Origin of the sequence: Streptomyces sp. NBC_00096 (assembly GCF_045041305.1) — a bacterium.
GTDB lineage: Bacteria > Actinomycetota > Actinomycetes > Streptomycetales > Streptomycetaceae > Streptomyces.
The window spans coordinates 3319231-3375959 of sequence record NZ_CP108221.1 but is presented as its reverse complement, the minus strand read 5'-3'; the positions used below and the strand labels follow the sequence as shown (position 1 = coordinate 3375959).

General features: G+C 70.8%; 51 protein-coding genes, 3 tRNA genes and 3 pseudogenes (2 of these 57 only partly in view). 23 read left to right on the top strand and 34 right to left on the bottom strand.

Features of this window, described 5'->3' with window-relative positions:
- Nucleotides 1-1440, bottom strand: partial view of a 3-hydroxyacyl-CoA dehydrogenase gene (locus tag OG904_RS14750; RefSeq protein ID WP_405491030.1) — the 5' portion only. The gene continues 120 nt to the left of window position 1, outside the view; only the first 1440 of its 1560 coding nucleotides appear in the window; the start codon lies at nt 1438-1440; the stop codon falls past the left edge of the window.
- A gap of 157 nt (nt 1441-1597) precedes the next feature.
- Here OG904_RS14750 and paaN point away from each other — a divergent pair, with 157 nt between their 5' ends.
- On the top strand, nt 1598-3280 hold the full coding sequence (gene paaN, locus OG904_RS14745; RefSeq protein ID WP_405491028.1) for a phenylacetic acid degradation protein PaaN: 1683 nt from the start codon (nt 1598-1600) through the stop codon (nt 3278-3280).
- An 8-nt stretch (nt 3281-3288) separates the two neighbouring features.
- Here the strand turns inward: paaN and OG904_RS14740 are convergent, their stop codons facing one another.
- The 3 genes from OG904_RS14740 to OG904_RS14730 all read right to left on the bottom strand — a co-directional run bounded on the left by OG904_RS14740 (nt 3289) and on the right by OG904_RS14730 (nt 6279).
- On the bottom strand, nt 3289-4047 hold the full coding sequence (locus tag OG904_RS14740; protein WP_405491026.1) for a TrmH family RNA methyltransferase: 759 nt from the start codon (nt 4045-4047) through the stop codon (nt 3289-3291).
- 256 nt (nt 4048-4303) lie between these two features.
- Nucleotides 4304-5488: an HTTM domain-containing protein gene (locus tag OG904_RS14735; protein WP_405498015.1), complete on the bottom strand. Its 1185-nt coding sequence runs from the start codon at nt 5486-5488 to the stop codon at nt 4304-4306.
- Between the two features lie 92 nt (nt 5489-5580).
- On the bottom strand, nt 5581-6279 hold the full coding sequence (locus tag OG904_RS14730) for a DUF5819 family protein (RefSeq protein ID WP_405491024.1): 699 nt from the start codon (nt 6277-6279) through the stop codon (nt 5581-5583).
- A gap of 145 nt (nt 6280-6424) precedes the next feature.
- Between OG904_RS14730 and paaA the strand changes: the two genes are divergently transcribed.
- From paaA to OG904_RS14700, 6 genes are all read left to right on the top strand, one after another.
- Entirely contained in the window at nt 6425-7495 is a 1071-nt protein-coding gene (paaA, locus tag OG904_RS14725) for a 1,2-phenylacetyl-CoA epoxidase subunit PaaA (RefSeq protein WP_405491022.1), read from the top strand.
- Nucleotides 7492-7776: a 1,2-phenylacetyl-CoA epoxidase subunit PaaB gene (gene paaB, locus OG904_RS14720; RefSeq protein WP_030292728.1), complete on the top strand. Its 285-nt coding sequence runs from the start codon at nt 7492-7494 to the stop codon at nt 7774-7776. The genes paaA and paaB overlap by 4 nt, the downstream gene beginning before the upstream one ends.
- Entirely contained in the window at nt 7773-8522 is a 750-nt protein-coding gene (paaC, locus tag OG904_RS14715) for a 1,2-phenylacetyl-CoA epoxidase subunit PaaC (protein WP_405491019.1), read from the top strand. The genes paaB and paaC overlap by 4 nt, the downstream gene beginning before the upstream one ends.
- Entirely contained in the window at nt 8516-9016 is a 501-nt protein-coding gene (paaD, locus tag OG904_RS14710; protein ID WP_405491017.1) for a 1,2-phenylacetyl-CoA epoxidase subunit PaaD, read from the top strand. The genes paaC and paaD overlap by 7 nt, the downstream gene beginning before the upstream one ends.
- The gene (locus tag OG904_RS14705) at nt 9017-10168 is read left to right on the top strand and encodes a 2Fe-2S iron-sulfur cluster-binding protein (protein WP_405491015.1); all 1152 of its coding nucleotides are present in this window, start codon (nt 9017-9019) and stop codon (nt 10166-10168) included.
- A 99-nt stretch (nt 10169-10267) separates the two neighbouring features.
- Nucleotides 10268-11410: an acyl-CoA dehydrogenase family protein gene (locus OG904_RS14700; protein ID WP_405491011.1), complete on the top strand. Its 1143-nt coding sequence runs from the start codon at nt 10268-10270 to the stop codon at nt 11408-11410.
- Between the two features lie 47 nt (nt 11411-11457).
- Here the strand turns inward: OG904_RS14700 and OG904_RS14695 are convergent, their stop codons facing one another.
- The 5 genes from OG904_RS14695 to OG904_RS14675 form a co-directional block, all read right to left on the bottom strand.
- Nucleotides 11458-11802, bottom strand: coding sequence for a rhodanese-like domain-containing protein (locus tag OG904_RS14695; protein WP_405491009.1), 345 nt, complete (start codon nt 11800-11802; stop codon nt 11458-11460).
- 61 nt (nt 11803-11863) lie between these two features.
- Nucleotides 11864-12691, bottom strand: a complete 828-nt coding sequence (locus tag OG904_RS14690; RefSeq protein ID WP_405491007.1) for a hypothetical protein — start codon at nt 12689-12691, stop codon at nt 11864-11866.
- Between the two features lie 98 nt (nt 12692-12789).
- Nucleotides 12790-14238, bottom strand: a complete 1449-nt coding sequence (locus tag OG904_RS14685; protein ID WP_405491005.1) for a DUF2252 domain-containing protein — start codon at nt 14236-14238, stop codon at nt 12790-12792.
- Between the two features lie 42 nt (nt 14239-14280).
- Nucleotides 14281-14952 (bottom strand): response regulator, encoded by a 672-nt coding sequence (locus OG904_RS14680; protein WP_405491003.1) that lies wholly within the window; start codon nt 14950-14952, stop codon nt 14281-14283.
- The gene (locus OG904_RS14675; RefSeq protein ID WP_405491001.1) at nt 14952-16658 is read right to left on the bottom strand and encodes a sensor histidine kinase; all 1707 of its coding nucleotides are present in this window, start codon (nt 16656-16658) and stop codon (nt 14952-14954) included. Before OG904_RS14675 ends, OG904_RS14680 begins: the two co-directional genes overlap by 1 nt.
- 124 nt (nt 16659-16782) lie before the next feature.
- Between OG904_RS14675 and OG904_RS14670 the strand changes: the two genes are divergently transcribed.
- On the top strand, nt 16783-17499 hold the full coding sequence (locus OG904_RS14670) for a 4'-phosphopantetheinyl transferase family protein (RefSeq protein ID WP_405490999.1): 717 nt from the start codon (nt 16783-16785) through the stop codon (nt 17497-17499).
- Nucleotides 17500-18014: 515 nt separating this feature from the next.
- Here the strand turns inward: OG904_RS14670 and OG904_RS14665 are convergent.
- Nucleotides 18015-18097, bottom strand: a tRNA-Leu gene (locus tag OG904_RS14665).
- Between the two features lie 292 nt (nt 18098-18389).
- Here OG904_RS14665 and OG904_RS14660 point away from each other — a divergent pair.
- The 6 genes from OG904_RS14660 (at nt 18390) to pknB (ending at nt 26575) form a co-directional block, all read left to right on the top strand.
- On the top strand, nt 18390-19262 hold the full coding sequence (locus tag OG904_RS14660; protein WP_405490997.1) for an FhaA domain-containing protein: 873 nt from the start codon (nt 18390-18392) through the stop codon (nt 19260-19262).
- 10 nt (nt 19263-19272) lie between these two features.
- A complete protein-coding gene (locus OG904_RS14655; protein WP_405490995.1) occupies nt 19273-19776 on the top strand; it encodes an FHA domain-containing protein in 504 nt (167 codons plus the stop codon).
- A gap of 141 nt (nt 19777-19917) precedes the next feature.
- Complete coding sequence (locus OG904_RS14650; RefSeq protein WP_405490993.1) at nt 19918-21396, top strand: PP2C family protein-serine/threonine phosphatase; 1479 nt, start codon at nt 19918-19920, stop codon at nt 21394-21396.
- A 31-nt stretch (nt 21397-21427) separates the two neighbouring features.
- The gene (locus tag OG904_RS14645) at nt 21428-22852 is read left to right on the top strand and encodes an FtsW/RodA/SpoVE family cell cycle protein (protein WP_405490991.1); all 1425 of its coding nucleotides are present in this window, start codon (nt 21428-21430) and stop codon (nt 22850-22852) included.
- A complete protein-coding gene (locus OG904_RS14640; RefSeq protein WP_405490989.1) occupies nt 22849-24315 on the top strand; it encodes a peptidoglycan D,D-transpeptidase FtsI family protein in 1467 nt (488 codons plus the stop codon). The genes OG904_RS14645 and OG904_RS14640 overlap by 4 nt, the downstream gene beginning before the upstream one ends.
- Before the next feature lie 226 nt (nt 24316-24541).
- The gene (gene pknB, locus OG904_RS14635; protein ID WP_405490987.1) at nt 24542-26575 is read left to right on the top strand and encodes a Stk1 family PASTA domain-containing Ser/Thr kinase; all 2034 of its coding nucleotides are present in this window, start codon (nt 24542-24544) and stop codon (nt 26573-26575) included.
- A gap of 94 nt (nt 26576-26669) precedes the next feature.
- Here the strand turns inward: pknB and OG904_RS14630 are convergent, their stop codons facing one another.
- The 6 genes and pseudogenes from OG904_RS14630 to OG904_RS14605 all read right to left on the bottom strand — a co-directional run bounded on the left by OG904_RS14630 (nt 26670) and on the right by OG904_RS14605 (nt 30610).
- On the bottom strand, nt 26670-27386 hold the full coding sequence (locus OG904_RS14630; protein ID WP_405490985.1) for a class E sortase: 717 nt from the start codon (nt 27384-27386) through the stop codon (nt 26670-26672).
- Nucleotides 27387-27396: 10 nt separating this feature from the next.
- Nucleotides 27397-28239, bottom strand: a pseudogene (locus tag OG904_RS14625) (class E sortase); the annotation flags it as partial.
- A complete protein-coding gene (locus tag OG904_RS14620; protein ID WP_405490983.1) occupies nt 28206-28844 on the bottom strand; it encodes an aminodeoxychorismate/anthranilate synthase component II in 639 nt (212 codons plus the stop codon). The pseudogene OG904_RS14625 and the gene OG904_RS14620, both read right to left, overlap by 34 nt.
- Nucleotides 28841-29017, bottom strand: a complete 177-nt coding sequence (locus tag OG904_RS14615) for a hypothetical protein (protein WP_383954876.1) — start codon at nt 29015-29017, stop codon at nt 28841-28843. Before OG904_RS14615 ends, OG904_RS14620 begins: the two co-directional genes overlap by 4 nt.
- 95 nt (nt 29018-29112) lie before the next feature.
- Complete coding sequence (locus tag OG904_RS14610; protein ID WP_405490980.1) at nt 29113-29820, bottom strand: class E sortase; 708 nt, start codon at nt 29818-29820, stop codon at nt 29113-29115.
- A gap of 13 nt (nt 29821-29833) precedes the next feature.
- A complete protein-coding gene (locus OG904_RS14605; RefSeq protein ID WP_405490978.1) occupies nt 29834-30610 on the bottom strand; it encodes a DUF881 domain-containing protein in 777 nt (258 codons plus the stop codon).
- Nucleotides 30611-30701: 91 nt separating this feature from the next.
- On the opposite strand from OG904_RS14605, the gene crgA reads away from it, so the two are divergent.
- The gene (crgA, locus tag OG904_RS14600; RefSeq protein WP_399375992.1) at nt 30702-30956 is read left to right on the top strand and encodes a cell division protein CrgA; all 255 of its coding nucleotides are present in this window, start codon (nt 30702-30704) and stop codon (nt 30954-30956) included.
- 129 nt (nt 30957-31085) lie between these two features.
- Here crgA and OG904_RS14595 read toward each other — a convergent pair whose 3' ends face one another.
- Both OG904_RS14595 and OG904_RS14590 read right to left on the bottom strand, forming a co-directional pair.
- A complete protein-coding gene (locus tag OG904_RS14595) occupies nt 31086-31970 on the bottom strand; it encodes a rhomboid family intramembrane serine protease (RefSeq protein WP_405490976.1) in 885 nt (294 codons plus the stop codon).
- A 153-nt stretch (nt 31971-32123) separates the two neighbouring features.
- On the bottom strand, nt 32124-32651 hold the full coding sequence (locus OG904_RS14590) for a peptidylprolyl isomerase (protein WP_405498013.1): 528 nt from the start codon (nt 32649-32651) through the stop codon (nt 32124-32126).
- Between the two features lie 175 nt (nt 32652-32826).
- On the opposite strand from OG904_RS14590, the gene OG904_RS14585 reads away from it, so the two are divergent.
- Nucleotides 32827-33600, top strand: a complete 774-nt coding sequence (locus OG904_RS14585; protein ID WP_405490974.1) for a DUF5324 family protein — start codon at nt 32827-32829, stop codon at nt 33598-33600.
- 104 nt (nt 33601-33704) lie between these two features.
- On the opposite strand, the gene OG904_RS14580 is transcribed toward OG904_RS14585, so the two are convergent.
- Nucleotides 33705-34196 (bottom strand): LysM peptidoglycan-binding domain-containing protein, encoded by a 492-nt coding sequence (locus OG904_RS14580; protein WP_405490972.1) that lies wholly within the window; start codon nt 34194-34196, stop codon nt 33705-33707.
- A gap of 111 nt (nt 34197-34307) precedes the next feature.
- Nucleotides 34308-34787: a MarR family winged helix-turn-helix transcriptional regulator gene (locus OG904_RS14575; RefSeq protein ID WP_405490970.1), complete on the bottom strand. Its 480-nt coding sequence runs from the start codon at nt 34785-34787 to the stop codon at nt 34308-34310.
- Between the two features lie 100 nt (nt 34788-34887).
- On the opposite strand from OG904_RS14575, the gene OG904_RS14570 reads away from it, so the two are divergent.
- Complete coding sequence (locus OG904_RS14570; protein WP_405490968.1) at nt 34888-36417, top strand: MFS transporter; 1530 nt, start codon at nt 34888-34890, stop codon at nt 36415-36417.
- Nucleotides 36418-36526: 109 nt separating this feature from the next.
- On the opposite strand, the gene OG904_RS14565 is transcribed toward OG904_RS14570, so the two are convergent.
- Complete coding sequence (locus tag OG904_RS14565; protein WP_405490966.1) at nt 36527-37348, bottom strand: isocitrate lyase/phosphoenolpyruvate mutase family protein; 822 nt, start codon at nt 37346-37348, stop codon at nt 36527-36529.
- A gap of 146 nt (nt 37349-37494) precedes the next feature.
- Nucleotides 37495-37567: transfer RNA gene (locus OG904_RS14560), tRNA-Ala, on the bottom strand.
- Nucleotides 37568-37726: 159 nt separating this feature from the next.
- On the opposite strand from OG904_RS14560, the gene OG904_RS14555 reads away from it, so the two are divergent.
- On the top strand, nt 37727-38278 hold the full coding sequence (locus OG904_RS14555) for a DNA-binding protein (RefSeq protein ID WP_328299751.1): 552 nt from the start codon (nt 37727-37729) through the stop codon (nt 38276-38278).
- Nucleotides 38279-38319: 41 nt separating this feature from the next.
- Complete coding sequence (locus OG904_RS14550) at nt 38320-39609, top strand: serine/threonine-protein kinase (protein ID WP_405490964.1); 1290 nt, start codon at nt 38320-38322, stop codon at nt 39607-39609.
- 82 nt (nt 39610-39691) lie between these two features.
- Here the strand turns inward: OG904_RS14550 and OG904_RS14545 are convergent.
- The 12 genes and pseudogenes from OG904_RS14545 to dnaA all read right to left on the bottom strand — a co-directional run bounded on the left by OG904_RS14545 (nt 39692) and on the right by dnaA (nt 54904).
- A pseudogene (locus tag OG904_RS14545) lies at nt 39692-40521 on the bottom strand (IS5 family transposase).
- A 71-nt stretch (nt 40522-40592) separates the two neighbouring features.
- The gene (locus OG904_RS14540; RefSeq protein WP_405490962.1) at nt 40593-41918 is read right to left on the bottom strand and encodes a hypothetical protein; all 1326 of its coding nucleotides are present in this window, start codon (nt 41916-41918) and stop codon (nt 40593-40595) included.
- 121 nt (nt 41919-42039) lie between these two features.
- A complete protein-coding gene (locus tag OG904_RS14535) occupies nt 42040-42174 on the bottom strand; it encodes a DLW-39 family protein (RefSeq protein ID WP_208809277.1) in 135 nt (44 codons plus the stop codon).
- A 145-nt stretch (nt 42175-42319) separates the two neighbouring features.
- A tRNA-Ile gene (locus OG904_RS14530) sits at nt 42320-42393 on the bottom strand.
- 106 nt (nt 42394-42499) lie between these two features.
- Complete coding sequence (locus OG904_RS14525) at nt 42500-43048, bottom strand: DUF3566 domain-containing protein (RefSeq protein WP_405490960.1); 549 nt, start codon at nt 43046-43048, stop codon at nt 42500-42502.
- 86 nt (nt 43049-43134) lie between these two features.
- Complete coding sequence (gene gyrA, locus OG904_RS14520) at nt 43135-45762, bottom strand: DNA gyrase subunit A (protein ID WP_405490959.1); 2628 nt, start codon at nt 45760-45762, stop codon at nt 43135-43137.
- 40 nt (nt 45763-45802) lie between these two features.
- Nucleotides 45803-47860, bottom strand: a complete 2058-nt coding sequence (gyrB, locus tag OG904_RS14515) for a DNA topoisomerase (ATP-hydrolyzing) subunit B (protein WP_405490957.1) — start codon at nt 47858-47860, stop codon at nt 45803-45805.
- A gap of 501 nt (nt 47861-48361) precedes the next feature.
- Nucleotides 48362-48892, bottom strand: a complete 531-nt coding sequence (locus OG904_RS14510) for a DUF721 domain-containing protein (protein WP_405490955.1) — start codon at nt 48890-48892, stop codon at nt 48362-48364.
- Complete coding sequence (recF, locus tag OG904_RS14505) at nt 48889-50025, bottom strand: DNA replication/repair protein RecF (RefSeq protein ID WP_405490953.1); 1137 nt, start codon at nt 50023-50025, stop codon at nt 48889-48891. The genes OG904_RS14510 and recF overlap by 4 nt, the downstream gene beginning before the upstream one ends.
- Before the next feature lie 71 nt (nt 50026-50096).
- Nucleotides 50097-51002 (bottom strand): annotated as a pseudogene (gene gnd / locus OG904_RS14500) (phosphogluconate dehydrogenase (NAD(+)-dependent, decarboxylating)); the annotation flags it as partial.
- 157 nt (nt 51003-51159) lie between these two features.
- Nucleotides 51160-52290 carry a DNA polymerase III subunit beta gene (dnaN, locus tag OG904_RS14495; RefSeq protein ID WP_243331110.1) on the bottom strand — a complete coding sequence of 377 codons (1131 nt, stop codon included), beginning with the start codon at nt 52288-52290 and terminating at the stop codon, nt 51160-51162.
- A gap of 880 nt (nt 52291-53170) precedes the next feature.
- On the bottom strand, nt 53171-54904 hold the full coding sequence (gene dnaA, locus OG904_RS14490; RefSeq protein WP_405498011.1) for a chromosomal replication initiator protein DnaA: 1734 nt from the start codon (nt 54902-54904) through the stop codon (nt 53171-53173).
- Nucleotides 54905-55392: 488 nt separating this feature from the next.
- On the opposite strand from dnaA, the gene rpmH reads away from it, so the two are divergent.
- The 4 genes in view from rpmH to yidC are tightly spaced (at most 22 nt apart) and all read left to right on the top strand, a layout consistent with a single transcriptional unit that may run on beyond the window.
- A complete protein-coding gene (gene rpmH / locus OG904_RS14485) occupies nt 55393-55530 on the top strand; it encodes a 50S ribosomal protein L34 (RefSeq protein ID WP_008741645.1) in 138 nt (45 codons plus the stop codon).
- Nucleotides 55531-55552: 22 nt separating this feature from the next.
- Nucleotides 55553-55927: a ribonuclease P protein component gene (gene rnpA / locus OG904_RS14480; RefSeq protein WP_405490950.1), complete on the top strand. Its 375-nt coding sequence runs from the start codon at nt 55553-55555 to the stop codon at nt 55925-55927.
- Complete coding sequence (gene yidD / locus OG904_RS14475; protein WP_076043740.1) at nt 55924-56205, top strand: membrane protein insertion efficiency factor YidD; 282 nt, start codon at nt 55924-55926, stop codon at nt 56203-56205. Before rnpA ends, yidD begins: the two co-directional genes overlap by 4 nt.
- A 3-nt stretch (nt 56206-56208) precedes the next feature.
- Nucleotides 56209-56729, top strand: partial view of a membrane protein insertase YidC gene (gene yidC / locus OG904_RS14470; RefSeq protein WP_405490948.1) — the start only. 589 nt of this gene lie beyond the right edge of the window; only the first 521 of its 1110 coding nucleotides appear in the window; its start codon is at nt 56209-56211; its stop codon lies beyond the right edge, outside the window.

Genomic DNA, 56729 nt, shown 5'->3' with positions numbered 1-56729 from the left:
GCCCGGACAGCGCTCGTCGAGGTGGTGCAGCAGGTCGTACGCCCAGTCGCGGCCGAGCCGGTCGTGCCATTCGGCGGGGCCCATCGGATAGTTGACCCCGAGCCGCATCGCCGTGTCGATGTCCTCGGCGCCCGCCACCCCGCGCGCGACGGCGTCGGCGGTCAGGTCGATCAGCATCGCCACCGTCCGGGCGACGATCATGCCCGGGACGTCGCCGATGACGGAGACCTTCTTGCCCAGCTTCTGGAACAGGCCGACGGCCTCGGCGAGCGTCCGCTCGCTGGTGTCCTCGCTGACGGAGAGCGCGATCCGGGTGGCGTCCCGGTAGTCGAGGGCGAGGTCGAAGTAGACGACGTCGGCGAACTCGATCGCGGTCTTGCCGTCCGCGAGCACGAGCTGCCCCTCGCCCGGGAGCTGGATGTACGGGCCCCCGTGCGCGGTGGTGGTGACCTCGGTCCCGGCCTCCTCCAGGAGGTCGACGAGGACCGCGGCGGGCCCGAGGTCGCCGACGACGGTCACCTTCGCGGGCGCGTCCTCGGGTCCGGCGGTGTGCGGGGCCGGGGCCTTCGCGTCCGGGCCGTACGGGTACCAGCCGTGCCCCGACTTGCGGCCGAGGCGGCCGGACTGGACCAGCCGCCGCTGGGCGAGGGACGGGGTGAACTTGGGGCTGCGGAAGAAGGACTCCCACACGGAGCGGGTGACGGCCTCGTTGACGTCCTGGCCGATCAGGTCGGTCAGCGCGAAGGGGCCCATCTTGAAGCCGCCGCTCTCGCGGAGCACGGCGTCGATGGTGGCCGGGTCGGCGCCCTGCTCCTCGTACACCGCGAAGGCCTCGGCGTAGAAGGGCCGGGCGATCCGGTTGACGATGAAACCCGGGGTGTCGGCGCAGCGCACCGGCGTCTTCCCCCAGCCGAGGACGGTGGCGTACGCGCGGCCGGCGGCATCCGGGTCGGTCGCGAATCCGGAGACCACCTCGACCAGCGGGAGCAGCGGGGCCGGGTTGAAGAAGTGCAGGCCCAGGAAGCGGCCCGGGTGCGCGAGCCCGGCGGCGAGCTCGGTGACGGAGAGCGATGAGGTGTTGGTTGCCAGCAGCGCGTCCGGCGAAACCACTTCTTCGAGTGCCGCGAACAGTGCGCGCTTGACGGCGACGTCCTCGACGACCGCCTCCACGACGAGAGCGGCGTCGGCCAGCCCGGACAGCTCGGCCGCCGAGGCGATCCGGGCGATCGCGTCCTCGGCCTCGGCGCGATCCAGCCGGCCCTTCGCGGCCATCCGCTCGACGCGGTCCTGCACGAACCCGACCGCGTCGGCGGCGAGGACGGCGTTGATGTCATAGATCAGCACACGGTGACCTGCGAGAAGGGCGACCTGGGCGATGCCCTGCCCCATGGTGCCGGCGCCGACGACCGCCACTGTGCGGGACCGCTTGATTGCTGTCATGCCCAGATCCTCCCGCACCGACTTGTCCACAGGTCTGCCGGGCCCTCTTGTCCCGACCGATCGTTCGGTTACTCTAACTCCAGTCTGCTCTTCTTCATCCCTTCACGCCCGACCCGATCGCCTGATCCCGCCCGGCTCAACGAGGAGTTGGTCCCTGATGGCCGCCGAGCTCACCGTCCCCCAGCTGTCCGCCAAGCACCGGCCCACCCTGGACCAGGCACTGGCCACGATCCGCAGCCGCGCCTACTGGTCCCCGCATCCCGAGCACCCCAAGGCCTACGGGGAGACCGCCGGGGCCGACGGCCTCGCCGCCTTCGAGGCGCTGCGCGGCACCCGGCTCGACCTCGGGCAGCCCGGCACCGACGACTGGACGGGCGCCGAGACCTCCCCGTACGGCGTCGAGCTCGGCGTCGAGTACCCGCACGTGGACCCGGACGTGCTGCTGCCCGCGATGCGGGCCGGCATGGCCGCCTGGCGGGACGCCGGGCCCGAGACGCGCGCCCTGGTCTGCATCGAGATCCTGGCGCGGATCTCGGCGCGGACGCACGAGTTCGCGCACGCGGTCATGCACACCAGCGGCCAGGCCTTCATGATGGCGTTCCAGGCCGGCGGCCCGCACGCGCAGGACCGCGGCCTGGAGGCCGTGGCCTATGCGTACGAGGAGCAGACCCGCGTCCCCGGGCAGGCCGACTGGTCGAAGCCGCAGGGCAAGAAGGACCCGCTGGAGCTGGGCAAGACCTTCACCGCCGTGCCGCGCGGGATCTCCCTGATGATCGGCTGCAACACCTTCCCCACCTGGAACGGCTACCCGGGGATCTTCGCCTCGCTCGCCACGGGCAACCCGGTGCTGGTCAAGCCGCACCCGCGCGCCGTGCTCCCGCTGGCGCTGACCGTCCAGGTGGCCCGCGAGGTGCTGGCGGACGCCGGCTTCGACCCGAACCTGGTGGCGCTGGCCGTGGAGCGGCCGGGCGAGGGCATCGCCAAGGAGCTCGCCGTCCGCCCCGAGATCAAGGTCATCGACTACACCGGGTCCACCGAGTTCGGCGAGTGGCTGGAGACCAACGCCCGCCAGGCGCAGGTCTACACGGAGAAGGCCGGCGTCAACACCGTCGTCCTGGACTCCACCGACAATTACAAGGGGATGCTGTCCAACCTGGCCTTCTCGCTGTCCCTGTACAGCGGCCAGATGTGCACCACCCCGCAGAACCTGCTCATCCCGCGCGACGGCATCGAGACGGACGCCGGGCACAAGACGTACGACGAGGTCGTCTCGGACCTCGCGGGCTCGGTCGGCGGCCTGCTCGGCGACGACGCCCGGGCCAACGCCCTGCTCGGCGCGCTGGTCAACCCGGACGTCAAGGCCCGTCTGGAGGCCGCGGCCGGGCTCGGCGAGGTCGCGCTGGCCTCCCGCGAGGTCGCGCACCCGGAGTTCCCGGGCGCGGTGGTGCGCACGCCGGTCATGGTGAAGCTGGACTCCGCCAAGCCGGACGACTCCGCCCCGTACCTCTCGGAGCAGTTCGGCCCGGTCTCCTTCGCGGTGGCGGTCGACTCCACGGCGAGCGCCCTCGACCTGCTGCGGCGCACCGTCCGTGAGAAGGGCGCGATGACGGTCGGGGCGTACACCACGTCCGCGGACACCGAGCGGGCCATCGAGGAGGTCTGCCTGGAGGAGTCGGCGCAGCTCTCGCTGAACCTGACGGGCGGGGTCTATGTGAACCAGACCGCGGCCTTCTCCGACTTCCACGGCTCCGGCGGCAACCCGGCGGCGAACGCCGCGCTGTGCGACGGGGCGTTCGTGTCCAACCGCTTCCGCGTGGTGGAGGTCCGCCGCCAGGGCTAGGCCGTGGCCTAAGCCTTCGGCCCGCCCCAGTGGAAGACGGCCATGGCCACGCTGGTGGCCAGGTTGTAGCTGGAGACCTGCGGGCGCATCGGCAGGGACACCAGGTGATCGGCGCGGGCGCGCAGCTCGGGTGAGATGCCGTGGCGTTCGGAGCCGAAGGCGAGCAGGGCGTCGTCCGGGAGGGTGAGGGCACGGATGTCCTCGCCCTCCGGGTCGAGCGCGTACAGCGGACCGGGCGGCAGGGTGGCGATCTCCACCTGGTCCACGGTGGTGGCGTAGTGCAGACCCGCTCCGGCGCGGACCACGTTGGGGTGCCAGGGGTCGAGGTCGCCGCGGGTGACGACACCGGTGGCTCCGAAGCCGGCGGCGAGCCGGACGACGGCGCCGACGTTGCCGAGGTTGCGGGGGTTGTCGAGGACGACGATCGGGGCCGTCCTGGGCCGTGCGTCGAGCCGGGCCCGCCCCTCGGCCCGGTCGGGCCGGACCGCGAGGGCCGCCACCCCGGTGGGGTGCACCCGGGCCAGCAGCCCCTTGAGCGGAGCGCGCCGCACCAGCCGCGCCACCTCCGCCTCGACGTCCGGAGCCAGCTCGCGCGCGAGGCCCCGTACCGCCTCCGGCTCGTCGGCGACGGCGATGCACACCCGCGCTCCGAAGCGCAGGGCGTGCTTCAGCGCGTGGAACCCGTCGAGGAGCACGAGCTCCTCCCGCACGGCGGCCTCCCGCCACTGCCGTTCGACGTCCCCACTGTCCCCAAACCGCTCACTCATACCGCCGAGCCTACGACCCCGCACCCCCCGATCCCCGCCCCATCCAGCCCCACCGGCCTTCGCCAACCCAACCCCGCCAGCCTTCGCAACCCAGCCCCTCCGGCGTTCGGCAATCCAGCCCCGCCAGCCTTCGCCAACCCAGCCCCTCCGGCGTTCGGCAATCCAGCCCCTCCGGCGTTTGAGGAGCGGGGTCTGGGGCGGAGCCCCAGGGAACGGTGGAAGGGCGGGTAGGGGACAAGCCCCGCAGGGCCGGCTCTCAGCGCGGGGCCGGACCGGGGAGCGCGGGCTCCGGATCCGCATAGGGCTCCGGGTCAGGGTCCGGGTCCGGATCGGGGTCCGGGTCCGGATCGGGATCCGGGGCAGCCCCCCGCCCACCGACCCGCAGCGCAGCGACCCGCGCCCCGCCCCACACCAGAAATGCACTCGGCAGGAACACCGAATCAGCCGCGATCATCGCCATCGAGAAGAACGGCAGCCCCAGCAGCACCGCGATCCCCGCATGCTCCAGCATCATCAGCGCCAGCAGCACGTTCTTGATCCGCCGGTTGAACAGCGTGAACGGGAACGCCACCTGGACCGCGACCGTCCCGTACGACAGCAGCATGACCAGCGTCCCACTGCTCGCGAGCAACGCCGACAGCCCCGGCCACGGACTGAAGTAGTCCAGGCCCAGCGGGTAGTACAGCGCCGTGCCGTCCTGCCACCGCGAGCCCTGGATCTTGTACCACCCGGCCGTCGCGTAGATCAGGCACACCTCCGCCATGATCACCAGCATCCCGGCGTTGTGCAGCAGGTTGGCCAGGACGTCGAGGACCGCCCGCCCCTCCCCCTCGGGCTCGTACCGGTCGACCGTCCACCACAGCCCGGCGACCACCCACAGCGCCGCGAAGACCATCAGCCAGCCGGTGCTGAACCGCCCGGTCACGGCCCCGTACGCGAGCGCCGCGCCGAGCACGCCCCACAGCGCCGGGCCCGCCCGTCCGGCCGAGGCCGCGCCGAGGCGGCGGGTGCGGCGGGCGTCCAGCGACCACACCCGTGCGCACCGGGTCAGCACGAGGTAGATCGCCATCAGGTGGATGACGTTGTCCCCGCCGTCGCCCATGAAGACGCTGCGGTTCTGCAGCGAGAGCACGCCGACCATGAACACCACGGAGGTGGCCCGGGTGCGCCAGCCCAGCATCATCAGGGCGGCCGACAGCACGGCAACGGCGTAGACGGTCTCGAACCAGAGCGCCGAGTCCGACCACATCAGCACCGTGAAGGCGTGGTTCGAGTCGATCAGCCGCCGCGCCAGCTCCCAGCTCCACGGCCCGTCCGGCCCGTACAGCTCGTGGCGGTGCGGGAACTCCCGCAGCAGGAAGAACAGCCAGGTGCCGGCGAAGCCGATGCGGACCACGGCGCTCTGGTAGGGGCCCAGCGCCTGCCCGCTGACCTTGGCCAGGGCGCGGCCGGCGGAAGCCCGGGCCGCGGAAGCCCAGGCCGCGGAAGCCCGGGCCGCGGAAGCCCGGGCCGCCGGGAACCGGCGCCCCCGCCTCACACCGTCCACCACGGCAGCTCCCGGTAGTACGTCTGGGTGTCGGCCTTCTCGTCGGACCACGCGGGCGCGGGGACCTCCGTCGTCCCCGCGCGCAGCTGGATCCGTACGATCCGGCCCTCGGAGAGGAGCGCGGCCTTGCCCACGTCCGCGTCGGCGTCCGTCCGCGGGCCCAGCCGGTCCATCGCGATGCGGCGCAGGTACTCCTCCGCGAGTGCGCCGCGCTCGCCCGTCGACTTGTTGTCCTCGTCGTGGGAGCCGGTGAAGAAGTCCCAGGCCCGGCGGAGCTCATTCTGCTCGGTGTGGCTCGGCAGCAGGCTGTGGCGGATGGCCCCGCCGTCCTCGGCGGAGAGCCCGCGCCAACCGCTCGTCACCAGCCGGCCGTCGTCCGTGCGCACCTCCGCGCGCACTTCCACGGCGATGTTCTGCTGGAGCGGATTGGGTGCGAACAGCTTCCAGTTCTGTTCGAACTCGGGGTAGATCCAGCCGTCGATCATCCGCGCGTTCCGTTTGCTCACCGTGTTGGACGGGGCCACGTGCAGGAACACCAGGGCCAGGTGCCAGCAGGCGGCCACCGCCACGGCCCCCAGGGCGAGGGCCGTGACGACGCGGTACGGGGTGGAGAGACCGGCGATTCCGGGCGCCCTCGGCGGGGGTGGAAGCGCTCCTTCGAGGGGCTCCCGCTCGTTCGAATCCATCCCGCCCCGATCATCCGGTGTCCACAGGGTTGACCACAGAGGTTGACACCCTACGGGCCGTCGTCCCACCATTGAAGAGTGTGAACCGAACGATCGGTCGGTCGGGCGGGACGAGGCGGGAAAAGACCTCTGACAGGGGGCCGTGATGGTGGCAGTGACCCCGGCAGTGACCTCGGGGGCGGGGCAGGAAGCCGGGCGGGAAGCCGGGATCGGCGTGACCGCCGACCTCGGCGCGCAGCTCGCGGCCGCGTTCGACGCGGCCGTGGCCGCCGACGAGCGGGTGGAGCCGCGCGACTGGATGCCCGACGAGTACCGCGCCTCCCTGGTCCGCCAGATGGCCCAGCACGCCCACTCCGAGATCATCGGCATGCAGCCCGAGGCGAACTGGATCACCCGCGCGCCCTCACTGCGCCGCAAGGCGATCCTGATGGCCAAGGTCCAGGACGAGGCAGGCCACGGCCTGTACCTGTACAGCGCCGCCGAGACCCTCGGCATCAGCCGCGACGAGCTCCTCGACAAGCTCCACGCCGGGAAGCAGAAGTACTCCTCGATCTTCAACTACCCCACGCTGACCTGGGCCGACGTCGGCGCGATCGGCTGGCTCGTGGACGGCGCGGCGATCACCAACCAGGTCCCGATCTGCCGCTGCTCCTACGGGCCGTACGCGCGGGCCATGGTCCGGATCTGCAAGGAGGAGTCCTTCCACCAGCGCCAGGGGTACGAGCTGCTCCTCGCCCTCTCGCAGGGCACCGAGGCCCAGCACGCGATGGCGCAGGACGCCGTGGACCGCTGGTGGTGGCCCTCGCTCATGATGTTCGGCCCGCCGGACGGGGAGTCCGCGCACTCGGCGCAGTCGATGGCCTGGCGGATCAAGCGCCACTCCAACGACGAGCTGCGCCAGCGCTTCGTGGACATCGCCGTCCCGCAGGCCGAGTCACTGGGGCTGACCCTGCCCGACCCCGACCTGAAGTGGAACGAGGAGCGCGGGCACCACGACTTCGGCGCCATCGACTGGACGGAGTTCTGGGAGGTGCTGAAGGGCAACGGCCCTTGCAACGAGGAGCGGATCGGGCAGCGCCGCGCGGCGCACGAGGAAGGCGCCTGGGTGCGGGACGCGGCCGCGGCATACGCGCGGAAGCAGGCGGCAGGCACATCGGCGGCCGCCACGGCGGCAGCAGCAACAGCAGCGACAGCAGGAAGCGAGGCGTGGGTATGACGCAGAACTGGCCCCTGTGGGAGGTGTTCGTCCGCTCGCGGCGCGGCCTCTCGCACACGCACGCGGGCAGCCTGCACGCCCCCGACGCGGAGATGGCCCTGCGCAACGCCCGCGATCTCTACACCCGGCGCGGCGAGGGCATCTCGATCTGGGTGGTGCCCTCCACGGAGATCACCGCTTCCTCCCCGGACGAGCGGGACCCCTTCTTCGCCCCGTCCGCCGACAAGCCGTACCGGCACCCCACCTTCTACGAGATCCCCGAGGGGGTGCACCACCTGTGACCAGCACCGAAGCAGGTCCGGCCGTCGCGGCGGCGCTGGCCCTCGGCGACGACGCCCTGATCCTTTCGCACCGCCTCGGCGAGTGGGCGGGCCACGCACCCGTCCTGGAGGAGGAGGTCGCCCTCGCCAACATCGCCCTCGACCTGCTCGGCCAGGCCCGCATCCTGCTGTCGATGGCCGGCGACGAGGACGAGCTGGCCTACCTCCGCGAGGAGCGGTCCTTCCGCAACCTCCAGCTGGTCGAACAGCCCAACGGCGACTTCGCCCACACCATCGCCCGCCAGCTCTACTTCTCGCTCTACCAGCACGAGCTCTACGGCGAGCTCGCGCGCGGGGACGGCCCGTTCGGGCCGCTCGCCGCCAAGGCGGTCAAGGAGACGGCCTACCACCGCGACCACGCCGAGCAGTGGACCCTGCGGCTGGGCGACGGCACCGAGGAGAGCCGGAACCGGATGCGGACCGCGCTCGGCGGGCTGTGGAAGTACACCGGGGAGATGTTCCAGCCGGTGACCGGACTCGACGGGGCCGACGGAGCCGACGGCGTCGACTGGGCCGCCCTGGAGGACCGCTGGCTGGCCGCGCTGGGCGGCGTACTGGAGCGGGCCGGGCTGGAGCTGCCCCAGGGGCCGCGTACCGGCGCCTGGGCCGCGGGAGCCGGCCGGCAGGGACTGCACACCGAATCCTTCGGCCGCCTGCTGGCGGAGATGCAGCACCTGCACCGCAGCCACCCGGGGGCATCGTGGTGACCGCGGGCGAGACCCGGCTCGAGGTGGAACTGGCCGCGCTGGCCGGCTCCGTCCCCGACCCCGAATTGCCCGTGCTCACCCTCGCCGAGCTGGGCGTGATGCGCGGGGTGCGGGTGCACGAGGACGGCCACGTGGAGGTCACCCTGACCCCCACCTACACCGGCTGCCCGGCCATCGAGGCCATGTCCGCCGACATCGAGCGGGTCCTGAGCGACCACGGCATGGCCGACGTCAGGGTGCGGACCGTACTGGCCCCCGCCTGGTCCACCGACGACATCAGTGCCGAAGGCCGCCGCAAGCTGGCCGAGTTCGGCATCGCCCCGCCCCGGCCGCACGCCGCCGGCGGACCGGTCCCCCTCACCCTGTCGGTCCGCTGCCCCCACTGCGGATCGACCGAAACCGAGCTGCTCAGCCGGTTCTCCTCCACCGCGTGCAAGGCGCTGCGCCGCTGCACCGACTGCCGCGAACCGTTCGACCACTTCAAGGAGCTGTAGATGGCCGTGTCACCGCCGTCGCCCACACCGGGGTCCGCGAGCCCGGCGCGGCCAGCGCGCCACGGCGCGTTCCACACCTTGACGGTGGCGGCGGTCGACCGGCTCACCGAGGACTCCGTGGCCCTGACCCTGGCCGTCCCGCCGGAGCTGCGCGCCGAGTACCGGCACGCCCCCGGCCAGCACCTCACCCTGCGCCGCGGCGCCCCGGACGGCTCCGGCAGGACGGAGGTCCGGCGCACGTACTCGATCTGCTCCCCCGCCCCGGCCGCCGACGGGCCGGGCCCTTCCGCGCTGCGGGTCGGGGTGCGGCTGGTGGAGGGCGGGGAGTTCTCCTCCTTCGCCCACAAGGAGATCGCCGCCGGGGACCTCCTGGACGTGATGGTCCCGGCCGGCCGGTTCGTCCTGGACCCTGCGGCGGCCCCGCCCGCCGCGCACTACGCCGCGATCGTCGGCGGCAGCGGCATCACCCCGGTCCTGTCGATCGCCGCCACCCTGCTGGCGGACCGCCCCGATGCCCGGTTCTGCCTGGTGCGCAGCGACCGCAGCGCGGCCTCGACGATGTTCCTGGAGGAGGTCGCCGACCTCAAGGACCGCCATCCCGACCGGTTCCAGCTGGTCACCGTCCTGTCCCGGGAGGAACAGGAGGCAGGTCTGCCCTCGGGCCGGCTCGGCGAGGAGCGGCTGACGGAGCTGCTGCCCGCGCTGCTGCCGGTCACGGAGGTGACGGGCTGGTTCCTGTGCGGGCCGTACGGGCTGGTGGCGGGCGCGGAGCGGGCACTGGGCGCGCTCGGTGTCCCGAGGACCCGGGTCCACGAGGAGATCTTCCACGTCGCGGACACCACGGCCCCGGCCCCGGCGGGTTCGGCCGCCGCCACCCACGGCCGGGTCACGGCACGGCTCGACGGCCGCTCGGGCACCTGGCCGGTGCGCGAGGGGGAATCCCTGCTCGACGCGGTGCTCCGGGCCCGCGCGGATGCCCCGTACGCCTGCAAGGGCGGGGTGTGCGGCACCTGCCGGGCGTTCGTGGTGTCGGGCGAGGTGCGGATGGACCGCAACTTCGCGCTGGAGGAGAGCGAGACCGAGGCCGGGTTCGTGCTGGCCTGCCAGTCCCATCCCGTATCGGAGGACGTGGAGATCGACTTCGACCGCTGAGCGGCCGCCCGCGCCGCCCCCCTGTCCAATTTCAGGAACGTGTTCTATCTTGACGCACCGTCAGGCAGAGCACGTTCCGGGCACGCGGGAGGACAGGCAGTGGACTTCACCTTCACCGAGGAGCAGCAGGCCGCCGTCGAGGCGGCCAAGGCCGTCTTCGCGGACGTGGCCCCCGATCGCGTGCCCAGCCCCGCACTCACCCCGAGGGCCGTGGCCGAGGAGTTCGACCGCGGGCTGTGGGCCAAGCTCGCCGACTCCGACCTGCTGAGCCTGGTCCTCGCCGAGGAGCACGGCGGGGCCGGACTCGACGCCATCGCCCTGTGCCTGGTGCTGCGCGAGGCGGCGAAGGTCCTGGCCCGGGTACCGCTGCTGGAGCACTGCGCCACCGCCATGGCCGTCCAGGCCCACGGCGGTCCCGAGCTGACGGCCGCGCTGCTGCCGGGCGCCGGGAGCGGCGCCACCGTCCTCACCGTCGCCGCGCACGGCCGCAGCGGCCACGACCCGGCCGAACTGGCCGTCCTCGCACGGCGGGACGGCGCCACGTGGACCCTGGAGGGCCTCCAGACGGCCGTCGCGTGGGCCCACAACGCCGACTGGATCGCCGTCCCGGCCCACACCGGGGAGGGCGAGGCGGTCCTCGCGCTCGTCCCCCGCCTCACCGAGGGCCTGACCCTCGCCGAGCAGTACTCCACCAGCGGGGAACGTCTCGCCGAGATCACCCTCGACGGCGTACGGGTCCCGGCCGCGCACCTGATCGACGCACCCGGCGCATGGGACCACTTGCGCCAGCTCCTCGCCACCGGGACCTGCGCGCTCGCGCTCGGCCTCGGCGAGAACGTGCTCACCATGACCAGCCAGTACACCAGCAAGCGCGAGCAGTTCGGCTTCCCCGTGGCCAGCTTCCAGGCCGTCGCCGTCCAGGCCGCCGACCGCTACATCGACCTGCGGGCCATGGAGGTCACCCTCTGGCAGGCCGCCTGGCGGCTCGACGCCTCCACGGGCGGGGCGGGCGGACCGCTGCCGAGCGCCGGCGACGTGGCCGTGGCCAAGATCTGGGCCTCCGAGGGCGTACGCCGCGTCGTGCAGACCGCACAGCACCTGCACGGCGGCTTCGGCGCCGACACCGACTACCCGCTGCACCGCTACCACGCCTGGGCCAAGCAGCTGGAGCTCCAGCTCGGCCCGGCCGCCGTGCACGAGGAGGCGCTGGGCGACCTGCTGGCCGCCCACCCCCTCGCCTGAGCCCCTCGCCTGAGCCGCTCGCCCGAGCCGCTCGCCCGAGCCGCTCGTCAGACGACGAAGCCCGGGGAGCCCGCGTCGGTGACGACCGGGCGGCCCGCGGCCTCCCAGTCCTGCATGCCGCCGTCCACGTTCACGGCGTCGATGTCCTGCCCCCGCAGGTACTGCACCACCTGCGCGGAGCGGCCGCCGACCCGGCACATCACGTAGACCGGGCGGTCGTCCTCGATCTTCTCGGTCAGCTCACCGATGCGCGCAACGAACTCGCTCATCGGGATGTGCAGCGCGTGCTTGGCATGGCCGGCCGCCCATTCGTCGTTCTCGCGAACGTCGAGGACAAAGGCATCGGCGGGCAGGGCGGAGGCGGCCACCGAGGGAAGCGGTCCGGGGTTCATAGCTGTCGCCTTCTCTCGTCACGGATAGGTGAGCCAACCTATCCGACCGGCCCGCGGCGGCTCACGGAGTGATCAGTACCGCCAGCTCCGCCTCACGCTTCGCGACATCGGCGAGCAGCTGCTCCGCGATCTCCTCCAGCAGCCGGTCCGGGTCCTCGGGGGCCATCCGCAGCATCGAACCGATCGCGCTGTCCTCCAGCTCCTTGGCCACCAGCGACAGCAGTTCCTTGCGCCGCGAGAGCCATTCCAGCCGCTCGTACAGCTCCTCGCTCTCGCTCAGCCGCGCGGCGGCCGGCGCCGGACCGTCCGCCCACTCCTGCGCCAGCTCGCGCAGCAGCTGCTCCTCGCCCCGCCCGTAGGCCGCGTTGACCCGCACGATGAAGGCGTCGCGCCGCTCGCGCTCGGCCTCGTCCTGGGCGAGGTCCGGATGCGCCTGGCGCACCAGCTCTCGGTAGAGGCGGCGTACCTCCTCCGTCGGGCGCACCCGCTCCGGCGGCCGCACCGCCCGGTCGGTGAGCATCGCGGACGCGTCGTCGGACATCCCGTCCGCATCGAGCCAGTCGTGGAACAGCTCGTCCACCCCGGGCATCGGCATCACCAGCGCGCGGGCCTCGCGCGCACGGCGCAGGTCCTCCGCGTCCCCGGTGCTCGCCGCCTTCGCCTCTGCGATCAGGGCGTCCAGCTCGTCGAGCCGCGAATACATCGGGCCGAGCTTCTGGTGGTGGAGGCGGGAGAAGTTCTCCACCTCCACTCGGAAGGTCTCCACCGCGATCTCGAATTCGATCAGCGCCTGCTCGGCGGCCCGCACGGCGCGCTCCAGGCGCGCCTCGGGCCGCTCGTCGGCAGCGGGGCCGGGCTCGGACGCTTCGGGAACTGTCTGCTCGCTCACCCGGCCAGCCTAAGGCCCTGCCGGGCGGGGTGTTTCACGTGAAACATCCGCCGGTTTCCCGACCGGCACGTTTCACGTGAAACATCGCCCCGGCGGGGTCAGACCCCGGACTCCGCCGCGATCCGCCCGGACCGCACGGCCGCCACCAGGACGGCGTGGTCGGCCTCGCTCCGGTCGGCGTAGGCCACGGCGAAGCCGGCCATCGCCTCGTCCAGCTCCTCGTTCTTGCCGCAGTACGCGGCCAGCAGCCGCGGATCCGCGCTGTGCGCGTGCGCCCGCGCCAGCAGGGCTCCGGTCATCCGCCCGTAGTCGTCTATCTGGTCGACGGCGAGCGCCGCCGGGTCCACGCTGCCCTTGCGGTTGCGGAACTGGCGGACCTGGAAGGGCCGCCCCTCCACCGTGGTCCAGCCCAGCAGGATGTCGGAGACCACCTGCATCCGCTTCTGCCCGTCCACCACCCGGCGGCCCTCGTGCTCCTCCGGCGGGGAGACGAAGCCCAGCCCCGGCAGGTGCGGCAGCAGCGCCGAGGGCCGGGCCTCCTTCACCTGGAGCACCAGCGCCTCGCCCCGGTGGTCCAGCAGCAGCACCACGTAGGAGCGGGTGCCGACGCTGCCGGTTCCCACCACCCGGAAGGCCACGTCGTGGATCGCGTACCGGGCCAGCAGCGGCAGCCGGTCGCCCTGCAGGGTCTCCAGGTACGGGCCCAGCGCGGCCGCCACGGCCGCCGCCTCCCCGTCCCCAACCCGGCGCAGCACAGGCAGCGCGTCCACGAAGGCCCGGCCCCCATCGGGCGTGACCTCGGTGGACTTGGCGGCGAACCGGGCGGAGGTGTTGTTGCGGGCTTTCTCCGAGACCCGTTCCAGCGTGCCCAGCAGGTCGCGGGCGTCGGTGTGCGAGACCAGTTCCTCATCCGCGATGGCGTTCCACGCGTCCAGGGCGGGCAGCTTGGCCAACAGCCGCATCGTGCGGCGGTAGGCACCGGCCGCGTCCAGTGCGGCCGCCCGGCAGGTGTCCTCGTCCGCGCCGGCCACCCGGCCGGCCGTCACCAGCGAGGTGGTCAGCCGCTTGAGGTCCCACTCCCACGGGCCGAAGACGGTCTCGTCGAAGTCGTTGAGGTCGATGACGAGCCGCCCGCGCGCGTCCCCGTACAGGCCGAAGTTGGCCGCGTGGGCGTCCCCGCAGATCTGCGCGCCGATCCCGGTCACCGGGCCGCCGGAGAGGTCGTGCGCCATCAGCCCGGCCGCCCCGCGCAGGAACGCGAAGGGATTGGCGGCCATCCGGCCGACCCGTATCGGCGTCAGCTCGGCGACCCGTCCGATATTGGACTCCTCCACCGCCCGGACCGCGTCCGGACGGTCGGCCGGGGCCTCGAAGCAGGCGTGCGCCGAGCGCGGCACCCGGATCCGCAGCGCCTTGCCGGCCTCCTTGGGCGAGCCGGTGGCCCGCGCCGCCGGGACCGCGGAGAACCGCTGCACGAACCCCCCGACCGCCGGGATCCGTTCCTTCGACTCCGGTTCCACCACGTGCTGCTCCGGTACCGCCGTCATGCGCCACGCCCCCTGATCGCCATCGGTTCGGCCCGACCGTATCTAGAGCCCGGCGTCCCTGGCCAGCAGGGCTGCCTGCACCCGGTTCTCACACTCCAGTTTCGCCAGGATCCGGCTCACGTACGTCTTCACCGTCGCCTCGCTCATGTGCAGCCGCCGCCCCGCGTCCGCGTTCGACAGCCCCTCCCCCAGCAGTGCCAGCACCCCGCGCTCGCGCTCGCTCAACTCGGCCACCCGGCGCCGGGCGTCCTCGCCGCGGCCCGCCTGCCGCCCGGACGCCAGCTGGTCGACCACGTGCCGGGTCGCCGCGGGAGAGAGGTACGCGTCCCCAGCCGCTGCCGCCCGTACCGCACCGATCAGTTCTCCGGGCGCCGAGTCCTTCAGCAGGAACCCCGCGCCGCCCCCGCTCAGCGCGCGCAGCACGTTCTCCCTCTCCCCGAAGGTGGTCAGGATCAGCACCCGCACCTCGGGCACTGCCCGCCCGAGCTCGGCCAGAGCCGTCAGCCCGTCCATGACCGGCATCTGGAGGTCCAGCAGCACCACGTCCGGCCCGTGTGCTCGGGCCAGCTCCACCGCCTCCCGGCCGTTCGCCGCCTCCGCGACGACCTCGATGTCCGCCGCCGAGGTCAGGATCATCCTGATCCCGGCCCGGATCAGCGGCTCGTCGTCAGCGATCACGACGCGGATCACCTTGGCTGTCACCCCTGCTCCCATTAGTCGGCCCGGTACGCCTGCTTCTCGATGAGCTTGCCGCCCTTGAAGCAGAACCGGAAAGCGCCGTTGCTGCCCAGGTTGGCATCATCGTCCGCCATCAGGGCCAGGCACGTCGCGCCCGGCGGCCGCGGCGGACCCTTCCGGGCGAGCCCCTCGGTCAGGATGCTGTCCCCGCTGGGCAGCCGCGAACGCACCGTGCCCTCCGGTTCGCCGATCTGGATGGCGTCGTAGTCGTCCTTGCTGATCGTCGCGTCGCTCACCGAGCCCACGAGCAGCGCCACCGCGGTGCCGAGCACGATCAGCAGCACCACCACGGCCGCGACCGCGATCCCGCAGCCCAGCACCACGCTCCCGGACCGGGTGTTCCCGCTCAGCAGTTTCCGGTCGATCACGGCCCAGTCCACCGGCACCGGGCCGCCACTGAGCATCCGGGGCTGCAACCCCTGCCCGAAGTCGTCGACCAATTCGCCCGCCCCGAGCTCACCCGCCCAGGCCTGCTGTACGCCGGCCGGCTCGGTCCCGTACGGGAGCACCCCGGCCACCCGGAAACCGCCGCCCTCGGTGGCCCCCGCGTAGACCATGCCGCCGACCAGCCGGGCCCGTTCGCGCAGCCCGGTCAGTCCCTGCCCGCCGGACACCACCTCGCCTGCGCCCGGTCCGGCCGCCGGGCCGTTGGCGATCTCCACCACCAGCGAGTCGTCCTCGTACCGCAGCTCCACCGTGATCGGCGCACCCGGAGCGTGCTTGTAGGCGTTGGTCAGCGCCTCCTGCGCGATCCGGTACGCCGCGTGGTCGCAGGCCGCGACCAGCGCCCTGGGCCGCCCCGCCGTCGTGAGCCGGACCTCGGTCCCCGCACTCCGCGCGGCCTCCACGATCCCGGTGATGCCCGCCACCCCGCGTGCGGCGGGCTGCGCCTCCTCCACCGGCTGCGGCGCCTCCACCCCGTCCCGCAGGATGCCGACCACCTCGCGCAGTTCGTGCATGGCCGCGACCGATGCCTGCCGCAGTACGCCCACCGCCTCGCGCTGCCGGTCGGTCAGCACCGGATCGACCTCCAGCGCACCGGTGTGCACCGAGATCAGCGCGAGCTGGTGGCCGAGGCTGTCGTGCATGTCCTGGGCGATGCGCTGGCGTTCGCGCAGCCGCGCCTGCCCCGCGACCATCGCCCGCTCGCGCAGCAGTTGGGCGTTGCGCTCCTGGAGCGCGCGCAGCAGCGTATTGCGCTGGGACCAGTAGCGGCTGGCCAGGCCGGGCATGACCACCGTGACCAGGAACATCAGCGTGCTGAAGACGACGATCAACACCGGGCGGCCCTGCGACCACTCCTTGACCACGCTGAGGACCAGCGCGGCGACGAAGGCCGCCGAGAAGGCGCCCAGCGCCCGCCCGACTCCGATGATGCGCCGCCCCGCCGACCAGCCGAGCGGAATCGCTACGAAGAAGGCCCCCGGCAGGTACACGCCCACCGCCGAGCCCAGCACCAGCGTGAGGACGGGCAGCCTGCGCCGCAGCAGCGTCAGTACCACCACGGCCACGGAACTCGCCAGCATCCGCGCCGCCGAGCCGTGGTCGAGCTCCTCGATCCCCAGCCCGAGCAACGCCAGCACGACGGCCAGTGCCAGATCCCCCACCAGCATCCGCCGGGTCCAGGGCTCGGGCCCCTTCAGCCAGTCCCGACCCGCGCGCGCCTTCGCCGTCACATCCACCCGCCCGACCCTAGACACCGCACCGCTCCCCGGTCCGCCCTCTTTAGTCGCGTCCCGCGAAACGAAAGTCTCCCGGCGCAGCACCCCTTGCCGGAGGGACGGCAGGCCCGCCTACTCTCATCGGATGAGCAGCCACGTGAACCACCTCGGCAGCGACGCACCACGCACCGGCGCCCTGCCGGTGGGCGCGGGCGCGGCGGTGTGGGCTCTGGACACCACCTCCGAGGTGGTCGGCGGGCATGCGACCGCCTCTGCCCTGCCCATGCTGGACGCCGACGAGCGGGACCGGGCCGGGCGGTTGCTGCAGGCGGCGGACCGGCAGCGCTACCTGGCTTCGCACGTGGGGCTCCGGGTGCTGCTCGGCGGGTACCTCGGGCTGGACCCGGCGCAGGTGACGCTGGTCCGCGAGACCTGCCCGTGCTGCGGCGGGCCGCACGGCCGGCCCGCCGTGGACGGGGGAGCACTGCACTTCTCCCTCTCCCACAGCGGCGACGTGGCCTACCTCGCCTTCGCGCGGGTGCCCGTCGGGGTCGACGTGGAGGCCGTTCCCCGCGCCGCCGCGGTGGCCGACGTCATGGGCGCCCTGCATCCGGCGGAGACCGCGGAGCTGACCGCGCTCCCCGAAGCGGACCGGCGGGTGGCGATGGGCCGGGTGTGGTCCCGCAAGGAGGCCTACCTCAAGGGCACCGGTACGGGCCTGGCGCTCGGCCTGGCGGACCCCTACGTCGGCTCCGGCCCGACCCCGGCAACCGTGCCCGGCTGGACCCTGACCGACCTCCCCGCCCCGCCCGGCTACGCGGCGGCCCTCGCCCTGCCCACCGCGGACCCGGCACCGCGCTGATGGCGCTGGTCCAATCCCTGTCGGCGTCCATCGCAGGTGGAGCGGGCCTACCTCCCCGGTATCCGATCCGACCAGTCCAGCAGCCGTGGCCGTCCCGGCCGACAGGGCGATGTGATCATGACCACGCGCTACCGACCGCCCTGGGCGCAGGTGGGTCTGCCCGCCATCGTCAAGCCCGCCACCGGCTGGAGCAGCCGGGACACCTACGCGATCTCCTCGCAGCAGGAGGCCGGGTCGGCCCTGGAGCGACTCACGGAACTGGTTCACCCACACCGGGGTGAAGCTGACCCCCGACGGGCCGGACATGATCGGGATCAACGGGAGGATCTCCGCACACGTGAACATGACGGCCCGCGAGGCCTGCGGGCTGGACCTCCCCGCGCACTGACAGCCCGCGCCGCGCCCCACAGCTCCGGGGGCTCGGGGCTCTCGCTCCGGGCAAAGCAAAACGGCCGCCATCGTGATCACGATGACGACCGTTTCGTCGTTACTGGGAACACCACCGGCGTTCCGAGTGGGCGAGGGGGGATTTGAACCCCCACGTCCCGAAGGACACTGGCACCTGAAGCCAGCGCGTCTGCCGTTCCGCCACTCGCCCGAGTAGCTACCAGTGGTTCTTCCCTTGCGGGCCGTTCCCCTGGCGACATCGGAACATTAGCACGTCGGACGGGGTGGATTCACATCGCTTTTCGTGCTCCCCAGGCCCCGCCCGACGACGGCCCCTCCCGCACTCGGCTCCGGGTGCGGGACACTGTCCTGGGGGCGCCCCTACGATCACTTGTGAGGACCAACACTCCTGTGCACGTGACGGTTGGGGAACCACCCGAATCCGCCACGCGTGGATACGATCAGTAAGCAGTACAGGGCGACAACGACGGAGGAGGTGCCCCATGGGAGTTCTGAAGCGGTTCGAGCAGCGACTCGAAGGTCTGGTGAACGGCACCTTCGCCAAGGTGTTCAAGTCCGAGGTCCAGCCGGTGGAAATCGCCGGCGCCCTCCAGCGGGAGTGCGACAACAACGCCACCATCTGGAACCGCGAGCGGACCGTCGTCCCCAACGACTTCATCGTGGAGCTGAGCACGGGCGACTACGAGCGCCTGAGCCCCTACTCGGGCCAGCTCGGCGACGAGCTCGCGGGCCTCGTCCGCGACTACGCCAAGCAGCAGCGCTACAGCTTCATGGGTCCGATCAAGGTACAGCTGGAGAAGGCCGACGACTTGGACACGGGTCTTTACCGGGTCCGCAGCCGCACGCTCGCCTCCAGCACCTCCCAGTCCCCGGGCCAGCAGGCTCCGGGCCAGGGACCGGGACAAGGCCCGGGCCAGGGACAGGGCCACCAGGCTCCCCCGGCCCAGCCCGGCGGATACGGATACCCTCCGGCCTCCGCGCCGCCCATGCCCGCCGGACCGCCCCCGGGCGGCCCCGGCGCACGCCGGCCGGGTCCCGGCGGACCGGCACCCCACGCTTCTCCCGGTGGCGCCGTACGGCGCCACTGGATCGAGATCAACGGTACCCGGCACCAGATCTCACGCCCTACGCTCGTACTCGGCCGAAGCACCGAAGCCGACGTGCGGATCGACGACCCCGGCGTATCGCGCCGGCACTGTGAGATCCGGACCGGAACGCCCTCGACGATCCAGGATCTCGGGTCCACCAACGGCATCGTGGTGGACGGGCAGCACACCACCCGCGCTACGCTCCGCGACGGTTCGCGGATCGTCGTGGGCAGCACCACCATCATTTACCGGCAAGCCGAAGGGTGAAGCGGGGGCAATGTCAGAGCTGACCCTGACGGTCATGCGGTTGGGTTTCCTGGCCGTTCTGTGGCTGTTCGTCATCGTGGCCGTCCAGGTCATCCGCAGCGATCTCTTCGGTACGAGAGTCACGCAGCGCGGTTCCCGACGCGGCGGGGGCGCCACCGGCGCCCCGCAGCAGCAGGGCCGCCAGAACGCGGCCCCACCGCAGCAGCGCCAGCGCCGCGGTGCACCCACCAAGCTCGTCGTGTCCGAGGGCACCCTCACGGGAACCACGGTGGCCCTCGCCGGCCAGACGATCACCCTGGGCCGGGCCCACGACTCCACGATCGTGCTGGACGACGACTACGCCTCCAGCAGGCATGCCAGGATCTACCCCGACCGTGACGGCCAGTGGATCGTCGAGGATCTCGGGTCCACCAACGGCACGTATCTCGACCGGACCCGGCTGACCACCCCGACGCCCATTCCGCCGGGCGCACCGATCCGCATCGGCAAGACCGTCATCGAGCTGCGGAAGTAGTACGAGAATGAGCGAGCGGAGCGAGCGAGCCGCAGCGGTCCGTCCCACCGGGGACCCGGACCCGAGCGCGCTCCCGACCGGAGGGTGGGCAGTGTGGCTCGAGACCGGTTGTACCCCGAGGCGTCGACAGGGCAGGTGCGCATGAGTCTGTCCCTGCGGTTCGCCGCCGGATCGCACAAGGGCATGATCCGCGAGGGCAACGAGGACTCCGGCTACGCCGGTCCGCGTCTCCTCGCGATCGCCGACGGCATGGGCGGCCAGGCCGCCGGTGAAGTCGCCAGCTCCGAGGTGATCTCCACGCTCGTGCAGCTCGACGACGACGTGCCGGGCTCGGACATCCTCACCGCGCTCAGCACCGCCGTGCAGCGCGCCAACGACCAGCTGCGCGTCATGGTCGAGGAGGACCCACAGCTCGAAGGCATGGGCACCACGCTCACCGCCCTGCTCTGGACGGGCCAGCGCCTCGGCCTGGTCCACGTCGGGGACTCCCGCGCCTACCTGCTCCGCGACGGCATCCTCACGCAGATCACCCAGGACCACACCTGGGTCCAGCGCCTCGTCGACGAGGGCCGGATCACCGAAGAGGAAGCCACCACCCACCCGCAGCGCTCGCTGCTGATGAGAGCGCTCGGCAGCGGCGACATCGTCGAGCCCGACCTCTCCATCCGCGAGGTCCGGGTCGGCGACCGCTACCTCATCTGCTCCGACGGGCTCTCCGGCGTCGTCTCCCACCAGACCCTGGAAGAGACCCTCGCCGACTACCACGGCCCCCGCGAGACCGTGGCCTCGCTCATCCAGCTCGCACTGCGCGGCGGCGGCCCCGACAACATCACCTGCATCGTGGCCGACGTCCTCGACACCGACAGCGGCGACACCCTGGCCGCGCAGGTCAACGACACCCCGGTCGTCGTCGGCGCGGTCGCCGAGAACCAGCACCACCAGCTCTTCGACGGCGGCAACGCCATGCAGACGCCGGCCGGCCGCGCCTCCGGCCTCGGCCGCCAGGCCCCCCCGCCCGCCGGCGCCTTCGGCCCCCCCGGCAGCGGCGAGGCCCCCGGCTACGGCGGTTACGGCGCCCAGGGACAGGGCGGCGGAGCCGACGGCGGGTACGGCAGCTTCGGCGAGCCCGACCCGTACGACGGCGACGCGGGCTACGAGGACACGTACGACCGCCCGCGCAGGCGTCGCGGCAAAGGGCGCAAGTGGACCACCCGCACGCTCACGCTGCTCGTGGTCCTCGGCGTCATCGGCGGCGGCCTGTACGCGGGCTACCGCTGGACCCAGACGCAGTTCTACGTCGGCGCCAAGGGCGAGCACGTCGCGCTCTTCCGCGGGATCAGCCAGAAGCTCGGCCCGCTGGAGCTCTCCAAGGTGGAGACCGACCGCCCCGACATCGAACTGAAGTACCTGCCGCCCTTCAAGCGCAAGCTCGTCCAGGACACCATCAGCGAGAGCAGCCTCGACGGTGCCCGCACGAAGATCGACGAGCTCGGCACCCAGGCCTCCGCGTGCAAGAAGGACGAGGAGCGCCGCGCCGCCGAAGCGCAGAACAACCAAACGCCGGGCCCCGCCCTGACTGCCGCCGAGCAGCAGGTCGTCGGCTCGTGCGAGAAGCAGTAGACATACGCGGGCACAGGGGGCCTGCCACACCATGAGCGTTGTCACCAACACGACCACCATCGGCGCCATCGAGCTGCCGAGCCGGCGGAACACCGAGCTCCTGCTGCTCGCCTTCGCCGTGGTCATCCCGATCTTCGCCTACGCCAACGCGGGCCTGTCGATCCACGGGAAGCTGCCCCCGGGCATGCTCACCTACGGGCTCGGCCTCGGCGTTCTCGCGGGCCTCGCCCACCTCGTCGTACGCCGCTACGCCAAGTACGCCGATCCCCTGCTGCTGCCGATCGCCACGCTGCTCAACGGGCTGGGCCTGGTCCTGATCTGGCGCCTCGACCAGTCGGAGAGGCTGCAGAACCTCGCGAAGCGGTCCTTCGGCGTCTTCTCCGAGTCCGCGCCCCGGCAGATGATGTACACGGGCCTGGCCATCGCCCTGTTCGCGGGCGTGCTGCTGGTCCTCAAGGACCACCGGGTGCTCCAGCGGTTCACGTACATCTCGATGGCCGCCTCGCTGGTCCTGCTGATCCTGCCCGTGATCCCGGGTCTGGGAGCCGACGTCTTCGGCGCCAAGATCTGGATCAGCGTCGGCGGGTTCTCGATCCAGCCCGGCGAGTTCGCCAAGATCGTCATCGCCGTCTTCTTCGCCGGCTACCTGATGGTCAAGCGCGACGCCCTGGCCCTGGCCAGCCGCCGCTTCATGGGCCTCTACCTGCCGCGCGGCCGCGACCTCGGCCCGATCCTGATGATCTGGGCGATGAGCCTGCTGGTGCTGGTCTTCGAGAACGACCTCGGCACCTCGCTGCTCTTCTTCGGCATGTTCGTGATCATGCTGTACGTGGCCACCGAGCGCACCAGCTGGATCGTGATCGGCCTGCTCATGAGCGTGGGCGGCGCCACCGTGGTCGGCGCCACCGCCAGCCACGTCAAGGCCCGCGTCACCGCCTGGCTCGACCCCTTCGCCTGCTACAGCAAGTCCGGCGCCTGCGAGCAGGTCGGCCAGTCCATCATGAGCTTCGGTTCCGGCGGGGTCCTCGGCACCGGCTGGGGCCAGGGCAACTCCGACCTCATCGGCTTCGCCGCCAACTCCGACTTCATCTTCGCCACCGTCGGCGAGGAGCTCGGACTCGCCGGGGTCATGGCCTTCCTCCTGCTCTACGGCCTGATCATCGAGCGGGGCGTGCGCACCGCGCTGGCCGCCCGGGACCCCTTCGGCAAGCTCTTCGCCATCGGCCTCTCCGGCGCCTTCGCACTCCAGATCTTCGTCGTCGCCGGCGGAGTCATGGGCCTCATCCCCCTCACCGGCATGACCATGCCCTTCCTCGCGTCGGGCGGCTCCTCCGTCCTCGCGAACTGGATCCTCATCGCCATCCTCATCCGGATCAGCGACACCGCACGCCGCCCTGCCCCGGCCCCGGCACCGTCCCCCGACTCCGAGATGACCCAGGTGGTCCGCCCGTCATGAACAAGCCCCTGCGCCGCATCTCGATCTTCTGCGGGCTGCTCGTCCTGGCACTGCTCGTGCGGACCAACTGGCTCCAGTACGTCAAGGCCGAGGACCTGAGCACCCGCAAGGAGAACCGCCGGGTCCAGATCGCCCAGTACGCCACCGAGCGCGGCAACATCATCGTCCAGGGCAACCCGATCACCGGCTCCGCCGTCACCGACGGCAGCGACTACAAGTACAAGCGGACCTACCTCAACGGCCCGCTCTGGGCTCCGGTGACCGGCTACGCCTCGCAGGCCTTCGGCTCCACCCAGCTGGAGTCCCTCGAGGACCAGATCCTGACCGGCAACGACGACCGGCTCTTCTTCGACCGCACCATCGGCATGTTCACCGGCGAGAAGAAGCAGGGCGGCAACGTCGTCACCACGCTCAACGCCGCCGCGCAGGAAGCCGCCTTCAAGCAGCTCGGCGACAAGAAGGGCGCGGTCGCGGCGATCGACCCGCGCACCGGCGCGATCCTCGCCCTGGTCAGCACCCCCTCGTACGACCCCTCCGTCTTCGCCGGCAACTCGAAGAACGACGAGAAGGCCTGGGTCGAACTGAAGGACAGCGAGGACAAGAAGCTGGTCAACCGCGCCCTGCGCGAAACCTACCCGCCCGGCTCCACCTTCAAGGTCGTCACCGCCGCCGCGGCCCTGGAGAACGGCATCGTCACGGACATCGACGCGCCGACCGACACCCCCGAGCCGTACATCCTGCCGGGCACCCAGACCCCGATGGAGAACCACGCCAGCGGGTGCGAGAAGGCCAGCCTCAACGAGGCCCTGCGCGTCTCCTGCAACTCCGTGTTCGCCAACGTGGGCAACAAGGTGGGGCGGGACAACATGGTGAAGACCGCCGAGAAGTTCGGCTTCAACAACGACAAGATCGACACCCCGGTCCGCGCCTTCGCCAGCGTCTACGACAAGACCATGAGCAAGGACGGCAACGCCCTCAGCTCCATCGGCCAGTTCAACACCGCGGCCACCCCGCTGCAGATGGCCATGGTCACCGCCGCCATCGCCAACGACGGCAAGCTGATGAAGCCGTACATGGTCGACACGCTGACCTCGCCCAACCTCGACCTCATCGAGAAGCACGAGCCGCAGGAGATGAGCCGGCCGGTCTCCGCCGAGAACGCGAAGAAGATCCAGCAGATGATGGTCAACGTCGTCGAGAAGGGCACCGGCACCACCGCCCGGATCAAGGGCACCGTGGTCGGCGGGAAGACCGGTACCGCCCAGCACGGCGAGGGCAACAAGAAGCGCCCGTACGCCTGGTTCATCTCCTACGCCGAGAACCCCGACGGCAGCTCGCCCGTCGCCGTCGCCGTGGTCATCGAGGACAGCAGCGCGGACCGCGAGGACATCAGCGGTGCCGGTCTCGCCGCCCCCGTGGCGAAGGCCGTGATGGAAGCCGTCCTGAAGAGCAACAAGGGGTGACGGACCGGTGACGGGCGGGGCCGCGCACCACGCGAGTGGCGCAAGGGACGCAGGAGTGTGATCCGGATCACTTTTCTCGCCCGGATCCGAGCGTACGGTACCGGTCCGGTATCAGCCTGTGGTCACGAACCGATCACCGACGATCGGCCGGTAGCCTTTGCGCGAACAGCACACCGCCGGACCACACACGGGTGCGGTCGGGACTGACGGAGAGGGCTGCAACGTTATGGAAGAGCCGCGTCGCCTCGGCGGCCGGTACGAGCTGAGCCACGTGCTCGGCCGCGGTGGCATGGCCGAGGTCTACCTCGCCCACGACACCCGGCTCGGCCGTACCGTCGCCGTCAAGACCCTGCGCGCCGATCTCGCCCGCGACCCGTCCTTCCAGGCCCGGTTCCGTCGCGAGGCCCAGTCGGCCGCGTCGCTCAACCACCCGGCGATCGTCGCGGTGTACGACACCGGCGAGGACTACGTCGACAACATCTCCATCCCGTACATCGTGATGGAGTACGTCGACGGCTCGACCCTGCGCGAGCTCCTGCACTCCGGCCGCAAGCTGCTGCCCGAGCGCACCCTGGAGATGTGCATCGGCATCCTCCAGGCGCTGGAGTACTCCCACCGCGCCGGCATCGTGCACCGTGACATCAAGCCCGCCAACGTCATGCTGACCCGCTCCGGCCAGGTCAAGGTCATGGACTTCGGCATCGCCCGCGCCATGGGCGACTCCGGCATGACCATGACGCAGACCGCCGCCGTCATCGGCACCGCCCAGTACCTCTCCCCGGAGCAGGCCAAGGGCGAGCAGGTCGACGCACGCTCCGACCTCTACTCGGCCGGCTGCCTGCTCTACGAGCTCCTCAGCGTCCGGCCGCCCTTCATCGGCGACTCCCCGGTCGCCGTCGCCTACCAGCACGTACGGGAAGAGCCCCAGCCCCCGTCGAACTTCGACCCCGAGATCACGCCCGAGATGGACGCGATCGTGCTGAAGGCGCTGGTCAAGGACCCCGACTACCGCTACCAGTCCGCCGACGAGATGCGCGCCGACATCGAGGCCTGCCTCGACGGCCAGCCCGTCGCCGCCACCGCCTCCATGGGCCAGGCCGGCTACGGCTACCCCGACCAGGGACACGGTTACGGACACCAGGGCTACGACCAGCCCACCACCGCCCTGCGCGCCACCGACCCCAACCAGACCTCCATGCTGCCCCCGATGCCCCCGGGCGACGGCGGCTACGGGTACGGGGACCAGGGCGGGTACGACCAGGGCGGCCACGGCCGGCGCCCGCAGAAGAAGAGCAGGACCTCCACGATCCTGCTGGTGACCGCCGGCGTCCTCGTACTGGTCGGCGCGATCCTCATCGGGCGCGCGCTCTTCCCCGGCAACGGCGTCGACAACCGGCCCGCGGTGCCCAAGCTCATCGGTGAGACCTTCGAGCAGGCCCAGAAGAACGCCGACAACGTCGGGCTCACCGTCCAGAAGGACGGCGAGATGCCCTGCGACGCCGCGCCCAAGGGCAGCGTCTGCGAGCAGACCCCGGCCGAGGGCACCAAGGTCGACAAGAAGTCCGCCGTGAAGGTGAAGATCTCCACCGGCGCACCCAAGGTCGCCGTTCCGAACGTCGTCAACCTGGCGGTCGCCGACGCGGAGAAGGCGCTCCAGGACAAGGGCTTCCAGGTCGAGAAGAAGTTGGTCGAGTCCGAGCGGGCACCCGGCACCGTCATCGACCAGAACCCGAAGAGCGGCGAGGCCGAGAAGGGCTCGACGGTCACCCTCCAGGTGGCCAAGGAAGCCGCCAAGGCGACCGTCCCGGACCTGACGGGCAAGAGCCGCGAGGACGCCGTCAAGGCGCTCACCGCCGCCAAGCTGAAGCTCGGCAGCACCACGGAGGTGGACGCGCCCCTGGGCACGGCCCCGAAGACGGTGATCTCGCAGGACCCCACCCCCAACAGCTCGGTGGACGTCGGCACGACGGTCAACATCTCCATCGCCAAGGCGGCCCAGCAGGTCCAGGTCCCGAACCTGGTCGGCAGGACCATCAACCAGGCCAGGGCCGAGCTCGCCTCCAAGGGTCTGATCTTCGGATCCGTCCTGTCGGGCCCCTCGGAAGGCAAGTCGAAGATCCTGAGCACGGACCCGATGATCGGCAGCCTGGTCACCCCCGGCACCGTGATCAACGTGACCACCGTGGACGGCGGGAACAACGGCGGCAACGGCGGCAACGGCGGTGGCAACGGCGGCTTCTTCGGAGGCCTGGGCGGCTGACCACCACCGCCGCCCGGGGAGGCGCCACAGCCGTCCCCAGGGGCCTTCTGGAGGCCTGGAGCACCGCAGTGCGGGCTCCAGGCCTCCGCTGTTCCTAGCGGAGCTCCGCCGGCGGGGTGCGCTTGGCGTCGACCTTCTCCGTGCGGACCAGCTCGCCCCACACGATGTAGCGGTACTTCGAGGTGTACACGGGCGTGCAGGTGGTGAGGGTGATGTAGCGCCCCGGCGCCGTCCTGCCCGACTCCTTGGGGACCGGGCCGATGGCGTCCACGTTGTACTTCGACGTCTGGCTGAGCTCGGCGAAGACCTTGTACACGTACCAGCTGTCACGGGTCTCGAAGACGACCGCGTCACCGTTCTTCAGCTTGTCGATGTTGTGGAACTTGGCCCCGTGCCCGTCCCGGTGCGCCGCCAGCGTGAAGTTGCCCGCCGGTTCCCACGGCAGCGCCGACTTGACCGGCTCCGTGTAGTACCCCGCGACGCCGTCGTTCAGGACGTCCGAGCCGGTGCCCGGCTTGACCAGCACCTCGCCGTTCTTCATCGCCGGCACGTGCAGGAAGCCGATGCCGCCCTGGGTGTCCAGCGCACCCGGCCCGGCGGACGCCGACGGCGCGGGCGCCGGGTTGTTCCACTGCTGGCGCACCGCGTCGCCGCGCGCGGAGGCGTCCCGGTCCGCGAGGACGTTCGTCCACCACAGCGAGTACGCCACGAACAGGCCGAGCACCAGGCCCACCGTGATCAGGAGCTCGCCCAGCAGGCTCAGGAGCCCCGCGAGCACACTGCGGTTCGGGGGCGGTGCGGCACGTGACACTGCGGATCCTCTACGGGCTGGTCAGCTCGGGCGGAGCGCCCTGGCTGCGGGGGCGTTCACCGGTCATCCTGCCCCATACGATCATCCGATACGTGCTGGTGAACTCCGGCGTGCACGTGGTCAGGGTGATGTAGCGGCCGGGAGCCGTGAAGCCCGATCCGACCGGCACCGGTTTGATGACCGAGACGTTCGACGGCGGGGTCTGCGCGAGCTGCGAGGTCATCTCGTACGTGTAGTACGCGTCCCGGGTCTCGACCACGATCTTGTCCCCCGGCACCAGCCGGTTGATGTAGCGGAACGGTTCGCCGTGCGTGTTCCGGTGGCCCGCGAGCGCGAAGTTGCCCTGCGGGTCGGCCGGCATCGCCGTCCTGAACGGCTCCGCGCCGTAGTGGCCGACCAGCCCCTTGTCGAGGACCTTCGCCTTGTTCGTCCCCTCCGCCACCGGCACCTTCACGTCCAGCTTCGGGATATACAGGATCGCGAAGCCCTGCCCGGGCTCGAAGGCCGCCACGGGCGGGGCGGCCGCACCGCCCGGATTGCGGTCCCAGTTCTGGAGCAGCGAGCCGGCGGCGTCATCGGCCGCCCGGCCCGCCAGGAAGTTCGTGTACCAGAGCTGGTAGCCGACGAAGAGCAGCATCACCAGGCCCAGCGTGATGAACAGCTCCCCGGCCACCCGGCTGGCGACCACGACCGGCCCGCCCGAGGCCGGCCGCCTGCGCCGCCGGCCCCGGCCCCGCGCACGCGTGCGCTTCGCGGCCTCCTGCGCTGCCCTGCGTCGCGCGGCCCTGCCCTCGGTGGGCGCGGACGGCGCGAGCACGGTCATGCGACGGCCTTGCCCACCACCGGGGCGAGCCCCACCGAACGCTCCACCGCACCCGCGTCACCGCAGCGCACCAGCCAGTTCGCGAGCATCCGGTGGCCCCACTCGGTCAGCACCGACTCGGGGTGGAACTGCACCCCCTCGACGTCGTGCTCGCGGTGGCGCAGGCCCATGATGATCCCGTCCTCGGTCCGCGCGGTGACCTCCAGGATGTCCGGGAGGGTCGGCGGCTCGGCCGCGAGGGAGTGGTACCGGGTCGCGGTGAAGGGCGAGGGCAGTCCCTCGAAGACGCCGAGGCCCTCGTGGACCACGGGCGAGGTCTTGCCGTGCAGCAGTTCCGGAGCCCGGCCGACGACGCCTCCGTAGGCCACGGCCATCGACTGCATGCCGAGGCAGACGCCGAAGACCGGTACCCCGGTGTCCGCGCAGTGGCGGACCATCTCGACGCAGACCCCGGCCTCCTCGGGTGTCCCGGGGCCCGGGGACAGCAGGACGCCGTCGAAGCCGTCCTGGGCGTGGGCGAGCTCGACCTCGTCGTTGCGCAGCACCTCGCACTCGGCGCCGAGCTGGTAGAGGTACTGGACCAGGTTGAAGACAAAGCTGTCGTAATTGTCGACAACCAGAATGCGCGCGCTCACGGAGTGGCTCCCGATCCTTCGTCCACCGTCACATCGTTGAACGGGAGCAGCGGCTCGGCCCACGGGAAGACGTACTGGAACAGCACGAACACCACCGCGAGCACCAGTACGAGGGAGATCGCCACGCGTACCCACGCGTTTCCCGGCAGATGCCGCCAGATCCAGCCGTACATGCCGCCTGTGTCCTTTTCGTCCACGATCGTTCAACGCACCGCGGGGGCGGTACGTCCACAGCCTAAAGCCAGCCGCCCGGACCGTGGGGTCACCTTTACAAACCCTCGGGCCTGCCCTGTGCGAGGGTCCGCGTCCCGGTCAGCTCGGCCCACACCACCAGGCGGTGGCTGTGGCCCCATTCCGGGTCGCAGGTGGTCAGGGTCAGGTACCGGCCGGGCCCGCCGAAGGGGGAGCGCCGCGGCACCGGATCGACCACGCCGACCTCCGTCGGGAGCGTGCGCAGCGGCTCCGAGCGGACGGTGTACGTGTACCAGGTGGTGGCGTCCTTGAGGATCACGGCGTCGCCGGGGCGCAGCTCCGGGATGTCCTTGAAGGGGTCGCCGTACGTGCGCCGGTGGCCGGCCACCGCGAAGTTCCCGGTCTCCCCGAGGCCGGCCGTGCCGGCGTAGTGGCCCAGGCCCTTCTTCAGCAGGTCCGTGCCCGTGCCCTCCAGGACCGGCTTGTTCCAGTCCGGGCCGAAGCGCGGGACGTACATCTCGGCGAAGGGCTGACCCGGGGCGTAGGCCGCGGGCCGCGGTGCGGCCGGGGGGGCCGTGGAGGGGGCCCGGGAAGGGGCCGGAGCGGGCCCGGGGGCGGCCGCGGGCGCCGCCGACCAGCGGTCGCGCATGCGGGCCATCTCCCCGTCCATGGCCTGGTCCGCCTTGACCCCGGTCCACAGCAGTACGTAGGCCACGAAGAGCACGATCAGCGAGCCCGCGGTCAGGCACACCTCGCTGAACGTCCGTACCAGCAGGCGCGGCACGTCGACGTGACGGTCACGGGGTGGCGGACTCCAGCGGCTTCGCATAGTGGAGGTCCACTGTGCCGGAGTAGCCCGGCAGTGTCAGCGCCTTGTGCTCGTCCACTTTCCAGCCGAGCCCGTACGCGTTCACGTACAGCTGGTAGTTCTGCAGCGCCGGGGAGGCGGCGAGGGCCTTCTTCAGCGCGCCGGGGTCGCCGACCGCCGTCACCTTGTACGGGGGCGAGTACACCCGGCCCTGGAGGATCAGGGTGTTGCCGACGCAGCGCACGGCACTGGTGGAGATCAGGCGCTGGTCCATGACCTGGATGCCCTGGGCGCCGCCCTGCCAGAGGGCGTTCACGACGGCCTGGAGGTCCTGCTGGTGGATGACCAGGTCGTTGGGCTGCGGTTCGGGCACGTTGGGGATGCGGGCCGTGGCGTTCGGCGGCGCGTCGTTCAGGGTGACGGTGACGGCCTTGCCGGTGATCTCCTCGGTGCCCGAGGCGGCGCGCAGTGCGGCCAGTTTGGCGTCCTCGGCCTTGGTGCTGCCGTTGTCGCGTTCGGCGAGGGCGTCAACCTGACCGCGTACGGTGGCGGTGCTCCGCTCCAGGTCCAGATTGCTCTGACTGCGCTCGTGGATCAGGTCGGAGAGCTTGAGGAGCGAAGCATCCGTCCGGATGTTCGTACCCTTGGAAGTGTTGAAGCTGGTGACGAAGATCAAGCCGGCCAGGGCGAAAACCGCGGCCGTCAGCAGCCGGACCGGTCTGGCACGGCGACGGGGACCCGCGGAGGAGTCGTCGGAATTGCTCAACGTACCCTTCTCCTTCAACGCCACAGGTCCACTACGCTAACGGACGCCCGGGGCAGGCAAGGTCCCCAGCGCATCGACAGGAGAGCCCCTCGTGCCGAAGTCACGTATCCGCAAGAAGGACGACTACACCCCGCCGCCCACGCGGACGCCGCAGTCGATCAAGCTGACGAACCGCAACTGGGTGGCCCCGGTCATGCTGGCGTTCTTCCTGATCGGCCTGGCGTGGATCGTCGTCTTTTATCTGTCCGAGACCCAGCTTCCCGTCGAAGCTCTCGGCAATTGGAACATTGTGGTCGGTTTCGGCTTCATCGCGGCGGGATTCGGTGTCTCCACGCAGTGGAAGTAGCCCGGCGATAGTCACCCGGTAGGCCCATCACCGCAAGCTCTCCCCATGAGTTATCCACAGCGTCATCCACACCTGAGGAAAAGACAGAAGATCTGTGGATAACTCTGTGGAGAGTTGACGCCGGTGTGATCAGGTGAGTGCGGAAAGTTCGGCCGTCCGGACCACGATCACGGCTCCGGCCAGCAGGAACACCGCCACACAGGTGCCCCACTGGACGAATTTACGATTCCGGGCGCTGTGGCCCGTGGCGGGCCACAGCAGACCCAGCGCGACCAGCGCTCCGGCGACCAGGCCACCGATATGGGCCTGCCACGACACGTTCAGCCCCGGTACGAAGGTCAGCACCAGCATGAACACCGCCATGGTGATCAGCGGGCGCATCTCGTACCGCATCCGGCGGGCCAGCACCACGGTGGCGCCGAGCAGTCCGAAGACGGCCCCGGAGGCACCGAGGGTCGGGACGTTCTGCGGGGTCAGCAGATAGACCAGGGCGCTGCCGCCCAGGGCCGACAGCAAGTACACGGCGAGGTAGCGGGCCCGGCCGAGCGCCTGCTCCAGCGGTCCGCCGATGACCCACAGGGCGAACATGTTGCCGAGGATGTGCAACGGCGCCACGTGCAGGAACGTCGAGGTCAGCAACCGGTAGTACTCGCCCGTGGCCACGCCTTCGACCGGTCCGCCCAGCTGCTCCCGGTACCGGGCGATCAGCTCCAGGTGGATCTCCAGCCCGGGGAGGACGAAAGCCGCGAGGAACACGGCCGCGTTGATCCCGATCAGGATCTTGGTGACCAGGTGCGGATCGGCGGAGACCACCCCGCCCGCGACGGTGCGCGGGACGTTGGCGGCAGGCCCGTGGCCCGTCCCCGAACCTTCACGGACGCACTCGGGGCACTGGAAGCCGACCGAGGCGCTGATCATGCACTCGGGGCAGATCGGCCGCTCGCAGCGCGTGCAGCTGATCCCGGTGTCACGGTCCGGGTGGCGGTAGCAGCCCGGAAGACGGTCGGTGTCCATCGCGGTCCCATCGGTCCCTCGGTCGGCGGCGGGGCGGCGTCGAGGCGGCGGATCCGCCGCGCCCGCCCGGTACGTATCGAGGACGGACGGGCGGGGCCGAAAGGTTCCCCGGCAGTCCTGGGGGCGGCGGGGGGCCGGCGCTGACCGGTCGGGTCAGCGCTTCTCGATCACGACGGACTGGATGATCACGTCGTCGAGGGGGCGTTCGGTGCGCGGGTTGGTGGCGCCGGCGGCGATGCCGTCGACGATCTTCTGGCTGGACCTGTCGGTGATCTCGCCGAAGATGGTGTGCTTGCGCGTCAGCCAGGCGGTGGGGGCGACCGTGATGAAGAACTGCGAGCCGTTGGTTCCCGGGCCGGCGTTCGCCATCGCGAGCAGGTACGGCTTGGTGAAGGCCAGGTCGGGGTGGAACTCGTCCGCGAACTGGTACCCGGGACCGCCCGTGCCGTTGCCGAGCGGGTCTCCGCCCTGGATCATGAACCCGCTGATGACACGGTGGAAGACGGTGCCGTCGTAGAGCGGGTCCGTGGTCTTCTGCCCGTCCGTGGGACGGGTCCACTCGCGGGCGCCGCCGGCGAGCTCCACGAAGTTCCGCACGGTCTTCGGGGCGAAGTTCGGCAGAAGCTCGATCTCGATGTCGCCGTGGTTCGTCTTCAGGGTGGCGTAGAGCTTCTCGGCCACGGATCTGCCTTCCATAGTCATCACTGTCGGTCCCAGATCCTCCCACGGAGGGCCGCGCCGGGCAGAAATCGTCCACCCGTATGCCCTGTCACGCATGCCCGGGGCCGCTATGGCAGGCATGATCCGACAAAGGGTGGAAAGGTGAACCGTGTCCGCCACCGAGGAGGAGGATCCCGTGACCCGCAAGGAAAGCGTGCGACTGGCAGCGACAAGTGCCAGGGAGACGGTTCGGCACGCAGCGGAAGTGGTGGCGCCGTACGCGGAAACCGCCAAGCACACCGCGGTGCATTACGCCCACGAAGCCAATGAACGGCTCGCACCCAAGGTGTCCTACGCGGCGAGCGAGGCTGCCAGACAAGCCCGTACGACCTACGACTGCCACGTCCACCCCCGGATCAAGTCGGCGCGCGCCCACGTCCCGCCGAACGTCGACCGGGCGGCGACCAACGCCGTGAAGCAGACCCGCCTGGTGGCCCGGCAGGCCGCCGACTACACGCAGCCGCGGCTGGAGAGCGCGCTCGCGGCGGCCCAGCCGGTGGCCGAGGAAGCCGCTTCGCGCTCCACGGCGGCCCTGGCGGCGCTGCGCGGCCAGGTGTCGGCCAAGGAGGTCCACAAGCTCGTACGGCGCCAGGAGCGGCGGGCCCGTACGGGCCGGCTGTTCAAGGGCGTCGCGCTGGTCGGCGTACTGGCCGGCGGTGCCTACGCGGCATGGAGGTGGTGGGACCAGCAGTCGAACCCGGACTGGCTCGTCGAGCCCCCGGCGGCCACCGAGCTGTCGGCGCGCGACGAGGAGTCCCCGGCCGGCTTCGACGAAGAGCAGGCGGCCAAGGAGCGCGAGGCGGGGACGGATCCCGCGTCGGGTTCGCTGCCCTCCTCGGCGCTGGAAGCGGAGGCCGAGGCCGTGGAGGACCGGATCGACGCGGAGGACGCGAAGCGCAAGCACCGCTGACGCGAAGCGCGAGCAACCCCTGAGCAGGGGATGGAAGCGGAGCACGAGGGAGGGGCCCGGATCCGAGTCGGATCCGGGCCCCTCCCTCTTCCTCGTTTCCCTGCCTAGCCCGGGAGCGTGAGCTTCATCCCCGGGTGGATCATGTCGGGGTTGGAGCCGATGACGCCCTTGTTCATGGCGTACAGCTCACGCCAGCGGCCTTCGTTGCCGAGCTCCCGGCTGGCGATCGCGGAGAGCGAGTCGCCGGGGCGGACGGTGTACGTGCGCTGCACCTTGGGCGCGGGCTTCGGCGCCGCGGGCACCGCCTTGTGCGCGGCGGAAGCCGGGGTGGGGGTGTGCGGGGCGGGCCGCGCGGCGGGCGCGGGGGCGGGGGCCGCCTTGGGCGGCATGGCCTTCGGGGGCGCCGCTGCCGCCATGCGCTCGGCAGCCGCCTTGGTGGCCGCCGCGGAGTCGGTGTACCGGATCCCGGCGTCGGAGGGCTGGCCCGCAGGGGCCGCCGGCGCAGCAGCGGCCTGCTGCTCCACCTGCTCCTTCGCCTTTTCGGCCGCCTCGCGTTCCTTCTTCTTGTCGGACTTCATGAAGTCGAAGAGTCCCATGTGTACGCCTCCGGCGTGGTTTGCCCCCCTGGGCAGAGTGCCTTTCCCCACTCTCTGCCAGAAGGCGCCGCACGGCCCTGTGACTGGGCCATCCGGGGGACACCGGACTGCTTACTGGCGGGCGCGGCGAGCCGGGCGCGGGCTCTCCGAGGGGGCCTTCAGATCCCCCTCGACCAGCAGGTTCAGTCCACGCAGCAGGGCCTGGCGGTCCGTGTCCGTGAGGGAGGCCAGGGCGTCGGCGTGCACCCGGTCGACGATCGCGCTGCTCTTCTCGGCGAGGGCCGCGCCCCGCTCGGTGACGGCGATGACGCGGGCCCGGCGGTCCGTGCCGGACGGGCGCCGCTCGGCCAGTCCGGCCTTCTCCAGGGCGTCGACGGTGACGACCATCGTCGTCTTGTCCATGCCCCCGATCTCGGCGAGCTGGATCTGGGTCCGCTCCTCGCCCAGCGCGTGCACGAGGACGCAGTGCATCCGGGCCGTGAGCCCGATCTCGTCGAGGGCCGCTGCCATCCGGGTGCGCAGGACGTGGCTGGTGTGGTCCAGGAGGAAGGAGAGGTCCGGCTCGGTCTGGGCGGGCGCCATGGCAGTCATGCCGCCAGTCTAGCAATTCGATCCCCAACAGATCGTCTGCAACAAAACTATCTGGTACGGTCTCACTAAATCAGCCGTCGACCACCGACTGGAGAGACAGATGCCTGCCGCTTCCGCTCCCGCTCCGGCTCCCACTCCCGCTCCCGCCTCGGCTCCCACTCCGGCTTCGGCTCCCGCCGCCGCGACCGAACTCCACGGATCCGCCTCCACCGGCGGCGTCCCGGCCGCACCGCGCGGTCTGCGTTCCCGCTGGGCCGCCCTCGGAGTGCTGTCCACCGGCATGCTGATGACCGTCCTCGACGGCAGCATCGTCACCGTCGCGATGCCCGCCATCCAGGACGACCTGGGGTTCACCCCCGCCGGACTCAGCTGGGTCGTCAACGCCTACCTGATCGCCTTCGGCAGCCTGCTGCTCCTCACGGGCCGGCTCGGCGACCTCATCGGCCGCAAGCGGATGTTCCTGGCCGGGACCGGGGTCTTCACAGGAGCCTCGCTGCTCGCCGGGTTCGCCGGCTCCCCCGAGCTGCTGATCGCCGCCCGCTTCCTGCAGGGCCTCGGCAGTGCCATGGCCTCCGCCGTCAGCCTGGGCATCCTGGTCACGCTGTTCACCGAACCCCGGCAGCGCGCCAAGGCCATCGCCGTCTTCTCCTTCACCGGAGCGGCCGGGGCCTCACTGGGGCAGGTGCTCGGCGGGGTCCTGACCGACGCCCTCGACTGGCACTGGATCTTCTTCATCAACCTGCCCATAGGCCTCGCAGCCCTCGCGCTGGCCCTCCCGGCGCTCCCCGCCGACCGGGGACTGGGCCTGCGTGCCGGAGCCGACGTGCTCGGCGCCGTCCTGGTCACCGCCGGTCTGATGCTCGGCATCTCCTCCGTGGTCGAGGCCGAGCGCTACGGCTGGTCCTCCGCGCACACCCTCGGGTTCGTGGCGCTCTCGCTGGCCCTCCTCGCCGGCTTCGCCGTCCGCCAGGCCAAGGCCCGCACCCCGCTGGTCCCGCTGCGGATCTTCCGCTCCCCCACCGTGACCGGCGCGAACCTGGTCCAGATGCTGATGGTCGCCGCGCTGTTCTCCTTCCAGATCCTGGTCGCCCTCTACCTCCAGAACGTGCTCGGCTACGGAGCCTCCGCCACGGGCCTGGCGATGCTCCCGGCGGCCGTGGTCATCGGCGCGGTCTCGCTCTTCGCCTCGGCCCCGCTCAACGCCCGCTTCGGCGAACGGCGCGTACTCCTGGCCGGACTCGCCCTGCTCGTGGCGGCCCTGGGCCTGCTGACCCGGCTCCCGGTCCGGGCCGACTACGTCACCGACCTGCTCCCCGTGATGCTGCTGGCCGCCGGCTTCGGCCTGGCCCTGCCCGCCCTCACCGCGCTCGGCATGTCCGGCTCCGACGAGCGGGACGCGGGACTCGCCTCGGGCCTGTTCAACACCACCCAGCAGATCGGCGCGGCCCTCGGGGTCGCCGTCCTCTCCACCCTGGCGGCCTCCCGAACCGACTCCCTGCTCGGCACGGGGCACGGTCACGCCGAGTCCCTGACCTCCGGCTACCACCTGGCCTTCGGGATCGGAGCGGGCCTGCTGATCACGGCGCTCGCGGTCACCGCGGTCCTGCTGCGGACCGGCCGCCGCCCGTAACGTCCGATGCGTCCGATGTTTCACGTGAAACATCGGACGCATCGGACGCGGACGGACGCGGACGGGGACAGGCGGGGACGTTGGCGGGGCCGGGAGACCCGGCCTGCCCCTACTTCACGAAGAGACCGTTGAGGGTGCCGTAGTCCAGCACCGAGCCGCCGAGCGCCTCGTAGGTGCCCTGCTCCAGCACCTCGACGGCCACGGCACGGGCAGCCGTGTACGCCGCCTGCGCCACCCCGGTCCCGACGCTGACCCGGCGCACCCCGGCCTTCGCCAGCTCGGCGACGGACGGACCGCCCGGGCCCGCCATCGCGTTGACCGGCAGCGGGCCCCGGGCGATCTCACCCAGGGCTTCCAGGTCCAGCAGACCCGGCACGAAGATCCCGTCGGCGCCCGCGGCAGCGTAGGCCTCGACCCGTGCGAGCACGTCGGACAGCCGGCCCGATTCCTCGCCGATCCCGAACAGGAAGACATCCGTACGGGCGTTGATCACCAGCTCCGGCAGCCCGGCCCCGGCCGCCGCGGCACGGGCGGCGCGGATCCGCTCAGCCTGCTCCGACGCCGTGTGGAGCGTGCCGTCGCCCGCCTTCGAGTCCTCCAGGTTGATGCCGACGGCCCCCAGCGCCACGACCTCGCGCACGGTGGCCGCGACGTCCTCGTAGCCGCCCTCGATGTCCACGGTGACCGGCACGTCCACGGCCGCCACGATGCGCGCGGCCGCCTCCAGCATCTCCGCCCTCGTCGCGTGCTGCCCGTCCCCGCGCCCGATGGACCAGGCCACGCCCCCGCTGGTGGTGGCGATCGCCGACGCCCCGGCCGCCTCGATCACCGCCGCGCTCCCCGCGTCCCAGGCATTGGGCAGAACGAGCAGGCCCCCGCCCAACGCCCGCAGCCGCAGGGCCTTCTCGGTGCTCTTCGCTTCCACGCTCATCCGAAGTCTCCTCAGCCTTGGCCTTGCTGAATGATCGTCACACCGACCTACACCCCAGAGGCTAACGCGACGAGCACGCACGGCCCAGAACGCGACAAAAGACCCCCCTGACTGCGTTTCCGCAGGTCAGGGGGGTCTTATGAATGTGGAGCCTAGGAGATTCGAACTCCTGACATCTGCCTTGCAAAGGCAGCGCTCTACCAACTGAGCTAAGGCCCCGGATCCGGACGCGGCTGTACCCCCGGCGGGGAGGACCGTTCCTTAGGACAGAGTACCGGGTGTACCCCCTCATCCCGCAAAATGATAGGGACTCCCGCCCCGCGACCACTCTCCGTAAGATGCTCGCGAGGTTCGCACCAGCGAAGGGGAGTAGTAAGAGTGGACGCAGTACAGCAAGAGGCTACGGCCAGAGCCAGAGAACTTCAGCGCAGTTGGTACGGGGAGCCCCTCGGCGCGCTCTTCCGCCGGCTCATAGATGACCTCGGCTTGAACCAGGCTCGCCTCGCTGCCGTCCTCGGGCTGTCGGCCCCGATGCTGTCCCAGCTGATGAGCGGGCAGCGGGCAAAGATCGGCAACCCCGCCGTGGTCCAGCGGGTGCAGGCTCTCCAGGATCTGGCCGGCCAGGTGGCCGACGGGAGCGTCAGCGCGGCAGAGGCGACCGACCGGATGGACGAGATCAAGAAGACCCAGGGAGGTTCCGTCCTCAGCAACAGCACCAGCCAGGCCGCCACCGGTTCCGGCGCACCCACCGTCAAGCGCGTCGTGCGCGAGATCCAGTCGCTGCTGCGCTCGGTCTCCGCGGCCGGCGACATCATCGACGCGGCGGACACCCTCGCCCCCAGCCACCCGGAACTGGCAGAGTTCCTCCGGGTGTACGGAGCGGGCCGCACGTCCGACGCGGTCGCGCACTACGAGGCCCACCAGAACTGACACGCGACTGACGCGGCTGACGACGGGGGACGGGCGCAGCAATGGGTGAGATCTTCGCCGGCCGGTACGAGCTGATCGATCCGATCGGACGTGGCGGCGCCGGCGCCGTATGGCGAGCCTGGGACCACCGGCGCCGCCGGTACGTCGCAGCGAAGGTCCTCCTGCAGAGCGATGCCCACACCCTGCTGCGGTTCGTCCGCGAGCAGGCGCTGCGGATCGATCACCCGCACGTACTGGCCCCGGCCAGCTGGGCGGCGGACGACGACAAGGTCCTGTTCACCATGGACCTCGTCGCCGGCGGTTCACTCGCCCATGTGATCGGGGACTACGGGGCCCTGCCGCCCCGGTTCGTGTGCACGCTGCTCGACCAGCTCCTGTCGGGGCTGGCGGCGGTGCATGCGGAGGGTGTCGTCCACCGCGACATCAAGCCGGCCAACATCCTGATGGAGGCCACTGGAACCGGGCGGCCGCACCTGCGGCTGTCCGACTTCGGGATCGCCATGCGCAAGGGCGAGCCCCGGCTGACCGAGACCGCCTACGTGGTCGGCACGCCGGGCTATCTCGCGCCCGAACAACTCCTCGGTTCGGAGCCGGACTTCACCGCCGACCTGTTCGCGGTCGGACTGGTCGGCCTCTACCTCCTGCAGGGGCGCAAGCCCGACTCCCAGGCCCTCGTGGAGCGTTTCCTCACCCACGGCACCCCCGGCGCCCCTGAGGGCGTTCCCGCACCGCTGTGGGACGTCCTGGCCGCGTTGCTCCAGCCGGACCCCCAGAGCAGGTTCAAGACGGCCACGGGGGCGCGCAAGGCCCTCGCCGGGGCCGTGGAGCTGCTGCCGCCGCCCGGCCCGGACGAGGATCCGGTCGAGGTGTTCGACCAACTGGGCCCGGTGCCGACCGGTTTCACCCCCCGGGCCGCGCAGGAAGCCCCGCGGGGAACACCGTACGAAGCCCCGTACGAAGCGCCGCCCGCAGGCCCGTACGAAGCCCCGCCCGGACGCCCGTACGAAGCCCCGTCCGGAGGCCCGTACCAGGCCACCGTGCCCACGCGGCCCGCGGGCACCCCGGCCCCGGTCACCGCACCCGCGCCCGCCCCCGCCGGGGTCTTCGGGCCCTCGGAGACGGGCAGCTTCCACCTCCCGCCGCCCCTCCCCGCCACCACTCCGACGGTCCCGACCGCCCCCACGGCCCCGTATCCGCAGCCGCAGCCACAGCCGCCCGCGAAGGCCCGTACGGGTTCCGTCCCGCCGCCGTCCGCGAAGGCCACCGCCGGGATCCTCCTCGCCGCCATGCTCTGCTTCGCCGCCGGGGTCTGGGCCCTGACGCAGCTCTAGGGCCCAGCTCCAGGGCGCAGCTCCAGGGCCCCACCCCAGGAACCGACCCCAGGAACCGGCCCTAGGGGTTGTCGTCAAAGTGTCACGCCCACATCAGGAGCGATGCGAGGGTGACGGCTGCTTGGTAGGACTGGGCGGTCTTGTCGTACCTGGTCGCGATGCCGCGCCACTGCTTGAGCCGGTTGAAGCACCGTTCCACCACGTTGCGGCGCTTGTAGACCTGCTTGTCGAAGGCTGGCGGCCGGCCTCCGCGGCTGCCTCGCCGGGTCCGGTTGCGGACCTGGTCGGACCGTTCCGGGATCGTGTGCGTGACGCCGTGGCGCCGCAGCCAAGTACGGATGGCCTTCGAGCTGTAGCCCTTGTCGCCGAGGACGTGGTCGGGCCTGACGCGCGGTCGACCCGGCCCGATCCGGGGCACCCGTATCGCGTCCATCACGGCGGTGAACTGGGTGCAGTCGTTGGTGTTCCCGCCGGTCAGGACGAACGCCAGGGGGCGGCCCGTCGCGTCGCAGGCCAGATGGATCTTGCTGGTCAGTCCGCCGCGGGATCTGCCGATGGCCGGGCTGCGGAGCCCCCTTTTCGGGCCCCGGCCGCATGCTGGTGGGCACGGACAACGGTGGAGTCCACCGACACGAGCCACTCGATGTCGCCTGCCGCGTCCGCTTGCGCCTGCGCGGCCTGGAGCATCCGCTCGAAGGTTCCGTCAGCCGCCCACCTGCGGAAACGGGTGTGGAGGCTGGCCCACGACCCGTACCGGTCGGGCACGTCCCGCCAGGCGACCCCGGTCCGGAACTTCCACACGATCCCGTTCAGAATCGTCCGGTCGTCCAGCCGCGGCCGCCCCAACACGGGCCGAGGCAGCAACGGCTGCACAAGTGCCCACTCAGCGTCCGACAGTTCATGGCGACGTATCACCCCACCATGATCCACAACGCAAGACCACTTTGACGACAGGCTCTAGGAACCGGCCCTAGGAACCGGCCCTAGGAGCCGGCCCGCCGCCGGGCCAGCAGGATCCAGCCGCCCAGCACGAGCAGCAGCAGCGTCCCGCCGCCGAAGCCGGCGCCCGCCACCACCCGCATCACCGACCGGTTCGCGGCGGCGTCCGCGGCCTCCACGGCCGTGGTCCCCTCCTTCGCGGCGGTGCGGTCCCCGGCCCCGACCCCGAATCCGGCGGCCGTGGGGCTCTCCGCGTAGCCGGGGCCCTTGCCGGCCCCGCCGATGACCTCCACGCGCAGGGTCAGCGGCACGGGCACCGCGTCCTCGGTGAACTCCCCGACCTTCTTCGCCATGGTCACCGCTACGTAGTACCAGCCGGCCACCCGGACCGGCTCCACCTTGCGGTCGCCGGAGAAGCGGTTCTCGTAGGCCACCGGCGGGGTCCTCGGCAGGGCGACGCCCGCCTGCTTCCCGTCGTAGGAGGTGTCCTCGGAGGCGGCCAGCGCCCGGTACGGCGTGTACAGCGAGACGGTGAGCCCGGAGGCGGCCGAGCCGTACTCCTTCGTCGGCCTGGCGGCGGAGAGTTCGGCCCCCAGGCCGAGCTGCTGCCCCCAGTCGAGCGGCACCCGGTAGTAGCGGGTCTGGCCGGGCCGCAGGTCGTCGCTCCACACCCCGGTGCCCAGGGCCCGCGCGTCGTTGAAGCCGGTCCCGCCGGTCCGCGGCGCCGCATCGGTGCCCGGCAGGGTCGGCGAGGCCGACGGCCAGACGCTGGGCGCGGTGGTGGGAGCGCTGCCGCCGCCGAGTCCCGGTTCGCGCTGGACCCGCAGTTCGAGGGGCCAGGCGGCCCGGTCCGCGTCCTTGGCGGCGTTGCGGGTGACCTTGACGTAGTAGGTGCCGGCCTCCTGGCAGCCCGCGTCCTCCTGGAGCTGGCGGTACCCCACGGCGCTCAGCGGGACGGGGTCGTAACCGAAGCCCGCCCGGCCGGGATTGCCCGGGCAGTAGCGGTTCTCGGTGTTCAGGACCTCCACCTCGACGCCGTCGCTATAGCCGACCTTGGCGTCCCGGGGCGGTTGCAGCACCGCGGAGACGTACACGGTGGAACGGTCGTCGAGGTAGAGCCGGTAGTAGCGCTCCCCCGGCGCGATCGAGTCCTTGTAGAACGATCCGGCGTCCAGCTGCGGCGCACCGGCCGTGGAGGGCTTCCCCTCGACCGGCTTCGCACCGTCCGCACCCCGGTAGGAGGGCAGCGGCTGCGGGGTCCCCGCGGTCCCCGCCGCGCCGGCGGCCCCCGGCAGGGACACGAGCAGCCCCAGGGCCGCCACCGCCGCGGCCGCAACAGGCCTCCGTACCCTCCGCGGTACCCGCCCCATCACACACTCCCCCGGATTTGCCAGCGCAAGCCAAAACTTTGCATACCGCAACTTTTCGTCACAGAGCAGCACAAAGCCCCGACCGCAGCGGCAGTCGGGGCTCTGAGATCAACCTCGGGTCTCACACACCAGAACCGGAAGGCACGGAGTCAGTTGCCTCCGTCCACAGGTCCTGCTCGGCGCGGTCCGCCTGGATCTGGCGGTACACGAGGAGCCCGCCGATGGCGGCCAGTGCGACCAGGAGCAGCTTCTTCACCGCGCGACCTCGTCTTTCGTTGACGTAGGGGACTTCTGGCGCCCAACAATACACACCGACCGATACCGATCGGTGACCTGCCCGGAACCCAACTGGCCCAACGACAAAGACCCCCAGGCCATGGGCCTGAGGGTCTTCGACACTGTGGGGCTAACAGGATTTGAACCTGTGGCCTCATCCTTATCAGGGATGCGCTCTAACCAACTGAGCTATAGCCCCATCCGCGCTGCGCGCTGACTTCTGAAGGTTAGCGCACAGACCCGGTGACTCCAAAATCGGTTCCCGTGACCCGTCTGCGCAGGTCACCAGCCCGTCTCCGGAAGCTCTACTCGTCCTCGGCGAGCGTCAGCTCCACACCGCCGACGAAGCCCGCCGACAGGTTGTAGATGAACGCGCCCAGGGTCGCCAGCGCCGTCATGAGCACCACGTCGATCACCGAGATCACCGACGTGAAGATCAGAACGCGCGGCAGCGACAGGAAGCTCTGGAGGTCGAAGCCGTTGCTCTCGTTCGAGCCGGTCGCCTCGCTGATCGTGCCGCCGACGCTGGAGAAGATGCCCATGGCGTCCATGACCATCCACAGCACCACCGACGCCACGATCGTGCACACGCCCAGCGCGATCGACAGCAGGAAGCTGACCTTCATCACCGACCACGGGTCGGCCTTGGCCACCCTGAGCCGCGCCTTGCGCGTCCTGGGCGCCGTACGGGCCCCCGTGCGCGGCTTGCGCTGCGCTCCGGGGTCCCCGGCCCCCCGCGGCGCCCCGGGGCCCGGGGGCACCGAGTACGCCTGCGGCGGGTGGTAGGGCTGCTGAGGGCCGGCCTGCGGCGGCTGGTGCGGCTGCGGCGGCTGGGCTCCTCGGGTGTCCGTCACGGTTCCCCCCTGGGAGTCCGCGGCGGGGCCACGGGCACCGTTCGCTCCAGTGTTGGCCGGTCCGGCGCCCGTGGCTCCGCTCACGCTTACTCCTCGTGCTCCCCAGCCGAGGGCTCCGTGCCCCCGGCGGCCTCGGCGGCCTGTCCTTCGACCGCCGCGTCGGTCCCGATCTCGTTCTCGCTGTCGTTCTCGCTGTCGTCGACCTCGTCAGCATCCTGACCGGCCTCCGCGTTGCGGGCGATGCCGACGACGGCATCCCGCTTGCCCAGGTTGATCAGCTGGACGCCCATGGTGTCACGGCCGGTCTCCCGTACTTCGTTGACTCGCGTACGAATCACACCACCGCTGAGCGTGATGGCGAGAATCTCGTCCGTTTCGTCCACCACGAGCGCCCCTACGAGCGAACCGCGGTCCTCCACGATCTTGGCGGCCTTGATGCCCAGACCACCACGGCCCTGGACTCGGTACTCGTCCACCGGCGTCCGCTTGGCGTAGCCGCCGTCGGTCGCGGTGAAGACGAAGGTACCGGGCCGGACCACGCTCATGGACAGCAGTTCGTCCCCTCCGCGGAAACTCATGCCCTTCACGCCCGAGGTGGCGCGGCCCATCGGGCGCAGCGCGTCATCGGTCGCCGTGAAGCGGATCGACTGCGCCTTCTTGCTGATGAGCAGCAGGTCGTCCTCGGCGGACACCAGCTCGGCGCCGATCAGCTCGTCGTCGCTGCCGTCCTCGGTTTCCCGGAGGTTGATCGCGATGACGCCACCCGAACGGGGCGAGTCGTAGTCCTTGAGCGCCGTCTTCTTCACCAGGCCGCCCTTGGTGGCCAGGATCAGGTAGGGCGCCGCCTCGTAGTCGCGGATCGCGAGGATCTGGGCGATCTTCTCGTCCGGCTGGAAGGCCAGCAGGTTCGCCACGTGCTGCCCGCGCGCGTCACGGCCGGCGTCCGGGAGCTCGTACGCCTTGGAGCGGTAGACCCGGCCCTTGTTCGTGAAGAACAGCAGCCAGTGGTGCGTGGTGGACACGAAGAAGTGGTCGACCAGGTCGTCCTGCTTCAGCTTCGTGCCGCGCACGCCCTTGCCGCCGCGCTTCTGCGAGCGGTAGTCCTCGGTCTTGGTCCGCTTGACGTAGCCGCCGTGGGTGATCGTGACGACGATGTCCTCTTCGGCGATCAGGTCCTCCATGGACATGTCGCCGTCGAAGGGAACCAGCTTGGAGCGCCGGTCGTCGCCGAACTTCTCGACGATGGCCGCCAGTTCCTCGCTCACGATCTGCCGCTGGCGCTCCTCGGAGGCCAGGATCGCGTTGTACTCGTTGATCTTGGCCTGGAGCTCGTCGTGCTCGGCGACGATCTTCTGCCGCTCCAGGGCCGCGAGGCGGCGCAGCTGCATCTCCAGGATCGCGTTCGCCTGGATCTCGTCGATCGACAGCAGGCCCATCAGGCCCTCGCGGGCGATCTCGACCGTGTTGCTGCGCCGGATCAGCGCGATGACCTCGTCGATCGCGTCCAGCGCCTTGAGCAGACCGCGCAGGATGTGGGCGCGCTCCTCCGCCTTGCGCAGGCGGAACTTCGTGCGCCGGACGATGACCTCGATCTGGTGCGTCACCCAGTGGCGGATGAACGCGTCGATCGACAGCGTGCGCGGCACGCCGTCCACCAGCGCCAGCATGTTCGCGCCGAAGTTCGTCTGCAGGTCGGTGTGCTTGTACAGGTTGTTCAGCACGACCTTGGCGACGGCGTCGCGCTTGAGGACGATCACCAGGCGCTGGCCGGTCCGGGACGAGGTCTCGTCGCGGACGTCGGCGATGCCGCCGACCTTGCCGTCCTTCACCAGGTCGGCGATCTTCTGCGCCAGGTTGTCGGGGTTGGTCTGGTACGGGAGCTCCGTGACCACCAGGCACTGGCGGTTCTGGATCTCCTCGACCTCCACCACCGCGCGCATCGTGATGGAGCCGCGACCGGTCCGGTACGCCTCCTCGATGCCCTTGCGGCCCACGACCAGGGCGCCCGACGGGAAGTCCGGACCCTTGATCCGCTCGATGAGCGCGTCCTGGAGCTCCTCGTGCGAGGCCTCCGGGTGCTCCAGCGCCCACTGGGCGCCGGCCGCGACCTCGCGCAGGTTGTGCGGCGGGATGTTGGTGGCCATGCCGACCGCGATGCCGGCGGAGCCGTTGATCAGCAGGTTCGGGAAGCGCGCCGGCAGGACCGTCGGCTCCTGGTTGCGGCCGTCGTAGTTGTCCGTGAAGTCGACGGTCTCCTCGTCGATGTCCCGGAGCATCTCCATGGCCAGCGGCATGAGCTTGCACTCGGTGTACCGCATCGCGGCCGCCGGGTCGTTGCCCGGGGAGCCGAAGTTGCCGTTGGAGTCCACCAGCGGCATGCGCAGCGACCACGGCTGGGCCAGGCGGACCAGGGCGTCGTAGATCGAGGAGTCACCGTGCGGGTGGTACGTGCCCATGACGTCGCCGACGACGCGGGCGCACTTGTAGAAGCCCTTCTCGGGCCGGTAGCCACCGTCGTACATCGCGTACAGCACACGGCGGTGGACCGGCTTGAGGCCGTCCCGTACGTCGGGCAGCGCGCGGGAGACGATGACGGACATCGCGTAGTCGAGGTAGGAGCGCTGCATCTCCGTCTCGAGCCCCACGGGCTCGATGCGGACGACGGGCTGCTCTTCCTCGGTGTTCTCGGCAGTGGGCGTGGTTTCGTCGGCCATTGCTGGTCAGAAGTCCTTTCAGGCGGTCAGCTGAGCCGACTCAGATGTCGAGGAACCGAACGTCCTTGGCGTTGCGCTGGATGAAGGAGCGTCGGGCTTCGACGTCCTCGCCCATCAGCACCGAGAACAGGTCGTCGGCCTGTGCGGCGTCGTCCAGGGTGACCTGGCCGAGCACGCGGTGGTCGACGTCCATGGTGGTGATGCGCAGTTCCTCGGCGTTCATCTCGCCCAGACCCTTGAAGCGCTGGATGGAGTCTTCCCTGATCCGCTTGCCGTTCTGCTTGCCGAGCTCCACGAGCGCGTCGCGCTCGCGGTCGGAGTACGCGTACTCGAAGTCGTCGCGGCCCCACTTGATCTTGTAGAGCGGGGGGCGCGAGAGGTAGACGTGACCGGCTTCGACCAGCGGCCGCATGAAGCGGAACAGGAAGGTCAGCAGCAGGGTGTTGATGTGCTGGCCGTCGACGTCGGCGTCCGCCATCAGGATGATCTTGTGATAGCGGAGCTTCTCGATGTCGAAGTCCTCGTGGACACCGGTACCGAAGGCGCTGATCAGTGCCTGGACCTCGGTGTTCTGGAGGATCTTGTCGATGCGCGCCTTCTCGACGTTCAGGATCTTGCCGCGGATGGGCAGGATGGCCTGGTACATCGGGTTGCGGCCGGACTTGGCGGAGCCGCCGGCCGAGTCGCCCTCGACGATGAAGATCTCGCACTTGGTCGGGTCGTTGGACTGGCAGTCCGAGAGCTTGCCCGGCAGCGAGGCGCTCTCCAGCAGGCCCTTGCGACGCGTCAGGTCACGGGCCTTGCGGGCCGCGACGCGCGCCGTGGCCGCCTGGATCGACTTGCGGATGATGTCCGCGGCCTCGTTCGGATTCCGGTCGAACCAGTCGTTGAGGTGCTCGTGCACGACCTTCTGCACGAAGGTCTTGGCCTCCGTGTTGCCCAGCTTGGTCTTGGTCTGGCCCTCGAACTGCGGCTCGCCCAGCTTCACCGAGATGATCGCCGTCAGACCCTCGCGGATGTCCTCGCCCGCAAGGTTGTCGTCCTTCTCGCGCAGGAACTTCTTCTCCCGCGCGTAGCGGTTGACCAGACCGGTCATCGCCGCGCGGAAGCCCTCTTCGTGGGTGCCGCCCTCGTGCGTGTGGATCGTGTTCGCGAAGGAGTACACGCCCTCGGTGTACTGCGAGTTCCACTGCATCGCGATCTCGACCGAGAGCATGCGCTCCTTGTCCTCGGCCTCGACGTCGATGACGGTCGGGTGGATCAGCTCGCCCTTGCGCGCGTTCAGGTACTTCACGAAGTCGACGATGCCGCCCTCGTAGTAGTACTTGACCGAGCGCGCCTGCTGGTCGTCGGTCTCCTCGGCGGTGTCCGCGCCCATCGTGGCCTTCGCCGACTCGCGCTCGTCCGTGAGCGTCAGGGTCAGGCCCTTGTTGAGGAAGGCCATCTCCTGGAAGCGGCGCGAGAGCGTCTCGAAGGAGTACTCGGTCGTCTCGAAGATGTCGCCGTCGGCCCAGAAGGTGACCGAGGTGCCCGTCTCGGACGTCTCCTCGTTCTTGGCGAGGGCCGCCGTCGGGACACCGAGCTTGTAGTCCTGGGTCCAGCGGTGGCCGTCGGTCTTGACCTCCACCGCGACCCTGGTCGACAGGGCGTTCACGACGGAGACGCCGACGCCGTGCAGACCGCCGGAGACGGCGTAGCCGCCGCCGCCGAACTTGCCGCCCGCGTGCAGGACCGTCAGCACGACCTCGACGGCCGGCTTCCCCTCGGACGGCACGATGCCGACCGGGATACCGCGGCCGTTGTCGACCACGCGCACGCCGCCGTCGGCGAGGATCGTCACGTCGATGGTGTCCGCGTGCCCGGCCAGGGCCTCGTCGACCGAGTTGTCGACCACCTCGTACACGAGGTGGTGGAGCCCGCGCTCACCGGTCGAGCCGATGTACATGCCGGGCCGCTTGCGGACCGCGTCCAGGCCCTCGAGGACCTGGATGGCACTGGCGTCGTACGAGGACGTGACCTCGCCGTTCTGGCCGACTGTGGACTGGTTGTCGTTGGGGTTGCCGGAATCGGCCACGAAGCGCCCTTTCTGGCACAGCACAGGCCGTACTCCGGGCCGGCAGGCATGCAAGCGGGAGCGGCTGCGTCGATCTGCGTTGTCAGCGGTGGTCAGCTTTACTCGACTGGATCCCGCGCGTGCGCGGGATTCTCGTTCAGTCTACCGGTATCGACCCCATGAATGGGCGTTTGCCGGTACCTGAGTCCGCATGTGCCGCCCGGAAACTCCTCTCTCCGACTCCCCATATCCAGGCAGGGGCTCAAAGAGGCTCACACGGGCATTGAGCGCTTCGGGCTGTCAACCTCCCGCTACCGTGAGGGACACCACCCGCGCGGGCACCCGCACCGGGTGCGCACCGGGTCCCGCGTCACCCGTACGGACGCCGGCACGGGCTCGCGTACGGACCCGCTCGCGGGGGGATCCGTACGGGCGGGCGGGCGCGCGCAGCCGCGCGGGGGGCGTACGGGCGTACGGGCGCGGAGCGCCGGCGGTCCGACCCGCCCGGGCACCGCGCGCCCGGCACAAGGCGTCAGACCGGCGGGCTCACCCGTAGGTGTCGCCCGGGCCGGTGCTCCCCGGAGCGCGCCAGGGACCGTACCGCTTCGGCCCGCCACCGGGCCCGTGCACCTTGATCAGCCGGACCGTGCCCTGGCCCAGGTCCGCGTTGAGCCGGGCCACCAGCTGCGGGGCCAGCAGCTTCAGCTGCGCCGCCCACGCCGAGGAATCACAGCGCACCACCAGCTCGCGGTCCTCGTAGCGGTCCGGCACGCAGTGCGCCGCGATGTCCTGGCCGACGATCTCCGGCCAGCGCTCCATCACGCCCGCCACCGCCATCGGCATCTCCCAGCCGCGCTCCGTGCGCAGCCGGTCCAGCGCCGCCATCAGCGGCATCGGGTCCCGGCCGTCCGCACGGGCGCCCGACCGCAGGCCCGGGTGCTGCTGGCGCTTCTTGCCCTGGGCCGCGTTGCCCCGGGCCCGCGCCTGCTCGCGCGCCGCCGCCAGCGCCTGGCGCGCCAGGTCCACGCCCGAGGGCTCGGGCGTCTTGCGCGGCTGCTCCTGGTCCTCCCCGCTCACAACCGGGTCACCTCCCCGCCGGACACCGCGAACCGCGTCCCGGCCAGCACCCCCGGAACGTCGTCGTCCACCGCTGCCGTCACCAACACCTGCTCGCCCGCCGCCACCAGCTCCGCCAGCCGCTCCCGGCGCCGCGCGTCCAGCTCCGCGAACACGTCGTCGAGGATCAGCACCGGCTCGCTGCCCTCCGAGCGCAGCAGCTCGTAGGAGGCCAGCCGCAGCGCCAGCGCGTACGACCAGGACTCCCCGTGGCTCGCGTACCCCTTCGCCGGCAACTCCCCCAGCCGCAGCAGCACGTCGTCGCGGTGCGGGCCGACCAGGGTCACCCCGCGCTCGATCTCCTGCTTGCGCACGTCCGCCAGCGAGGCCAGGACCACCTCGTACAGCGCCTCCCGGGTACGGGCCTCGCCGCTGTCCACCTGCTCGCCGGCGGAGGACTTGTAGGCCAGGCCCAGCGGTCCGCCGCCGGGCGCGAGCTGCTCGTACGCCTTGTCCGCCAGCGGCAGCAGCGTCGCGATCAGGTCGAGGCGCTGCGCCAGCAGCTCCGCACCCGTGCGCGCGAGGTGCTGGTCCCACACGTCGAGCGTGGACAGGTCCATCGAGCGGCCGCCGTGGCGCCGGGCCATCGCCGCCGACTTCAGCAGGGTGTTGCGCTGCTTCAGCACCCGCTCGTAGTCGGAGCGCACCGCGGCCATGCGCGGCGAGCGGGCCGTCACGAGCTCGTCGAGGAAGCGGCGCCGCTCCCCCGGGTCGCCCTTGACCAGGGCCAGGTCCTCCGGCGCGAAGAGCACCGTCCGGACGATGCCCAGTACGTCCCGGGGCCTGACCTGCGAGGACCGGTTGATCCGGGCCCGGTTCGCACGCCCCGGGTTCAGCTCCAGTTCCACCAGCTGCTGCCGCTCGCCCTGGGTGACGGCGGCCCGGATGACGGCGCGCTCGGCGCCCATCCGGACCAGCGGGGCGTCCGCGGAGACCCGGTGGCTGCCGAGGGTCGCGAGATAGCCGATCGCCTCGACCAGATTGGTCTTGCCCTGGCCGTTGGGGCCCACGAAAGCGGTGACGCCCGGGTCGAGGGGAACCTCGGCCCGGGCGTACGAGCGGAAGTCGGCCAACGAGAGATGCGAAACGTGCATACGGCGCCGACCTCCCCCGGCTTCCTGCTGCTCTGCTCCGCCGGCTGTGGAAACCGGGGAGCGGTTGTGGATTACTTCTTCTCGACCGCGTGGCCGCCGAACTGGTTGCGCAGGGCGGCGATCATCTTCATCTGCGGGGAGTCGTCCTGCCGGGACGCGAAGCGCGCGAAGAGCGAGGCGGTGATCGCGGGCAGCGGCACCGCGTTGTCGATCGCGGCCTCCACCGTCCAGCGGCCCTCGCCGGAGTCCTGCGCGAAGCCGCGCAGCTGCTGGAGGTGCTCGTCCTCGTCCAGCGCGTTCACGGCCAGGTCCAGCAGCCAGGAACGGATGACCGTGCCCTCCTGCCAGGACCGGAACACCTCGCGGACGTCGGTGACCGAGTCGACCTTCTCCAGGAGCTCCCAGCCCTCGGCGTAGGCCTGCATCATGGCGTACTCGATGCCGTTGTGGACCATCTTCGCGAAGTGACCGGCGCCGATCTTGCCTGCGTGCACGGCGCCGAACTCGCCCTCGGGCTTGAGCGCGTCGAACACCGGCTGGACGGCCGCGACGTGTTCCTTGTCGCCGCCGTACATCAGCGCGTAGCCGTTCTCCAGGCCCCAGACGCCGCCCGAGACGCCGCAGTCCACGAAGCCGATGCCCTTGGCGGCCAGCTCGGCGCCGTGCTTCTCGTCGTCGGTCCAGCGGGAGTTGCCGCCGTCGACGACGATGTCGCCGGGCGAGAGCAGGCCGGCGAGCTCGTCGACGGTGGACTGGGTCGCGGCGCCCGCCGGGACCATCACCCACACCACGCGGGGCGCCTGGAGGCTGTCCACAAGTTCCGACAGGCTGTGGACATCGGCGAGATCCGGGTTGCGGTCGTATCCGATGACGGTGTGGCCGGCGCGGCGGATGCGCTCGCGCATGTTGCCGCCCATCTTGCCGAGACCGACGAGACCAAGCTCCATCAGGTGGTTCCTTAAGCGTTGTGGCCGTCTGTGCCGGGGTTCCCCGGTGCCCGGGGACCATCCCCCCGTGCCGAGCCTACGCCGGGCCGTGGCGAGGGGCGCACGGGCACTCCGGGGACGGCGTCGGGCCCGGCCCCGCGGGAAGCGGGACCGGGCCCGACGGCGTGCCCTCGTCCTGTGGCCGGCGTCAGCCGGAGAGGCGGACCGGCATGATCAGGTACTTGTACGCCTCGTCGGCCTCGGCGTCGACCGCCGGACGGCCGCTGAGCAGCGCCGGCTTGGTCGACGTGGTGAAGCTCAGCTGCGCGGCCGGCGAGTCGATCGCGCTCAGGCCGTCCAGCAGGAAGGTCGGGTTGAAGGCGATCGAGATGTCGTCGCCCTCCAGCTTCGCGTCGACGCGCTCCACAGCCTGTGCATCGTCGGAGGAACCGGCCTCCAGGATCAGCACGCCCTGCTCGAAGCTGAGGCGGACCGGCGTGTTGCGCTCGGCGACGAGGGCCACGCGCTTGACGGCCTCGACGAACGGGGCGGTCTCGATCACGGCGACGGAGTTGAACTCGGTCGGGAAGAGCGTGCGGTACTTCGGCAGGTCGCCCTCGAGGAGGCGGGTGGTGGTGCGGCGGCCGGCGCCCTCGAAGCCGATGAGGCCCTCGCCCTGGCCGGAGCCCGACAGCGCGATGGTGACCGTGTCGCCGCTGGTGAGCGACTTGGCGGTGTCCAGGAGCGTCTTGGCGGGCACCAGGGCCACGGCCGAGGCCTCCGGGTCCTCGGGCTTCCACAGGAACTCGCGGACCGCGAAGCGGTAGCGGTCGGTGGAGGCCAGGGTGACCTTGTCGCCCTCGATCTCGATGCGGACACCGGTCAGCACGGGCAGCGTGTCGTCGCGGCCGGCGGCGATGGCGACCTGGGCGGCGGCGGAGGCGAAGACCTCGCCGGGCACGGTGCCGGTCGCGGTGGGCATCGTCGGCAGTGCCGGGTATTCCTCCACAGGCAGGGTGTGGAGTGTGAACCGGGAGGAGCCGCAGACCACGGTCGCCCGTACACCGTCTGTGGAAATCTCCACCGGGCGGTTGGGAAGGGCGCGGCAGATGTCGGCGAGCAGCCGGCCGGAGACCAGGACGGTGCCGTCCTCCTCGACGTCGGCCTCGACCGAGACGCGGGCCGAGACCTCGTAGTCGAAGCCGGAGAGGGACAGCTTGCCCTCCTCGGCCTTCAGCAGCAGGCCCGCGAGAACGGGCACCGGCGGCCGGGCCGGGAGGCTACGGGCAGCCCAGGCCACCGCCTCCGCGAGTACGTCGCGCTCCACCCGGATCTTCACCGGAAACCGCCTCCTGCTGTTGCTCGCTCGTCTTGCCGGCCTTCGTCGTCGGCTCGTCGATGCCTCGACCGATGCCGGGGACCAGTCTGACGTACGGCGCCGACAGTCGTTGCTGTCGGCGGTCAAGTCGGGAGCGAGGTGTCGGGGAGGGCGATCCACCGAGTTGTGCACAGGACCTGCTTGAAAACCGAAACCGGGCTAACTCTCTATGGGGGTAGTAGTAGGGCCTGTGGAAACGGTGGATAAGCCCGTTCTCGCAGGTCAGGCCGCGTTTTTTATCCCCACACCCTGTGGGTGACACCGGTGGACAACCAGGTGTCTCTGTGGAGAACGAAAACTTCTGCACAGGCCATCCCCAGATGACCCCGACTACTCCACAGGTGTGTCCCCAGGTTTCCCCGAGTACTCCACAACCCAAACGTCCACTTCGGTGTGACGCCTTTCACTCGGGGCGGTGATGGAGGCCTCCCGGTTGCCGAACAGTGGACAACGGTGTGGGGAAGTCGTCTGATCCTGTGCACAGGACGCGGGAAGCTGTGGACCGCCGGTGGACAACGCGGTGGACGGAGCTGTGGATGAAATTTCTGTCCACAGCCTGTGGATAGCGGTTGCGCACAATTCCACAGGGGGCTGACCAGCTCTGATGGTGCCTCACGCACGGGGCCTGTGGACAGTTTTGTGGGTGGAGGAGTCCGTCCCCAGGGTGTGGACGGCAGAAAGTCGCCCAATCTGTGGATGACTTGCTCCATTGGGGGCGTATTCGAACAGGTCGGGGGCGCGCACATGAAGAAGGGCGCCCCCGAAGTGACCCGGGAGCGCCCTCACAGAGCGTTTGGAGAGGCCTCGGCGACGCCCGTACGGCCCGTGCACGGCGTCGGCGTCAGCCGTTCTTGATGCGGTTGGTGAGCTCCGTTACCTGGTTGTAGATGGAGCGGCGTTCCGCCATCAGAGCGCGGATCTTGCGGTCCGCGTGCATGACGGTGGTGTGGTCGCGGCCGCCGAACTGCGCCCCGATCTTGGGCAGGGACAGGTCCGTGAGCTCCCGGCACAGGTACATGGCGATCTGCCGGGCGGTGACCAGCACGCGGCTGCGCGAGGAGCCGCACAGGTCGTCCACGGTGAGCCCGAAGTAGTCGGCGGTGGCGGCCATGATGTCCGTCGCCGTGATCTCGGGCGCGCTGTCCTCCCCGCCGGGGATCAGGTTCTTCAGCACGTCCTCGGTCAGGCCCAGGTCCACCGGCTGCCGGTTCAGGCTCGCGAAGGCCGTGACCCGGATCAGCGCCCCCTCCAGCTCGCGGATGTTGCGCGAGATGCGGGAGGCGATGAACTCCAGCACCTCCGGCGGGGCGTTGAGCTGCTCCTGGACCGCTTTCTTGCGCAGGATCGCGATGCGGGTCTCCAGCTCGGGCGGCTGGACGTCGGTGATCAGGCCCCACTCGAAGCGGTTGCGGAGCCGGTCCTCCAGGGTGACGAGCTGCTTGGGCGGCCGGTCGGAGGAGAGCACGATCTGCTTGTTGGCGTTGTGGAGCGTATTGAAGGTGTGGAAGAACTCCTCCTGCGTCGACTCCTTGCTCGCCAGGAACTGGATGTCGTCGACGAGCAGGATGTCCATCTCGCGGTAGCGCTTGCGGAACGCGTCGCCCTTGCCGTCGCGGATGGAGTTGATGAACTCGTTGGTGAACTCCTCGGAGCTCACGTACCGCACCCGGGTGCCGGGGTAGAGGCTCCGCGCGTAGTGCCCGATGGCGTGCAGCAGGTGCGTCTTGCCGAGGCCCGACTCCCCGTAGATGAAGAGGGGGTTGTACGCCTTCGCCGGCGCCTCGGCGACGGCCACCGCGGCGGCGTGCGCGAAGCGGTTGGAGGCGCCGATCACGAAGGTGTCGAAGAGGTACTTGGGGTTCAGCCGGGCGGTCGGCTCCAGCGGGCCCGAGGTGGAGCCGCCGGACGGGGCCGACGGCGCGGGGCGGCTGGGCGCCGGGCGCGGAGCGGGCTGCTCGTACTGCTGCGGCTCGTACCGGCCGGACTGGCGCTGCTGCTGGCCCTCGTAACCCTGCTGCTCGTACTTCTGCTGTTCGTAGGAGCCCTGGTCGTAGGAGGAGGACTCGGACTGCTGGAGGTAGCCGGGCTGCGGGGAGGCGTACGGGTCGCGCTCGGGGAAGCCGCCGAGGCGGGGCTGCTGCCAGCCGTAGTCGTCCTGCTGACCGCCGCGGGGCCAGGCGCCGGGCTCGGAGCGCGGCTGCTGGTAGTCCGGGTAGGCGGGGCGGGCCGTGGGGAGCTGGTCGTCTGCGGGGCCGGTGTGGCCGGTGTGGCCGCCGGGTCCGGTGTGACCTCCGGGGCGCTGGCCGCCGTACGGCTCGTAGGAGTCGCGGGTATCGCGCGAGTCACGGGAGTCGCGTGCATCGCGCGAGTCACGGGTATCGCGGGTATCGCGGGAGGAGGGCGTGGACGGGGCCGGCGGCGAGGGCTTGCCGGCGGAGTCGTCGACGGTGATGGCGATCCGGATGGGGCGCCCGCACTCGACGCTGAGGGCGTCGCTGATGAGCGGGGCGAGCCGGTCCTCGAGGACGCGCTTGCCGTACTCGTTGGGGACGGCGAGCAGAGCGGTGTCGGCCACGAGGGCCAGGGGCTGACACTGTTCGACCCACTGCTTGTTCTTTGGCTCGACGCTGTTCTGTCCCTCCCCGAGGAGCTTTTCCAGCACCCTTGGCCACACTGCGGCAAGATCGGCAGGTACGTCAGCCACAGGGCACGCTCTCTCAGAGGGGGTCCCACGAATGTGTGGTTCTTTGGGACGGTCGGGACAAAAAATCCGGGGTCAGGCAACGGTAGTCAGGCCGACGGGTACGGTTCAAGTCGTTGTCCACAGCCTGTGCACAGTGTGGGGCACCGTCGGCTCGGTTTGACCGGATGGCGTAGCCGCGCGTACCGTAACGAGGTCGAGTTGTCGATGGCTGCTGCCGCCTGCCTACCGATGGGCGAAGATCACTGATTGTGATCGTTTTGCGGTGCCACTCGGGCGAACACGCGAGTTTTCTCCTCGTGGGCGCACGGTGACAGCCAGGCGATGTCCCGCCACAACGATTTATTCTCTGGAGCCCCCGAGTGAGCAAGCGCACCTTCCAGCCGAACAACCGCCGTCGTGCCAAGACCCACGGCTTCCGCCTGCGGATGCGTACCCGTGCCGGTCGCGCGATCCTCGCGAACCGTCGTGGCAAGGGCCGCGCCGCCCTTTCCGCGTAACTGACGGGCGGATCGTGACGTCGTGCTGTCTCCCGAAAATCGGCTGAGGCGGCGCGAGGACTTCGCGAGCGCGGTACGTCGAGGTCGTCGGGCTGGTCGCCCGCTCCTCGTCGTCCACCTACGTACAAGCGGTGCAACGGACCCGCACGAGCCGGGGGAGATCGATCCCTCGACGCGTGCGGGTTTCGTCGTCAGCAAGGCTGTCGGCATCGCCGTCGTACGCAACCGGGTCAAGCGCCGTTTGCGCCATCTCGTCCGCGAGCGGCTGTCTCAGTTGCCCGAAGGTAGCCTGATGGTGGTACGGGCTCTGCCCGGAGCGGGTGATGCCGGTCTCGACGAGCTGGCCCGGGACCTTGATGCCGCACTGTCGCGGCTCTTGGGAGGCGTGGCTCGATGAAGTACCCGCTGCTCGCATTGATCAAGCTGTACCAGTGGACCATCAGTCCGCTGCTCGGGCCGGTGTGCCGTTATTACCCCTCGTGCTCGCACTACGGGTACACGGCCATCGACCGGCATGGTGCGGTGAAGGGGACTGCCCTGACCGCCTGGCGGATCCTGCGGTGCAATCCGTGGTCCCCGGGCGGTGTGGACCATGTCCCACCCCGGAAACGCCCGCGTTGGCACGAGCAGCTGCGCAGTGCGTTGCGTAGATCTCGCAATGCTCAAGGAGCTTGATTAGTGGACACGATTGCCAGTCTGTTCAGCTTTATTACCACGCCCGTCTCGTGGATCATCGTTCAGTTCCACAAGGTGTACGGCGGCATTTTCGGCGCGGACAGCGGATGGGCCTGGGGCCTGTCCATCGTGTCCCTGGTGATCTTGATCCGTATCTGCCTGATCCCGCTCTTCGTGAAGCAGATCAAGGCGACGCGCGGCATGCAGGCGATCCAGCCGAAGATGAAGGCGATCCAGGAGCGCTACAAGAACGACAAGCAGCGCCAGTCCGAAGAGATGATGAAGCTGTACAAGGAGACGGGTACCAACCCGCTCTCCTCGTGCCTTCCCATCCTGGCGCAGTCTCCGTTCTTCTTCGCGCTCTACCACGTGCTCGCCGGCATCGCCAACGGAACCCCGATCGGCAAGATCGACGGCCCGCTGCTCGAGAGCGCGCGTAACGCGCACATCTTCGGCGCGCCGCTTGCATCCAAGTTCACGGACGGCGCCGACAAGGTCGCCGCCCTGGGCGCCACGGTCACCGA

Coding starts and splice junctions, on each gene's coding strand:
- paaN (WP_405491028.1), top strand. CDS start 1,598: ATGGCCGCCGAGCTCACCGTCCCCCAGCTGTCCGCCAAGCACCGGCCC.
- OG904_RS14740 (WP_405491026.1), bottom strand. CDS start 4,047: ATGAGTGAGCGGTTTGGGGACAGTGGGGACGTCGAACGGCAGTGGCGG.
- OG904_RS14730 (WP_405491024.1), bottom strand. CDS start 6,279: ATGGATTCGAACGAGCGGGAGCCCCTCGAAGGAGCGCTTCCACCCCCG.
- paaA (WP_405491022.1), top strand. CDS start 6,425: ATGGTGGCAGTGACCCCGGCAGTGACCTCGGGGGCGGGGCAGGAAGCC.
- paaB (WP_030292728.1), top strand. CDS start 7,492: ATGACGCAGAACTGGCCCCTGTGGGAGGTGTTCGTCCGCTCGCGGCGC.
- OG904_RS14705 (WP_405491015.1), top strand. CDS start 9,017: ATGGCCGTGTCACCGCCGTCGCCCACACCGGGGTCCGCGAGCCCGGCG.
- OG904_RS14695 (WP_405491009.1), bottom strand. CDS start 11,802: ATGAACCCCGGACCGCTTCCCTCGGTGGCCGCCTCCGCCCTGCCCGCC.
- OG904_RS14685 (WP_405491005.1), bottom strand. CDS start 14,238: ATGACGGCGGTACCGGAGCAGCACGTGGTGGAACCGGAGTCGAAGGAA.
- OG904_RS14680 (WP_405491003.1), bottom strand. CDS start 14,952: ATGGGAGCAGGGGTGACAGCCAAGGTGATCCGCGTCGTGATCGCTGAC.
- OG904_RS14670 (WP_405490999.1), top strand. CDS start 16,783: ATGAGCAGCCACGTGAACCACCTCGGCAGCGACGCACCACGCACCGGC.
- OG904_RS14660 (WP_405490997.1), top strand. CDS start 18,390: ATGGGAGTTCTGAAGCGGTTCGAGCAGCGACTCGAAGGTCTGGTGAAC.
- OG904_RS14655 (WP_405490995.1), top strand. CDS start 19,273: ATGTCAGAGCTGACCCTGACGGTCATGCGGTTGGGTTTCCTGGCCGTT.
- OG904_RS14650 (WP_405490993.1), top strand. CDS start 19,918: ATGAGTCTGTCCCTGCGGTTCGCCGCCGGATCGCACAAGGGCATGATC.
- OG904_RS14645 (WP_405490991.1), top strand. CDS start 21,428: ATGAGCGTTGTCACCAACACGACCACCATCGGCGCCATCGAGCTGCCG.
- OG904_RS14640 (WP_405490989.1), top strand. CDS start 22,849: ATGAACAAGCCCCTGCGCCGCATCTCGATCTTCTGCGGGCTGCTCGTC.
- pknB (WP_405490987.1), top strand. CDS start 24,542: ATGGAAGAGCCGCGTCGCCTCGGCGGCCGGTACGAGCTGAGCCACGTG.
- OG904_RS14615 (WP_383954876.1), bottom strand. CDS start 29,017: ATGTACGGCTGGATCTGGCGGCATCTGCCGGGAAACGCGTGGGTACGC.
- OG904_RS14595 (WP_405490976.1), bottom strand. CDS start 31,970: ATGGACACCGACCGTCTTCCGGGCTGCTACCGCCACCCGGACCGTGAC.
- OG904_RS14580 (WP_405490972.1), bottom strand. CDS start 34,196: ATGGGACTCTTCGACTTCATGAAGTCCGACAAGAAGAAGGAACGCGAG.
- OG904_RS14575 (WP_405490970.1), bottom strand. CDS start 34,787: ATGACTGCCATGGCGCCCGCCCAGACCGAGCCGGACCTCTCCTTCCTC.
- OG904_RS14570 (WP_405490968.1), top strand. CDS start 34,888: ATGCCTGCCGCTTCCGCTCCCGCTCCGGCTCCCACTCCCGCTCCCGCC.
- OG904_RS14565 (WP_405490966.1), bottom strand. CDS start 37,348: ATGAGCGTGGAAGCGAAGAGCACCGAGAAGGCCCTGCGGCTGCGGGCG.
- OG904_RS14550 (WP_405490964.1), top strand. CDS start 38,320: ATGGGTGAGATCTTCGCCGGCCGGTACGAGCTGATCGATCCGATCGGA.
- OG904_RS14540 (WP_405490962.1), bottom strand. CDS start 41,918: ATGGGGCGGGTACCGCGGAGGGTACGGAGGCCTGTTGCGGCCGCGGCG.
- gyrA (WP_405490959.1), bottom strand. CDS start 45,762: ATGGCCGACGAAACCACGCCCACTGCCGAGAACACCGAGGAAGAGCAG.
- recF (WP_405490953.1), bottom strand. CDS start 50,025: ATGCACGTTTCGCATCTCTCGTTGGCCGACTTCCGCTCGTACGCCCGG.
- yidD (WP_076043740.1), top strand. CDS start 55,924: ATGAAGTACCCGCTGCTCGCATTGATCAAGCTGTACCAGTGGACCATC.